The organism is Cyclobacterium sp. 1_MG-2023 (assembly GCF_030546805.1).
Classification (GTDB): domain Bacteria; phylum Bacteroidota; class Bacteroidia; order Cytophagales; family Cyclobacteriaceae; genus Cyclobacterium.
The window spans coordinates 461,374-519,044 of record NZ_JAUOPC010000001.1 but is presented as its reverse complement, the minus strand read 5'-3'; the positions used below and the strand labels follow the sequence as shown (position 1 = coordinate 519,044).

At 37.4% G+C, this 57,671-nt stretch carries 52 protein-coding genes (2 of these 52 only partly in view); 24 read left to right on the top strand and 28 right to left on the bottom strand.

Going from position 1 to position 57,671, the window contains the following annotated elements; translation table 11 throughout:
• From Q4534_RS01950 to Q4534_RS01910, 9 genes are all read left to right on the top strand, one after another.
• A protein-coding gene (locus Q4534_RS01950; RefSeq protein ID WP_303611484.1) for a thioredoxin domain-containing protein crosses the window boundary here: on the top strand, window positions 1-297 show its end. 1,737 nt of this gene lie to the left of the window's left edge; the window shows 297 of its 2,034 coding nt (coding positions 1,738-2,034); the start codon falls outside the window, past its left edge; the stop codon is at window positions 295-297.
• Between the two features lie 8 nt (window positions 298-305).
• The gene (gene priA / locus Q4534_RS01945) at window positions 306-2,819 is read left to right on the top strand and encodes a primosomal protein N' (protein ID WP_303611483.1); all 2,514 of its coding nucleotides are present in this window, start codon (window positions 306-308) and stop codon (window positions 2,817-2,819) included.
• Between the two features lie 421 nt (window positions 2,820-3,240).
• Entirely contained in the window at window positions 3,241-4,254 is a 1,014-nt protein-coding gene (locus Q4534_RS01940) for an alpha/beta fold hydrolase (protein WP_303611482.1), read from the top strand.
• A gap of 9 nt (window positions 4,255-4,263) precedes the next feature.
• Complete coding sequence (locus Q4534_RS01935; RefSeq protein ID WP_303611481.1) at window positions 4,264-5,151, top strand: acetoacetate decarboxylase family protein; 888 nt, start codon at window positions 4,264-4,266, stop codon at window positions 5,149-5,151.
• Between the two features lie 15 nt (window positions 5,152-5,166).
• Window positions 5,167-5,664 carry a hypothetical protein gene (locus Q4534_RS01930; RefSeq protein ID WP_303611480.1) on the top strand — a complete coding sequence of 166 codons (498 nt, stop codon included), beginning with the start codon at window positions 5,167-5,169 and terminating at the stop codon, window positions 5,662-5,664.
• On the top strand, window positions 5,657-6,070 hold the full coding sequence (locus Q4534_RS01925) for a patatin (RefSeq protein ID WP_303611479.1): 414 nt from the start codon (window positions 5,657-5,659) through the stop codon (window positions 6,068-6,070). The genes Q4534_RS01930 and Q4534_RS01925 overlap by 8 nt, the downstream gene beginning before the upstream one ends.
• Before the next feature lie 75 nt (window positions 6,071-6,145).
• Window positions 6,146-7,585, top strand: coding sequence for a patatin-like phospholipase family protein (locus Q4534_RS01920; RefSeq protein WP_303611478.1), 1,440 nt, complete (start codon window positions 6,146-6,148; stop codon window positions 7,583-7,585).
• Window positions 7,575-9,311: a metallophosphoesterase gene (locus Q4534_RS01915; RefSeq protein ID WP_303611477.1), complete on the top strand. Its 1,737-nt coding sequence runs from the start codon at window positions 7,575-7,577 to the stop codon at window positions 9,309-9,311. Before Q4534_RS01920 ends, Q4534_RS01915 begins: the two co-directional genes overlap by 11 nt.
• Complete coding sequence (locus Q4534_RS01910; protein WP_303611476.1) at window positions 9,295-11,634, top strand: GMC family oxidoreductase N-terminal domain-containing protein; 2,340 nt, start codon at window positions 9,295-9,297, stop codon at window positions 11,632-11,634. Before Q4534_RS01915 ends, Q4534_RS01910 begins: the two co-directional genes overlap by 17 nt.
• A 37-nt stretch (window positions 11,635-11,671) precedes the next feature.
• On the opposite strand, the gene Q4534_RS01905 is transcribed toward Q4534_RS01910, so the two are convergent.
• The 4 genes from Q4534_RS01905 to Q4534_RS01890 are packed head-to-tail and all read right to left on the bottom strand — an operon-like array spanning window position 11,672 to window position 16,959.
• Window positions 11,672-13,774, bottom strand: a complete 2,103-nt coding sequence (locus Q4534_RS01905) for a DUF4230 domain-containing protein (protein ID WP_303611475.1) — start codon at window positions 13,772-13,774, stop codon at window positions 11,672-11,674.
• Entirely contained in the window at window positions 13,771-14,394 is a 624-nt protein-coding gene (locus Q4534_RS01900) for a DUF4230 domain-containing protein (protein WP_303611474.1), read from the bottom strand. The genes Q4534_RS01905 and Q4534_RS01900 overlap by 4 nt, the downstream gene beginning before the upstream one ends.
• Complete coding sequence (locus Q4534_RS01895) at window positions 14,382-16,118, bottom strand: N-acetylmuramidase family protein (RefSeq protein ID WP_303611473.1); 1,737 nt, start codon at window positions 16,116-16,118, stop codon at window positions 14,382-14,384. Before Q4534_RS01895 ends, Q4534_RS01900 begins: the two co-directional genes overlap by 13 nt.
• 37 nt (window positions 16,119-16,155) lie before the next feature.
• Complete coding sequence (locus Q4534_RS01890; RefSeq protein WP_303611472.1) at window positions 16,156-16,959, bottom strand: DUF5675 family protein; 804 nt, start codon at window positions 16,957-16,959, stop codon at window positions 16,156-16,158.
• Between the two features lie 357 nt (window positions 16,960-17,316).
• On the opposite strand from Q4534_RS01890, the gene Q4534_RS01885 reads away from it, so the two are divergent.
• The 6 genes from Q4534_RS01885 to Q4534_RS01860 all read left to right on the top strand — a co-directional run bounded on the left by Q4534_RS01885 (window position 17,317) and on the right by Q4534_RS01860 (window position 25,423).
• A complete protein-coding gene (locus Q4534_RS01885) occupies window positions 17,317-17,778 on the top strand; it encodes a (2Fe-2S)-binding protein (protein ID WP_303611471.1) in 462 nt (153 codons plus the stop codon).
• Window positions 17,779-17,780: 2 nt separating this feature from the next.
• The gene (locus Q4534_RS01880) at window positions 17,781-19,937 is read left to right on the top strand and encodes a xanthine dehydrogenase family protein molybdopterin-binding subunit (protein WP_303611470.1); all 2,157 of its coding nucleotides are present in this window, start codon (window positions 17,781-17,783) and stop codon (window positions 19,935-19,937) included.
• A gap of 447 nt (window positions 19,938-20,384) precedes the next feature.
• Window positions 20,385-22,271 carry a malate synthase gene (locus Q4534_RS01875; protein WP_303611469.1) on the top strand — a complete coding sequence of 629 codons (1,887 nt, stop codon included), beginning with the start codon at window positions 20,385-20,387 and terminating at the stop codon, window positions 22,269-22,271.
• Window positions 22,272-22,305: 34 nt separating this feature from the next.
• Window positions 22,306-24,021, top strand: a complete 1,716-nt coding sequence (locus tag Q4534_RS01870) for an L-lactate permease (RefSeq protein ID WP_303611468.1) — start codon at window positions 22,306-22,308, stop codon at window positions 24,019-24,021.
• Between the two features lie 80 nt (window positions 24,022-24,101).
• Complete coding sequence (locus tag Q4534_RS01865) at window positions 24,102-24,728, top strand: SatD family protein (RefSeq protein ID WP_303611467.1); 627 nt, start codon at window positions 24,102-24,104, stop codon at window positions 24,726-24,728.
• On the top strand, window positions 24,725-25,423 hold the full coding sequence (locus Q4534_RS01860; protein WP_303611466.1) for a DUF3307 domain-containing protein: 699 nt from the start codon (window positions 24,725-24,727) through the stop codon (window positions 25,421-25,423). Before Q4534_RS01865 ends, Q4534_RS01860 begins: the two co-directional genes overlap by 4 nt.
• A 21-nt stretch (window positions 25,424-25,444) precedes the next feature.
• Here the strand turns inward: Q4534_RS01860 and Q4534_RS01855 are convergent, their stop codons facing one another.
• From Q4534_RS01855 to pxpA, 3 genes are read right to left on the bottom strand one after another with little or no spacing between them, the layout of a single operon-like run.
• Window positions 25,445-26,314, bottom strand: a complete 870-nt coding sequence (locus Q4534_RS01855) for a biotin-dependent carboxyltransferase family protein (protein WP_303611465.1) — start codon at window positions 26,312-26,314, stop codon at window positions 25,445-25,447.
• A complete protein-coding gene (locus Q4534_RS01850) occupies window positions 26,307-27,026 on the bottom strand; it encodes an allophanate hydrolase subunit 1 (RefSeq protein ID WP_303611464.1) in 720 nt (239 codons plus the stop codon). Before Q4534_RS01850 ends, Q4534_RS01855 begins: the two co-directional genes overlap by 8 nt.
• Before the next feature lie 2 nt (window positions 27,027-27,028).
• Window positions 27,029-27,763, bottom strand: coding sequence for a 5-oxoprolinase subunit PxpA (gene pxpA, locus Q4534_RS01845; protein WP_303611463.1), 735 nt, complete (start codon window positions 27,761-27,763; stop codon window positions 27,029-27,031).
• 139 nt (window positions 27,764-27,902) lie between these two features.
• Between pxpA and Q4534_RS01840 the strand changes: the two genes are divergently transcribed.
• Window positions 27,903-28,475 carry a DUF4136 domain-containing protein gene (locus Q4534_RS01840; RefSeq protein WP_303611462.1) on the top strand — a complete coding sequence of 191 codons (573 nt, stop codon included), beginning with the start codon at window positions 27,903-27,905 and terminating at the stop codon, window positions 28,473-28,475.
• Window positions 28,476-28,611: 136 nt separating this feature from the next.
• Here Q4534_RS01840 and Q4534_RS01835 read toward each other — a convergent pair whose 3' ends face one another.
• Window positions 28,612-29,199 carry a Maf family nucleotide pyrophosphatase gene (locus Q4534_RS01835; protein ID WP_303611461.1) on the bottom strand — a complete coding sequence of 196 codons (588 nt, stop codon included), beginning with the start codon at window positions 29,197-29,199 and terminating at the stop codon, window positions 28,612-28,614.
• A 308-nt stretch (window positions 29,200-29,507) separates the two neighbouring features.
• Between Q4534_RS01835 and Q4534_RS01830 the strand changes: the two genes are divergently transcribed.
• Window positions 29,508-30,758, top strand: a complete 1,251-nt coding sequence (locus Q4534_RS01830; protein WP_303611460.1) for an aminotransferase class I/II-fold pyridoxal phosphate-dependent enzyme — start codon at window positions 29,508-29,510, stop codon at window positions 30,756-30,758.
• A 96-nt stretch (window positions 30,759-30,854) separates the two neighbouring features.
• Window positions 30,855-31,028 carry a histone H1 gene (locus tag Q4534_RS01825; protein ID WP_014022346.1) on the top strand — a complete coding sequence of 58 codons (174 nt, stop codon included), beginning with the start codon at window positions 30,855-30,857 and terminating at the stop codon, window positions 31,026-31,028.
• Window positions 31,029-31,093: 65 nt separating this feature from the next.
• On the opposite strand, the gene dapA is transcribed toward Q4534_RS01825, so the two are convergent.
• The 10 genes from dapA to Q4534_RS01775 form a co-directional block, all read right to left on the bottom strand.
• Complete coding sequence (dapA, locus tag Q4534_RS01820; RefSeq protein WP_303611459.1) at window positions 31,094-31,987, bottom strand: 4-hydroxy-tetrahydrodipicolinate synthase; 894 nt, start codon at window positions 31,985-31,987, stop codon at window positions 31,094-31,096.
• A 1-nt stretch (window position 31,988) separates the two neighbouring features.
• Window positions 31,989-32,483: a DUF6913 domain-containing protein gene (locus Q4534_RS01815; protein WP_303611458.1), complete on the bottom strand. Its 495-nt coding sequence runs from the start codon at window positions 32,481-32,483 to the stop codon at window positions 31,989-31,991.
• 6 nt (window positions 32,484-32,489) lie between these two features.
• Window positions 32,490-34,967: an NAD-dependent DNA ligase LigA gene (ligA, locus tag Q4534_RS01810; protein WP_303611457.1), complete on the bottom strand. Its 2,478-nt coding sequence runs from the start codon at window positions 34,965-34,967 to the stop codon at window positions 32,490-32,492.
• Window positions 34,968-35,086: 119 nt separating this feature from the next.
• On the bottom strand, window positions 35,087-35,287 hold the full coding sequence (gene xseB, locus Q4534_RS01805; RefSeq protein ID WP_303611456.1) for an exodeoxyribonuclease VII small subunit: 201 nt from the start codon (window positions 35,285-35,287) through the stop codon (window positions 35,087-35,089).
• Complete coding sequence (gene xseA / locus Q4534_RS01800; RefSeq protein ID WP_303611455.1) at window positions 35,268-36,596, bottom strand: exodeoxyribonuclease VII large subunit; 1,329 nt, start codon at window positions 36,594-36,596, stop codon at window positions 35,268-35,270. Before xseA ends, xseB begins: the two co-directional genes overlap by 20 nt.
• A gap of 307 nt (window positions 36,597-36,903) precedes the next feature.
• Entirely contained in the window at window positions 36,904-37,359 is a 456-nt protein-coding gene (locus Q4534_RS01795) for a Spy/CpxP family protein refolding chaperone (RefSeq protein WP_303611454.1), read from the bottom strand.
• A gap of 1 nt (window position 37,360) precedes the next feature.
• The gene (locus Q4534_RS01790) at window positions 37,361-37,732 is read right to left on the bottom strand and encodes a hypothetical protein (protein WP_303611453.1); all 372 of its coding nucleotides are present in this window, start codon (window positions 37,730-37,732) and stop codon (window positions 37,361-37,363) included.
• Between the two features lie 32 nt (window positions 37,733-37,764).
• Complete coding sequence (locus tag Q4534_RS01785) at window positions 37,765-38,313, bottom strand: RNA polymerase sigma factor (protein WP_303611452.1); 549 nt, start codon at window positions 38,311-38,313, stop codon at window positions 37,765-37,767.
• A 187-nt stretch (window positions 38,314-38,500) separates the two neighbouring features.
• The gene (gene fmt, locus Q4534_RS01780) at window positions 38,501-39,433 is read right to left on the bottom strand and encodes a methionyl-tRNA formyltransferase (RefSeq protein WP_303611451.1); all 933 of its coding nucleotides are present in this window, start codon (window positions 39,431-39,433) and stop codon (window positions 38,501-38,503) included.
• Between the two features lie 4 nt (window positions 39,434-39,437).
• Window positions 39,438-40,658, bottom strand: coding sequence for a DUF1343 domain-containing protein (locus Q4534_RS01775; RefSeq protein ID WP_303611450.1), 1,221 nt, complete (start codon window positions 40,656-40,658; stop codon window positions 39,438-39,440).
• A gap of 38 nt (window positions 40,659-40,696) precedes the next feature.
• Here Q4534_RS01775 and Q4534_RS01770 point away from each other — a divergent pair, with 38 nt between their 5' ends.
• Window positions 40,697-41,917 (top strand): FtsX-like permease family protein, encoded by a 1,221-nt coding sequence (locus Q4534_RS01770; protein WP_303611449.1) that lies wholly within the window; start codon window positions 40,697-40,699, stop codon window positions 41,915-41,917.
• Here the strand turns inward: Q4534_RS01770 and Q4534_RS01765 are convergent.
• The 6 genes from Q4534_RS01765 to Q4534_RS01740 all read right to left on the bottom strand — a co-directional run bounded on the left by Q4534_RS01765 (window position 41,904) and on the right by Q4534_RS01740 (window position 45,997).
• On the bottom strand, window positions 41,904-42,650 hold the full coding sequence (locus tag Q4534_RS01765) for a polyprenol monophosphomannose synthase (protein ID WP_303611448.1): 747 nt from the start codon (window positions 42,648-42,650) through the stop codon (window positions 41,904-41,906). The genes Q4534_RS01770 and Q4534_RS01765 overlap by 14 nt on opposite strands.
• Window positions 42,651-43,067: 417 nt before the next feature.
• Window positions 43,068-43,448, bottom strand: a complete 381-nt coding sequence (locus tag Q4534_RS01760) for a nuclear transport factor 2 family protein (RefSeq protein WP_303611447.1) — start codon at window positions 43,446-43,448, stop codon at window positions 43,068-43,070.
• 27 nt (window positions 43,449-43,475) lie between these two features.
• Window positions 43,476-43,874, bottom strand: a complete 399-nt coding sequence (locus Q4534_RS01755; RefSeq protein ID WP_303611446.1) for a VOC family protein — start codon at window positions 43,872-43,874, stop codon at window positions 43,476-43,478.
• Window positions 43,875-44,168: 294 nt separating this feature from the next.
• Window positions 44,169-44,363, bottom strand: a complete 195-nt coding sequence (locus Q4534_RS01750) for a cold-shock protein (protein WP_014022331.1) — start codon at window positions 44,361-44,363, stop codon at window positions 44,169-44,171.
• 34 nt (window positions 44,364-44,397) lie between these two features.
• Complete coding sequence (locus Q4534_RS01745; RefSeq protein WP_303611445.1) at window positions 44,398-44,592, bottom strand: cold-shock protein; 195 nt, start codon at window positions 44,590-44,592, stop codon at window positions 44,398-44,400.
• 613 nt (window positions 44,593-45,205) lie between these two features.
• Window positions 45,206-45,997, bottom strand: coding sequence for a lipopolysaccharide assembly protein LapB (locus tag Q4534_RS01740; protein WP_303611444.1), 792 nt, complete (start codon window positions 45,995-45,997; stop codon window positions 45,206-45,208).
• A 343-nt stretch (window positions 45,998-46,340) separates the two neighbouring features.
• On the opposite strand from Q4534_RS01740, the gene Q4534_RS01735 reads away from it, so the two are divergent.
• A complete protein-coding gene (locus Q4534_RS01735) occupies window positions 46,341-47,960 on the top strand; it encodes a glycosyltransferase family 39 protein (protein WP_303611443.1) in 1,620 nt (539 codons plus the stop codon).
• 141 nt (window positions 47,961-48,101) lie between these two features.
• Here the strand turns inward: Q4534_RS01735 and Q4534_RS01730 are convergent, their stop codons facing one another.
• From Q4534_RS01730 to Q4534_RS01720, 3 genes are all read right to left on the bottom strand, one after another.
• Complete coding sequence (locus Q4534_RS01730; protein WP_303611442.1) at window positions 48,102-48,776, bottom strand: phosphatase PAP2 family protein; 675 nt, start codon at window positions 48,774-48,776, stop codon at window positions 48,102-48,104.
• Window positions 48,777-48,933: 157 nt separating this feature from the next.
• Window positions 48,934-49,272 (bottom strand): hypothetical protein, encoded by a 339-nt coding sequence (locus Q4534_RS01725; RefSeq protein ID WP_303611441.1) that lies wholly within the window; start codon window positions 49,270-49,272, stop codon window positions 48,934-48,936.
• Window positions 49,273-49,422: 150 nt separating this feature from the next.
• Window positions 49,423-49,905: a hypothetical protein gene (locus tag Q4534_RS01720; RefSeq protein WP_303611440.1), complete on the bottom strand. Its 483-nt coding sequence runs from the start codon at window positions 49,903-49,905 to the stop codon at window positions 49,423-49,425.
• Between the two features lie 378 nt (window positions 49,906-50,283).
• Between Q4534_RS01720 and Q4534_RS01715 the strand changes: the two genes are divergently transcribed.
• The 4 genes from Q4534_RS01715 (at window position 50,284) to Q4534_RS01700 (ending at window position 57,273) form a co-directional block, all read left to right on the top strand.
• A complete protein-coding gene (locus tag Q4534_RS01715) occupies window positions 50,284-50,907 on the top strand; it encodes an RNA polymerase sigma-70 factor (RefSeq protein WP_303611439.1) in 624 nt (207 codons plus the stop codon).
• 262 nt (window positions 50,908-51,169) lie between these two features.
• On the top strand, window positions 51,170-52,171 hold the full coding sequence (locus Q4534_RS01710; protein WP_303611438.1) for a FecR family protein: 1,002 nt from the start codon (window positions 51,170-51,172) through the stop codon (window positions 52,169-52,171).
• 117 nt (window positions 52,172-52,288) lie between these two features.
• On the top strand, window positions 52,289-55,768 hold the full coding sequence (locus Q4534_RS01705; protein ID WP_303611437.1) for a SusC/RagA family TonB-linked outer membrane protein: 3,480 nt from the start codon (window positions 52,289-52,291) through the stop codon (window positions 55,766-55,768).
• A gap of 32 nt (window positions 55,769-55,800) precedes the next feature.
• Window positions 55,801-57,273, top strand: a complete 1,473-nt coding sequence (locus Q4534_RS01700) for a SusD/RagB family nutrient-binding outer membrane lipoprotein (protein ID WP_303611436.1) — start codon at window positions 55,801-55,803, stop codon at window positions 57,271-57,273.
• Between the two features lie 191 nt (window positions 57,274-57,464).
• On the opposite strand, the gene Q4534_RS01695 is transcribed toward Q4534_RS01700, so the two are convergent.
• Window positions 57,465-57,671, bottom strand: partial view of an AraC family transcriptional regulator gene (locus Q4534_RS01695; RefSeq protein ID WP_303611435.1) — the 3' portion only. The gene runs 663 nt beyond the window's last position; only the last 207 of its 870 coding nucleotides appear in the window; the start codon falls outside the window, past its right edge; it ends in the stop codon at window positions 57,465-57,467.

The following is a 57,671-nucleotide window of genomic DNA, read 5'->3' as shown; positions in this document are numbered from 1 at the left end:
CCGGATTTTCTTGCCAATTGGGCGAACTTTTATTTAGAGCAAACGGTACCTACTGCTGAAATGGTAATTGTAGGGAAAGAGGCAAGCATGCATGGATTAACACTTCAGAAAACCTATCAGCCAAATACAATTGTTGCTGCAGCAACTGAAACGGACAAAAAGCTACCAATATTGGGGGGTAAAGTGGGGGAGAAATCCACTTTTTATGTTTGTTTTGATAAAACTTGCAAGCAACCTGTAGATACCTGTGAGGCTGCCGTCCAGCTACTGCCAAAATTGCCCAAAACTAAACAATAATATTAATAGTGGAAGACCTCTTTGGACATAGTTCCCCTTCAATAAGTAAAAACTTGTATGCAGACATTATCCTTCCTGTGCCTATACCCCGTGCATTTACTTATAGTGTAAGTCCGGAAATTCAGGATGAGATAGGAATTGGATATAGGGTAATGGTTCAATTTGGAAAAAAAAGGATTCTGACAGGGATTGTGGCCAAAGTTCATCAAAAGGCTCCTGAGGCTTATAAGGCTAAGCCTATCTTGGATTTGCTGGATGATTACCCCATAGTCAATGCCTTACAGATTAAATTTTGGGGCTGGATGGCGGGATATTATTGCTGCCATATAGGTGAAGTTATGAACGCCGCTTTGCCGAGTGGCTTGAAACTATCTACCGAAAGTAAGGTTCAAATTCACCCTGACTTCGATCTAGAGAATCCAAATTTCCCGATGGATGATAGGGAGTTGGCCATATTAGAAGTGTTAGAGAAAAATCAGGAGATGAATGTAGATCAGCTTGAACCAATAGTGATGGCCAAGGACCTGCATAAAATTATAAAAAGTCTTTTGGCAAAAAAGGCCATTCTTGTTTATGAATCGGTAAAGGAAAAATACAGCCCTAAAACAGAAACAAGGGTGCGCTTTTCTCCTGAATACTTATTGGAGAGCAATAAGTTAAATGAGCTGTTTGAAAAAATTAAAGGCAAAGAGAAGCAAGAAAATGTCTTGCTTAAATACCTACAACAAGTACCGGTATTCAATAATAAGGGACTTAATGAAATAGGATTGTCAAAGAAAGTTTTGACAGATGCAGGTTGTTCTCCTTCATCCATTGAAACCCTTGTGAAAAATAAGGTCTTTGAAAGTTTTAAAGTGAAAATTAGTCGTTTTGATCCCATAAAAATTGATGAGCGACCCATCGAGCTTTCGCAAGATCAAATGGAGGCCTATGAATCCATTCAGCATGCATTTGGCAACAAATCTACGGTACTTCTTCATGGAATTACGGGCTCAGGGAAAACAGAAATTTACATAAGATTAATCAATGATGTTTTAGACAGCGGTTCTCAGGTACTGCTGTTATTGCCTGAGATTGCTTTGACTACTCATTTGGTTTCTAGGCTTCAAAAGGTGTTTGGAGATAAAATGGGGATTTTTCATTCCAGGTATTCTGACAATGAAAGGGTAGATGTTTGGCAGGGAGTGTTATCTGGAAAGTACAATTTCATTATTGGTGTAAGGTCTTCTTTATTTTTACCTTTCGACAGTCTAGGGCTGGTTATAGTAGATGAGGAACATGAGCCTTCGTACAAACAATTTGATCCTGCACCTCGATTTCATGCCCGGGATGCAGCCATTATGTTAGCATGGTTGCACCAAGCAAAAACTGTTTTGGGAACTGCCACCCCGGCCTTTGAAAGTTTTTACAATGCCCAAAATGGTAAATACGGATATGTAAAAATGGACAAACGCTATGGAGGGGCAGAATTACCTCATTTTCATCTGGCAGACATACTGAAAGACAAAAAAAAGAACCTGCTCAAACTGGATTTTACCAGACTGATGAGAGAGAAGATTCAAGAGGCGCTCAACAATCAGGAACAAGTCCTTATTTTTCAAAATCGGAGAGGGTATGCGCCCTATATTTCTTGTGAAGAATGTGGTTGGATCCCTGAGTGTGAACATTGCGATGTGAGTTTAACTTATCATCAATACCAGAATGAATTGAGGTGTCATTATTGTGGGTTTAAAGAAAAGGTCCCTAATAAATGTCAGGCTTGTGGAAGTGAGAAAATTACTACAGTTGGTTCCGGTACCGAAAGGATAGAGGAGAACCTTTCTCTATTGTTTCCGGAAGCGAGAATACTAAGAATGGACTTGGATACCACACGTAGTAAATACGGTTATCAAAAGATTTTAGAGGAATTTGGCTCCGGCAATGTTGACATATTAGTAGGGACTCAAATGATTACCAAAGGACTTGATTTTGACAGGGTTTCTTTGGTAGGGATTGTTGATGCGGATCGGATATTGTTTTACCCTGATTTTAGGTCCGGAGAAAGGGCTTTCCAACAAATTACCCAAGTAGCAGGAAGGGCCGGAAGAAGAAATAAAACAGGTAATGTAATTGTTCAAACAAGAAGGCCTGATCAATTGATTTTCAAGGAGATAATTGAAGGTAACTATACTGAATTTTACCGACAGGAAATGGGGGATAGACGCCAATTTTATTATCCTCCTTTTGTCAAGAATATTAAAATTGTTGTCAAACATAAGGATTTTAAAATTACGGAAACAGCTGCATCGCAGTTGAAAAATTTACTCTCAGATATTGAGGGAAGGAAGATCATATTAGGTCCTGAAAAAGCACTGATTGGTAAAATAAAAAATTTATTCCATTTTGAAATATGGATTAAACTTGAAAGAAGTTCACAAGCCCAAGAACATTTTAAGCATGAAATGGCCCACAAGATTTCAGCGTTGCAAGGAGACAAGCGTTTTCGTTCGGTTAGATTTTTAGTGGATGTGGATCCATCCTGATTTGTTTTCCGGCCGAAGAGATTTTAGCACATATAAGAGGGGTTATTGCATGTTTCGGTTAAAAATTTAAATCCTAAACAAGTGATTTTTTTTGTCAGTTCATGATTTGATAGCTAAACTATTTTGGGTTTTTTGAAGGGTTTTTATTTAGGAATTGTGTGATTAAATTTAGCCAATATTTCCAGACAAAATTATAAGGAAATTCCGCTGTTTTTTAGGTGCATAAACCTCTCAGTCTGTCATTAAATTTTACAAAAAGGTGTTAAGGTGGGTGTTTTTTTGCCTATTTCCTTTTTTTGTCAATCTCCATAAATAACTGTGTAAATAGCATATTATTAAGTATTTTTAGTTGTTTTTTTTTAAGATAAGTCATTTGATGTTAATTTTATTTTGTTAAATTTATGAAGATAAAATTTTATGCATGAGCCATTATTTTGAGACCATAACTTTTGAATCTTTGGATGGCTTCCAATGTGACTTGAAGCATCTAATGTCTTCCAATGCCACTAAAGGTCCTGTGCTTTTGGTACATGGTGCTGGGGTAAGTAGTAATATATTCAATCCACCATCCAAAAATAATATCATTCATGCCCTCGAAGAAGCCGGATATGACGTATGGTTAGAAAATTGGAGAGGGAGTATTCAATTTGAACCCAATGAATGGAATTTGGATCAAGTGGCTCAATTTGATCATCCTGCAGCGGTTAGAAAGGTGATCGAACGAACAGGAGCCAAAGAAATAATGGCAATTATTCATTGTCAAGGCAGCACAAGTTTTATGATTTCCTCAATTTTAGGGCTTATACCTGAAGTGAAATTAATCATTAGCAATGCGGTTTCTTTACATCCTGTAGTTCCATTTTATTCTAGCATTAAATTAAATGTACTCGTGCCTTTGGTGGGTAGATTTTTTAAATTTCTAGATCCCCAATGGGGTTTGAGAGCGCCGGATTTTAAATCTAGATTGATGCTTAATGTAGTGAAAGCTACGCATTGGGAGAAAGATTCACTGGTAGGTAAAATGGTTAGTTTCACCTACGGGTCCGGGTTTCCTGCATTATGGGAACTTGACAATATAGATGATAAAACAAAAAATTGGATTCAATATGAATTTGCCCATGTTCCACTGTCCTTTTTTCACCACATACAGAAGTGTGTAAGAAATGGGGCCTTGGTTCATTTTGAAAAGGGAGGAGGGGATTACACAGAAGAAGCGCCCAAGACATCAGCAAGGTTTGTATTGTTTGCAGGCAAAGAAAACAAATGTTTTTTGCCTAAAAGTCAGGAAAACACTTATGCCTATTTGAATAAGTTACAACCCGGATTACATAAACTTTATCTATTGGATAATTACAGTCACTTGGATGTGTTTTTCGGTAAAAATGCTCATATAGATGTTTTCCCAAAAATGATAAATGAACTAGAACTTGGATGATAAATCATTATGCCACCAAAAAGAATAAAAAAATATACAGGTAGGTATGCCCTTGTAGATGGTATACCCTATACCATGCCTGTAAGCTCTTCAGATTCTCCCGCTTTGATGGCCGGTTTTTCTTGTGACTGGGAGAAAGCCAATGCCTTACTACCGGGAAATGAAATACATGCCTTGAAGTTGCCTAATGGAAGGGCTGCCCTGATGATTACAATCATTAATTACTTGGATACCAGTATAGGTAAATACATTGAATACAGTATAGCCATCGCCTGCACCCATGGACCAAAACCGGCACCGAGAATTCTAAATACTATGCTTTTGGGACATTATGGGACAGGGCAATATATTTTAGACCTCCCGGTAAGCAGTGAAATCTCTGTGAAAGGAGGCAAGGGAATTTGGGGCATGCCCAAACATAAAGCGAACCTGGATTTTATAGTTACTGATAATCAAGTGACAAGTCAGTACGAAAAAGATGGACAATTTGCATTTCGTATAGAAATTGACAAACCTCAATCGCCTTCCATTAAATTGAAAGTTGGAGCAACAAATTATTGCAGGTTTAGAAATATGCTGATGGCCTCCTACATTTATTTTGAAACCAAGGCGGGAATAAATCTTTTGGGCAAAGCCAAAGGAAGTCTTTTCATAGGGGATCACCCGAAAGTTGCTCCCTTAAAGGATATAGACATTAACCCGGATCCATTTTTTACCACTTTTATGCCTAAAACCAACGGTATCTTGGATGACCATTTTGAATGTTGGTTTATGACTTATGATGAACCTCCCAAAGAAATGACTGAAGGTTTGGAATCGGTGTATCCATTGGGTTATTCAGAGGATTGGTTAGCTCCACCTTCCATTACTGATTATGAAAAATATCGTATTAAATAATAAATAATTTATAAGATGAGTCCTCTAAAAAAAACATTATTAGACATCAATAATGCTTACATATTTTTTTGTGCATCTATTTATTTAGGAATGTTTTGGTCTTTACATTATTTCTGGTTTCCAAATTATCCAAAGACCTTAAACCTGTCAAACTATTACGATGCCATTATTCCACAAACAGACTTGGCAACAAAGTTTTTCTTTGTGTCCATACCTATTATGGCAGTAGCATTGGTGATTATGTTAATTACAGAGTGGAAAACAGGTCTACGCTGGGTGCCTTTGGCTTGGATTCCCGGACTTTTAGCTCCGGTTTTAGTGCAGCAGTTGTATATCGAAGACGTCAACAATCAATTTAAAGACGGATTGACAGATGAAGCCACTTTACAGGCTTTACTCAATGAATGGATGTTCCTAAATGATGTTCGGTGGATCATCCTAACCATTATGTGGTTAATCACCATGTATTTCTTTATAGCAAAAGCAAAACCAAAGCACCAATACAATGGCTGAAAAAAAAATATTTGGATTGACTCCTAGGTACACAGAATTGTTGGTGGTACTCATTGCATTTATAACCTTGATCTCCGGGTTGGTGCAAATGTTAGCACCTTCTTTTATGCTTGGTTTTATAGGTAAAGAGGTGGCAACAGCATCTTCTGCGCATTTCTTTGGTATTGTAGGTATGTTTATGGCCTTATTTGGAGGCATGCTGCTCCATGCGGTATACAGTGCTGTGACCAATAAACAAGTGGTTTTGTGGTCGGCACTTCAAAAATTTGGGGCCTTTATCGCGGTATCAATAGGCGTTTTTAATGGTTTGTTCTCAATTTTAGCCATGTCTGTTGCCATTTTTGATCTGTTTTCCGGACTGGTTTTCTTTATTTATTTACGTGTACTCAACAGAAGCAATCCATAATTTGCTGCAAGTATTGGCATTTTAAGAAATGACTCATTTTTAATCAGCGAAGCTTTATTATAAAATTTATTTATAATGTTATTGACTAAGCAACCATCTAAAAATCAACCGAACCGTGCATTAATACTTGCAGGTGGGGGAATGCGTGTTGCTTACCAAGCGGGTATAATGAAAGCCATGCAGGAAGATGGTTTGGTCTTTTCCCATGCAGATGGGGCTTCAGGCGGTATATTCAATGCTGCCATGCTGGCCTCCGGACATTCGGTGGAAAATATCATTGAAAAATGGAAAACTTTAAACTTTAACCATTTCACCTCTTTTATCAAACTAAAGGAATATTTTAGGCCATGGAACCTTAGGGCTTTTGGTGATGCAGATGGGATTAGGGATAAGGTGTTGCCCCATTTTGGTGTGGCAGTGGAAAAAATAAATAATCTAAAATTACCTGTTACTTTTTCAGTTTGCAATTTCACCAAAAAAACAGTGGATACCATACCTACAGGGCAGGTAGAAGAAAACCACTTATTGGCAGGAGTGTCTTTACCAATTTTGATGCCGGCTTTAAAAGTAAAGGATGATTGGTTTATTGATGCTGTTTGGATAAAAGATGCCAATTTACTGGAGGCAGTGAAAAGAGGAGCAGAAGACTTATGGTTGATTTGGGGCATTGGCAATTACCCGAGCTATTTATCAGGGTCCCTTAACCAATACGTGCATTCTATTGAAATGAGTGCCAATGGGGCAATTTTTGAAGAGTTTGAGCAAATAAAATGGATCAATAAGCTAATTGACTTAGGCCATTCGCCTTATGGTCAAACCAAAAAAATTAATGTATTTGTGGTAAAGCCAAACCTCCCACTACCCCTAGATCCTGAATTGTTTCTAAAGAAAATTACGGCTAGGGCTCTGATTAATATGGGGTATCAGGATGCCAAAAACTATCTCAAATCACTGCCGGAAAAAGGTGATGTACTTGATTTTACTGCCACCCAGACCATAGATTCAGGAGATTATTTTTGTATCCCAATGGAATTTTCGGGAGAGATTTTGGAAGGAGAAAAAAGACATCATGTGGTTTTCCATCTTTTCTTGCGACTTTCTTATAGCAAAGAATTTAAAATTCTAGAAGCTTTTTCAAGTCTTTATTTCGAGGAGAGTAAAGTGGAAATGATTGGCGGTGAAACTTCGGTTGAGATTGTCAAAAATGTTAACGGAAATGCCTCTATAGCAATAGAGACCGCATTGAATGATAAAGAGAATAAGTATATTTTGAAAGCTGAATTAAAGTGTTCTGGCCCCCGGTATTGGTTAATGGGTCTTGCTTTTAAATCTATCGACTTGAAATTATTATCCTTGTCAGAAAAAAACGACTTAATGGCAGGAACCCTTTATCAGTCCTTTTTTTCGAGGGTAAAAGGGGTAATATTAAGCTTAGCCAAAAAGAAAAGTGGATCAAATGCCGGTTTGGTGTTTAAATATAGGATGTTACAAAAACTATTGAAGAATGAAGTTTGAAAGAAAACCAATGGTCAATTGGTATGACCCTAAGCAATTGGCTTTCACAAGTGTAAAAACAGTCTTGTCTTCTGTTTTTGGAAATTTTGCTGACCGAAGGGAGCTTCAGGCAGCACTTGATCAAGATTGCAAGCCTTTTGATTATTCCAAAAAAGAAGCATTATGGTTTGACTATATATCCGATTTAGGAGATGGATTTAACTCCACCTATACAATGGCCAGTCTATTGGCCAGAGAGGAATTGGAACTGAGAGGGAAAGCCCTCAAAAGAGGAGATGTGCTAATAATGGGTGGAGATGAAGTTTACCCTACACCCGAAAATATAGAATATGACAATAGGTTGAGGGGGCCTTATACAGCTGCTTTTCCAAAAGATGAAAAAGCCATAGAACGTCCGGACGTATTTGCTATTCCCGGAAATCATGATTGGTATGATGGATTGACTAATTTTTTGAGATTATTTACACAAAAGCGTTCCTTGGGCAATTGGAAAACCCAGCAAAACAGAAGCTATTTTGCACTTAAACTTCCCTATGATTACTGGGTTATTGCCATTGATATTCAATTGAATGCTGATATTGATTTTCCCCAAATATGCTTTTTTAAAAAAATTGCCAAAGAGCATTTCAACGCCAATAGTAAAGTGATCCTTTGTACTTCTGAACCTTCTTGGGTTTACAAATCTTTTGACACCAAAAATGACTCTTTTGATAGGTTGCAATTTTTTATTGACAAGGTATTGTTGGGTCAAGGTGAAAAGGACTATGAAGAAAAAAACAAGTCAATAAACATCGAGGCAATATTGACAGGTGATTTGCACCATTATGCCAGGTATGAAACAGTAAAGGACGAAACCAAACCATGTCATTTTATCACTGCCGGAGGCGGTGGGGCCTTTATGCATCCTACCCATACATTACAAGAAGAAATAATAGGTACCCATGAAAGAAAGGCGGAATTAAAGAAAACATTCCCCTCAAAATCAAGCTCTACCAAACTTAGCTTACTAAACCTTGCTTTTCCGTTTTTTAGCCTTACGATGTTGTTGTTTTTTGGGACTTACAATGTCTTTACCACATGGATACTCCAAACAAAGCCCACCGGAGGGGAAAGTTTGATGGAAAAATTGTCTGAATTCAACTTGTTCCAAGGTGAATTGTCTCAAATTTTGAGCGTTATAGGTTCTAATTTGCTACACTTTCCTACAGCTCTATTTCTGAACCTCTTATTATTTGCAGGCTTAATATTATTTACCGATACCAGCTCAGGAAAGAAGAAATTGAATTATATCGCAGGTGTGATCCATGGACTGCTTCATGTGATTAATTTTTATTTTCTATTGTGGTTCTTTTCCTATATGAACCTGAATGTTTGGGAGTTTGAAGTGGACAATGGTAAACAAATAGCTCTGTTTACAGCCGAGATGATAGTTCTCGGTGGGTTTATAAGTTGCTTAATTTTTGGCCTTTATTTAACGGTAAGTGTTAGCTTATTAAAGAACCACATTACTGAAGCTTCCTCTTCTTACAGATGGGAAGGGTATAAAAACTTTTTGAGAATTTCGGTCACCAAAGAAGGGCTTACCATTTACCCAATTGGTGTAAAAAATGTGGTTAGCAATTGGAAAGCAGTAGGAACAGAGAAAAATCCTCGTTTTGAAGGAGGACCCATTAACTATGAATTGATAGAGGACCCAATATTTATAAAAAATGAAAAAATTAGCTAAACCCCTCGGCAGTATACAACCGGAATATGACTATGTGATTATAGGTTCTGGATATGGAGGTAGCATCTCAGCCTCTAGAATGGCTCGTGCCGGCCAGTCTGTTTGCCTCTTTGAGAAAGGGAAGGAGTTTTTGCCCGGGGAATTCCCCGATACCTTACTGGGTGCTTCAAAAGAAATGAATTTCATAAAAGGGAAATCTACGAGTCTCGAAAAAAACGGGCTCTATGAATTTACCATGGGAAATGGCATTAATGTATTTAAAGGTTGTGGGCTGGGAGGCACCTCTTTAGTAAATGCCAACGTCTCCATTAAACCGGAGAAAAGGGTAATGGAGGATGAAATGTGGCCCTTGCCAATAAGGCAAGACTTGGCCTCCTTTGAAGAAGGGGTAAATAGGGCATGGGATATGCTGAAGCCCAATCCTTATCCAGAAAATAAAAATGGTTACCCGGTGCTGAAAAAAACAGAAGCCATGCGCAAATCGGCTGATTATATGTCGGCGCACTTTGGTTTATTGGACATCAATGTGAATTTTGAAAATAAAACCAATCACGTTGGTGTCGAGCAACCAAAATGTACTAATTGTGGGGACTGTGTTACCGGATGTAATGTAGGGGCAAAGAATACCACGGCAATGAACTATTTACCTGATGCGTTTAACCACGGGGCAGATATTTTTACATCCATTAATGTCCGGTATGTCAAAAAATTTAAATCACATTGGCAAGTTTACTACCATCCAATTGGTATTGGGAGAGATAATTTTGATGCACCACTATTGTTTGTCAGAGCAAAGAATGTAGTGCTTAGTGCGGGGTCTTTGGGCTCTACGGAAATTCTTTTCCGTTCTGCCAAAAAAGGATTAAAGGTTTCTGACAGGTTGGGAATGAGGTTTACAGGCAATGGTGATGTACTTGGTTTTGGCTATAACAATGATGAAAGGATCAATGGCATAGGCTTAGGGAATAAGGGAACGGATCAAATAGCTAACGTTGGACCTTGTATCACCAGTATCATCGATTTAAGAGAACGCAAAGATTTGGCCTCTGGAATGACCCTTGAGGAAGGAACCGTTCCGGGTCCAATAAGAAGTTTAATGCCAAAGGCCCTGATTGCCTTTTCTAGGTTGGTGGGAAAAGACACAGATAGGGGAATAAAAGATTACTTTAAAGAAAAGTTAAGAGAGTTTAGAAGCCTTTTTTTAGGAGCTTTTCATGGTGCAGTTGCCCATACCCAAATCTATTTGGTGATGACGCATGATGATGGAAATGGGGTCATGAAAATGGATGATGAAGGGAAATTAAACTTAAATTGGGAAGGTGTAGGTAAACAGGAGATCTTTAAGAAAGTAAGTGGAGAGATGTTCAGTGCCACTCAGGCCTTGGGAGGGACTAAAATACCCAATCCAACATGGAATAATTTGATGAATTATGACTTGGTAACCGTACACCCATTGGGAGGTTGTGGGATGGGTGACAGTGTGGATACCGGGGTAGTGGATCATAAGGGGCAGGTGTATTCTGGAGAAAGTAATACGGCCTTACACAATGGCTTGTACGTATTAGATGGAGCCATTATACCTAGACCCGTTGGGACCAATCCCCTTTTGACTATCAGTGCACTGACTGAAAGGAGTTGTAAGCTTATTGCTGAGGAGAAAGGCTATGATTTGAATTATGAATTTGTGGCTCCATCCAAGCCGGTTGGTAATCAAATTACAGGTACCGGGGTGCAATTTACTGAAACCATGAAAGGCATTATTGGTATAGGTGAAAAGGAAGATTTTGAAAAAGGCTTTGCCAAAGGGAAAATCGACAATACCACATTTGAGTTTACCCTAACCATTCAAACGGAAGACATTGACGCATTTGTTTCCAATGAGAAACATGCTGGTAAAATGGTTGGAAGTATGAATGCTCCTGCAATATGTAAAGAAGCCGTCTCTGCCTACAATGGTGATTTCAATTTATTTATTCAAGATGAGGGGGATAGTGGAAGAAAGCGAATGAATTATACCGCAGAACTTATCAGTCCTGAAGGTGATAATTATTATTTTGAAGGTTTTAAAGACATCCACAATGACAAAGTAGTGGATGCTTGGAAGGATACGACAACCCTTTTTATTACGCTTTATGAAGGGAATTCTCCTGCCGGGAATATTGTAGGCAAGGGTAAGTTGGTTATCAAAGTTTCAGACCTGCTTAAGCAGTTGAGAACTGTAAAAGCCATTCACCCCAAAACCAAAGAAGAGGGAAGAAAGGCTATCAGTTCTTTCGGTAAGTTTTTTGCCGGTAATGTTTTTGAAACCTATTTTAAACCTTAACGATTGAAGCCCTGATAAGGTATCGGATTGGCAAGCTTTATTTGAACTTATCAAGAATTCCGGATTTGCTTTCCATTTTCTCAGTTAGCCAATGATTGGCCTTGGTTAGAAAATCTCGGTTATGATAGGCTTTGTGTTGGGTGTAAAGGTTGATTAAATGCTGTTCTAGACCTTTGAGCTGACTATCAGTCAAACCAGTTTCCTTGCCGGAAATGGGCTGTTTTATATCTTCCAAAAGGTTTTCTGATGATTTGAATACAATATGGTTCCCAATCTCCAAATTGTCACGGATGTCCAAACCAAGTAACAATGGAAAAGTTATTTTTTCCAAGGGAATATTTAATTCCTTAATATGATTCGGATCGTCCTTATTGAATAACCAGAACTTTGAAGGGGCAATCGCTAGAGAGGTCAACAAGTCTTTTTCCTCAAAGTTGACAATGGTTTCCTTATCCGTTATCCAATTCTCCCATTCGGTAGGCTGATATTTTTCTAAGCTTATTAAATGGAGGAGGCTGTCCCTTGATTCACTGTTGGGATTGAACTGGTCAAATGAAACAATTGAATCTGCAAGGTTTAAATTGATATTTCTAACAGGAATACTCAAATCTCTATTTTCCCAATCATTCATTGCCATGGTTTTAGGAAGATATTTCCCAATGGCTATTGAATCTATTAGCAATTGGTACAAGCCCACATTCCATTGAGCTCTTAACAATAGGGTATCCATGCTTGTCCACAATGCTGAAGTCCGATTGTTTAACATTTCTTTATGGATGTTATTAATCTTCGCCCATTCCTTTTCATTAACAAGCCCATCTTCACTGGTGCGGTACAATAATGTGGAAAAATGATTATAATTCAAGCTTTGATCCTCAAACTCATTCGTTTGTAATTGCTTGAGCATTTGAACCAACGTGTTTAATTTGGTTTCGGCCAATTTCCTGTTGTTGTACCTATCCTCCTGTGCCACTTTTAAGGAGTCAATTTTGTTTAATTCTTCTTCAAGCGTGCGCTCAAAGTGGGCAGCTTCTTCATAGCTGATGTAGTGATCTTCCTGAATTTCTTTGGTAAGGTCTATGATTTCATCATGGTGGAAAATAACCTTTTTGACTTCTACCTCTGTAAGTAAGCTTACCAGCCGACTTATGGTTTGACCGCCATTTAATTCAGCCTGTTCAATTATTCCTGCAGTTCTGGCATTGGTTTTTAGCTTCTGAACGGCATAGATTTTTACTTTCTTGCTATCTTTAAAGCTTACCTTTCCATTGTAAGTGAGTAGATCAAAACCCGGAATCCCTTTTTCAGGTATAAACCAAGGGTTAATGTCGGCATTTAGAATTTTAGGAGCCAAACCAAAAATGTGTAGTTCGCCCACCTCTTCATTAAGGTAGTACATATGGCTTTGCAAATCTTTAAAATCAAAACCGGCTTTTACTGTTCCCCTACCAATCATGGCTAACTTTTTCTTCGCCTCACTCCGCGGAAGGTCAGATAATTTACTGGAAAAGTAATCTAAGGTAAATGCTTCGGTGGACCATTCGGCATTGGAATCGTCTAGATACCATTTATCCAAGGTTTTTGTTAACCTATTTTCTCTTAATGGCTCTGTAATGACATCTTCCTTATCATTTTGCTTCAGATAAATAAAAGATAAAACTTCATTGAAAAAGAGCATTCGACTGGTGTTTTGCCAATCGCCCAGATAATTGAGTTTTTCAAGAATATTGCTTTTTCCTACTTCATTTACCAATGTTTTTGTCCTTACCCTTCTTTTAAGTTCATTATCGGGATCGCCAATCTCTAGGCGTTGGTCTAAAGTAAGCTTATGGAAGTTTCTCAGGTTATCAATTTCTTCCTGAATTTTATCAAATGTAGCTTCTGCCTGTAAATTAATTTGGGGTTCCTGTTGAAAATCAATTTGTACTTCATCAATAGAAGTCAATACTTCCCCATAATATTCAGCAGTGATCATTTCGCCAATTTCCCTAATTTCTGAAACCATATTGGCTGTAGGCTTTAATGTGGCCTTCCCTCCAAATACATTCATTGGATTCCACATGTATACCAATACTACTGCGGCAACCACAAGCAGTATTTGGATAATGAGGCGAGCACTACCAAGAATTTGACCTATCATGGATTTATAGTATTGTCTGAAATTTGTATTTGCCGGACTTTCAAAGAATCACTTTTGAAATGGATAAAAATCTCCTCAAAATCAAAATTTTTTAGCAAAGTATGCATCAATTTCCTGGTATGGTTTTGACTGGTTTCCACCAAGCCCATATAAGGAAGCTGGTCTCTAATATCCATTTCTGCAAGCCTAAAGAAAGTTTCTTGATCTTCCAGGTTAATGGAGTTCAAAAAACGTTTTGGATTGGACACCAATGAATCTTCTATAAAATCCTCCGGAGGATAGGAGAAATTTATCACTTCAATTGTAGGAAGATAAAGGGTTATTTTATTCCCTTCAATCAAAATGTCCTCTTCTTTTATTTTTTCTAGGTTGATTCCTGTTTTAATTTTGGCTCTAGAGTAAGCTAAAAATGAGGCTTCATTAACGGGCACAAAAAGTATGTTTTTTTCCTTCTTTCCGAAAACGACCTTGTCCACAACAAATTCTGTAACCACCAAGTCACTTGCCTGTTGTATTTTACCTATAACCAAGCCTCTCTTTTCTTCTTTACAACTGCTAATTAGAATTATAACACCGAAGAGAAAGGCCATATGGAGCATTTTCGATTTTAAGCTTTCCATGTTTGCTCATTTTTGAATTGCTCATAGAAGTGTTTCATTTTGAGGTGGTATTCATTGACCTTATAGCCACTTCCATTATATCCATAGGCAAAAGATTCCCAATCGTAATTTCCTTCATTTGATTCAGAAATGTACTCAATCAGGGCTTTGCCACGGACCTTCTTAATTTTAATAAATGCCAGAAAATCCAAGAAATGGAAATATTCTGATTCATGTTGTTTGGCTTCAAATTCGGCTACATCCTTATAATTTCTGGATTTTATATTGTGTTCCATGTTTTCACCCAGAATTTGGAACAAACCCCAAGAAGTGGAATAAATGGCCGCCTTAGGATCTATTTTTTTGGCTTCTTCAAGCCTGTCGTATTCTTTTAAACCTACCCTGTAATGGGCTCTTGTCCACTTTTTATAGATAATGTCTTCATGGCCTACACTTAATGCTTCAGGGTCTTTTCCGAACGCATTAAGCCAGTACCAAAATTTATGTCCTTCAAATAGAATTTTCGCCCTTCCATCGCTTAGGTGACCACGGCCTGCAGATTCCACCTTAACCAAGGCCTTTATTACCGGTAGGCTTATTTTTATATTTTCCTGCGCTTCCAATTCATCCAATGCTATCCTGATGTCCATATCACTTAGCAATTTGCTATTGGTGTTGTCTTTGATTTGAACATATTCTTCTCTATGTAAACTAAGTTCCGGTTGTGCTTCAAAAGAAGTGGATAGCAAAGACCTTTGTTGGCTAGCAGGAGGAGCATCTTCTGATTGAAGACCGTTTTCAATGGAAAAGATCCTGTCTTCATTGTCAAAATAGGCATTGTCTATTTCCAGATTATCCATGGGGAACATGGCCTTGCTTTCTTGAATGGAAGAAGGCGAGACGGATTGATTATTTTGAACTTGCCCACCGTTTTGGGTATTGCTTTGTTTGGGTACCCACCTTTCACGTAGGTATTTTAGAGACTTGTCTCCAAAATAGAAAGCGATCATCATTAAAAAGGCGGTTTCAAAAAATTCAAATTGTTGACTCAATAAGGCCGCATCTACTCCGGAATACTGTGTACCAAAGCTGACGATCAACAATGACATTCCTCCCATCAAGAGGGTAAAAGCGATCATACCCCTTACAGTACCCGGAGGTAAGCCGAATGTTTGACTTTTATATGGATTGTGTTCGGGCATTTCCAGATCAGAAGCCTTTACAGGAATGCCTTTGCTGTGCATGTCTCTGAAATCATAAATGCGTTGCCAATCCTGATCTGTTAAGCCGTAATTTATATTGTAATGGTAAACAGACCACATAAAGTAAATTAGGAATAATGCGATCCAAATCACTGTGGTAGCAAGCCCTACCGCTTGAAAAAGATTGTCATGTTCAATATAAATAAAGAGGGCACCGAGTATGGCAAAAATGACTAAGATGACAGACAGGATAACCGTTCCCTTAAAGAAAAAAGTATGGTATGGATTAAAATTTGGATTCCTGTCTTTTACCTTTGGACTAATATGTCTTGCGATTAAACCGTAGATAAAACTCAAGGCCACTATAATAACAAAGCCGATAGCAAAGGCATGGTTGGCGCTTTCCATGCTCGGCACTATGAAAATCAGGGCAGCAAGAGCGATTACTATTATTGAAATAATATGAATTATCAAATAATTTCGCTCGGATATAAAAGAAGACTTAGTGTCCTGGTTTTCTACGGATGAAGGGCTTTTTTCCATGGAGTATATCGGTCAGTATTGGTTATTGAATCATGTTTTAGGCGTTAACCAGTTGCTTCTTTTTAGTAAGTCGCTCAAACCAGTTTTCATTTAGAATATTGATGGCTAAGGGCTCATTCTGGTTTATTTTTGGATATACTATTTTATAAAAGCGTTCGTAAGCTTTCTGTGACTGTAGTATCATTTTTTCAGGATTGGCAGCATTGACACCGTCAGCTATTAGAATACAGCCTTCTGTGTCTTTATGGGTATTGCCTATATGCACATATACCTTGTCATAGTTAGGGATATCTTTTATCTCAATATGGTATTTAAACCAGTTAAACCTATTCCTATACCTTTGCGTCAATGGACTGAGGTTTTCATTGATGCCCAGTTTATAGTATCCCTCCGGAATTCTAGTTCCTCCGGGTATTTTTTCATCACGGTGCGTATCTTCCAAGGTGTACGCGAAAAATTTCTTTTCAATAAATAACATACCCAAAGTAGTATTCCCATCATCTACATACCTTAATATAGTTACCAAAGCCTCCGGGACTGATGCTACCTCTTCATTTTCAACCAAAGATTTTATCTTTTCCAGTTCCGGATTATCAGTTATATTGAGATGCTTAATTTTATCTTCTAGGCTTTTTTTAGATGATGTTTGAATGGGAGCGGGTTCATGTTCTTTAAACAAGTCTTTTAATTTTTCATAACCTTTTCCAAACAGCATGATTAAATAACCAACAAAACCAACCAGCCATAACCATATTTTATCCAAAACTTCGGGATTGGAATAAAAAAACAGGACAACTAAAATGACCCCGGCCAAAACCAGTAAGCCCGGTAATTTATTCATTTTAATAATAATTTAGGGTTTGAGGTAGAAAAATTGCGTTGGTTTATTGTACCTCAAAATTTAATTATTTATTTTTCAATAACAAAAGAATAAACAGCTTATTTTAAAAGCCTTATGTGGGGGGCTAAATTTAAAATTATCCAAAAGAAAAACATTGAAAATGTATTGATAGGGTTATTTTAAATTATTTCTCCACATTACTGAATTTCTGATCTAGAAATGTAAGTTTCTGTCTAAATCAATCTTTAAAAATATTATACGGGCAACTGATTTCCCTAAATGACATTAAAGATTGATAGCATTAGGAAACTTTTGATTTTAAAATTTGAGTAAGAAAATAACTATACCTAATTAAATATGGCGAACTACAAAATTCAAGTTAACAATAAAAGCTATGAGGTAGATGTTGATTCCGATACCCCATTACTATGGGTACTTCGGGACAACCTGGGATTGGTTGGAACCAAATATTCCTGCGGAATTTCACAGTGTGGTGCATGTACTGTTCATCTCAATGATGCTGCTGTTAGGTCATGTGGATTACCTATTGCCTCTGTTGGAGATGCTAAAATCACCACTATCGAAGGGCTTTCGGAAGCAGGAGATCATCCTGTGCAACAAGCATGGAAAGAAGTGGACGTTGCCCAGTGTGGCTATTGTCAGGCCGGGCAGATAATGACAGCAGCAGCTATGCTAAAGAATAATCCTTCGCCTACCGAAGAGGAAGTAATCGATGGGATGAATGCCAATTTATGTAGGTGTGGCACTTACCACCGTATCAAGGAAGCAGTTTTATTGGCCTCATCAAAAATTAAATAACCATGAACAAAGCACTAAAATCAAATAGAAGGGATTTTTTAAAAATTGCGGCAACTGCAGGTGGTGGTTTACTGATTGGATTTAATTGGTCAGCTTGTGATTCACCCAAAATGAAAGTTGTTAGCAATGAGGAAATCTTTGATAAAGCCATCAATTACAATAGTTTTCTTTCTATTTCCCCGACAAACCACGTAGTCATCTATTCACCCAACCCCGAATTGGGACAAAATATCAAAACTTCCTTTCCTATGATTGTTGCAGAGGAATTGGATGTAGATTGGTCGAATGTTAGGGTGAAGCAGGCTTTTTTGGATACCGAGAAATATGATAGGCAAGTAACCGGAGGCTCAGGAGCCATGCCTCATTCTTGGCAAAGACTGAGACAAGCCGGGGCCACAGCAAGGCAAATGCTGATGGAGGCTGCTGCAAAGCGATTGGATGTACCTTTATCTTCCTTGACTACAGAGAAAGGAAATGTGGTTCACGGATCAAAAAAAATCAGCTATGGAGAGCTTGCCACTGATGCAGCTTCATTACCGGTTCCGGAGAATGTAGCTTTAAAGGATATCAAGGATTTTAAGATCATTGGAACGGCTGTAAAAAATGTAGACAATGATGCCATGTTTACCGGACAGCCTTTGTATGGTTTTGACGTTTACCGTGAAAATATGCTTCATGCCATGATTCAAAGGCCACCTTTTGGCATGAAACTGAAAAAAGTTGATGCTGAAGCTGCAAAAGAAGTAAAAGGGGTAAAGGACGTACTTACTTTTAAAAACAATGTAGCAGTAATAGGTGAAGGTACCTGGCCACTGATGAAAGCAAGGAAACTTCTGAAAATAGCCTATGAGCCAATAGAAGGGACTTTGGAGTCTACAGCCTTTCATGATAAGAAGTTTGACGAGTTGCTGAATTCCGGCGCTGGTGATGTCAAAAGAAAGGATGGGGATGTAAATAACGCTTTTAGAAATGCAGCTAGGGTAATCAAAAGTGAATACCAATGTCCATTTCTATCCCATAGTCCCATGGAACCCATGAACTTTTTTGCAAATGTAAAAGAGGATAGTGTGGAATTAATAGGACCATCCCAAACCCCGGATCGGGCTAGAAAAGCTGCAGCAGAGATATGTGGAATAGATCCTGAGAAAGTAAGCGTAGCATTAACGCGATTGGGAGGTGGTTTTGGCAGGAGGCTTAGGGCAGATTTTGTAGAAGAAGCCGTTGAATTATCTAAAATGCTTAAAGCCCCTGTAAAATTAACTTGGTCAAGAGAAGATGACATCACCGGTGGCGCCTATAGGCCTGCCGTTAAGTATAGGTTTGAAGCCGCTTTGAATGATAAGGATGAAGTGATAGGTTATAAGTTGAGTGGGGCCGGCATCAATGCAGGAAACACAACCAGAGAGAATAATTTTCCTGCCGGTGCAATCGATAACTTGGAAATAAGATCAGCAGAGTACAAGTCACCGATTACCACCAATGCATGGCGCGCGCCAATAACCAACTTTTTGGCTTTTGCTGAGCAGTCATTTCTTGATGAAGTAGCAGAAGCCATAGGCAAGGATCCCATTGAATTACGGTTAGGACTATTGGACAAAGCCAAGAAAAACCCGGTTGGAGAAATTCATTATGATATTGACCGAATGAAAGGTGTGATTAAGGCTGTAGCAGAAAAATCTAATTGGGGTAAAAAGGATGGGGTTTCTCAAGGTTTTAGTGTGTATTTTTCTCATAGATCTTATGTAGCGCAAGTGGCCGAGGCCAAAATTAAAGATGGGCAAGCAGTGCTGGATAAAATATACGCGGTGACAGACTGTGGAATAGTGATCAACCCTACCGGAGCAGATCAGCAAGTTAGGGGAGGCATGCTGGATGGTATGGGGCATGCGATGTTTGCCAATCTTACCTTTACAGATGGTGTGGCTGACCAAAAGAATTTTGATAGCTATCGCTTGATTCGCATGAAAGAAATTCCTGAAATTGAAACCCATTTTATTGACAATGGAATTGACCCTACAGGATTGGGAGAACCTGCTCTTCCTCCTACCGGTGGTGCAGTGGCCAATGCCATTTATAAAATGTCCGGAAAACGCATGAGAAATCAGCCTTTCATTAACCAGGAAGGCATAAATAACTTTAACCTGGGAAGTCCGGCTTAGCATAGATGTTAAAATCGAAAAAGGTATAATAAATTAATGATTGTTTGATTTACCAAGGGTTGTTTACCCGTGGTATTTTTTAAACAAATTAAGTTAAAATTTGACACAAGACTTCAATTATACCATCCGGACTAAAGCTTCCTATTTATTTACATATTCTACACACTTAATTTGTTTGGTTTTGTGTTTTTCATGGGTTTTCCTTTGAGCAAATTTTTTACCTTGGGAATTTAAATAGATATTTATTCCTTAGTGTTTTTTAGCTATTGATATAATAGGGAATGTGGAGGTAGCAAGGGTTTGTTATCTTGCTTGATTAATGTTACTTACGCTTTTACTATATTTCGAATGAAACCCTTTTCTATATGCTTTTACTCTGTAGGTGGAGGTCTGCTTAGGAGATGGGAGTTTAAACCATGAAACAATAACCTAGAAGAAACTATAAAGATGAGTAATTCCGAAATCATTATTAGGAATAATTTAAGAGAGACCTATGGGGATGTTTATTCTCCCGGAGTGATTGATGCCCTTTCATTCATGACTCCCTTTAATGAAGAAGTAAAAAAGCTAATGGATATCAGGCTTCGCCGGAGAAAAGAAAGGAGTCGAAAAGGGAGTAAATTGACATTTTTAAATCCGGATACCAATATACCGGGTACAAATATTCTGGTATCGGATGCCAGGGCCGGCAAATTTGAAGGAGCTGAAATTCCCTCAGATCTTCAGCAACAGTGGATTCAAGGTACCGGACCCGGAGCAAAGCCCAATGCAAGTTTAGAAAGTAGTATTCGGAATGTAGCTTATGCTTTACTTTCCGGTGCCGATGGTTGGATGTTTGATGGAGAAGATGCTTTAGGCCAGGTGTCTACCATGTCCTTGGACAATCAGCGTAACCTTAAATTGGCCATTCAGGGCTCCCCAATATTTTTAACAGTGGCTGAAGAAGTAGCTACTCAAATGAACAATTGGAGTAAAAGTTTCTTTGGTCAGGAAAAAATTGTTGATTGGAGAGCCCAGCTAGGCTTTACCACCAAGATTTTTAGGGCCAGGGGTCTTCATTTAGATGACAGACATATCCGTCTCAGCAGTGGTGCTTCTTTTTCAGCTTCCATTGTTGATTTGGTGCTTTATGTGGTGAATAATTTTCAGGCCTTGATGGCGGCAAAGGCTTCTATAGTGCTGTACCTGCCAAAAATTCAAACGGCCGAAGAAGCAGCATTGTGGAATAAGATGATCAGTGCTTTGGAAAAGCATTTGGGACTGGAAGATGGAGCTATCAAGGTCTATGTACTTGTGGAGCAGCTAGAAGCAACTTTCCAACTAATGGAAATAAGGGCAGCTTTAGGAAAACACTTCGTAGGTTATAATACGGGTCGATGGGATTATATTAATAGTGTTTCAGATGCGATGGCCTGGGATCAGTCCTTTATCAACCCTAATATAGAATCTATAGGCATGACTTATGGCTACATGAGGAATTATGAAGATAGGGTAAGGAGAGCCGTCAATACACCTGATAACAAAAGTAATTTTGCCTTATGGCAAGGAGGTATGGAGCCCAATATACCTGTTGGATCTACGGAAGGCGTAAGTGCAAGCATGGAAAAAGCTTTGGCCGGTGCGGAAAGAGAGCTAAGGGAAGGAGCAAGTGGAAAATGGGTAGCACATTGGAAAATGGTTCATATTGTTCGTCCCGTTTGGGATAAAGCAGGCAAAGCCAACCAAATGGGAAGAGGCTTTGAAAAGCTCAGTTATACCCAAGATGATGCCGAAGGCTTGATCCACCTTGAACCTGCTCCCAGAACGATCAGAGGAGCAAGGAATTTATTGAGTGTAGGCTTGCAGTATGCCAATGCTTTTGGGCAGGGCATGCAAGCTGCGGCTTTGAAGCCGGCTGATTTTTTTGGTAATGAAAATGTACTTTATCTGATGGAGGATATGGCCACAGGTGAAATTCGCTTGAGTATCTTATGGGAGTGGCTTCACAAAGGGGCTAGGATTACCGAGGCTGATGAAGATGCCGGTGTTACCCAAGGAGATGTATTCACCGAAGAATTGTATAACAGGTTATTGGAGGAGGAGTATCTTAAACTTTTAGCTGCGGATAGCAAAGATGTTCATGAAGCTTCCAAGGCTACAACACTTCCCATTGCCAAGGCCATTGTAAAAAAGTACGTTGAGCAAGAGAAGAAGATTCCATGGTTCATTGATTTGTTGAATATTAACCTAAATAATGTTGATTTAAAGCTTGCTGAAAAAAGAATTGATCGCTATATCAACCATTTGAATAAAAATGGAGAGCGAATCACAGAAAATCTGGATTTTATTGTTTAATGCTTTTAGCGATTATATACATTTGTTGTAAAAGATGTCTCAAACCCTATTGTTTTTCCTAGCCGTTTTTCCAATTCTGGTTGCATCAGTAATGTTGGTAGGTTTTCGTGTTGCCGCCAAAATTACGATGCCGGTGACTTTTCTGCTTACCTCAATTTTGGCTTTTGCCTTCTGGGGAATGTCCCTATTGACAATTCTGGCTTCCACCATTCAAAGTTTGTTTATCACTTTTGATATCCTATACATTGTTTTTGGTGCTATTTTATTGCTTAATTTTCTTAAGTATTCAGGAGCTGTCGACCGTATTCGGGATGGTTTTTTTGGAATAAGTAAAGACCGAAGAATTCAGGTAATCATCATTGTCTGGCTTTTTGGATCTTTTCTTGAAGGAGCTGCCGGGTTTGGAACACCTGCGGCTATAGTTGCCCCTTTATTGGTTGCCCTTGGTTTTCCGGCCTTGGCAGCTGTTGTGTTGGGTATGATGGTTCAAAGTACTGCCGTTACTTTCGGTGCGGTGGGAACGCCTATATTGGTTGGCGTTAAAGGAGGTATGGAAAATCCTGAGTTGACATCCAGGTTAGATTTGATGGGATTAAATATTGCTGATGTCTTGGCTGCTGTTACCGGTAATGCGGCCATTGTACATGCCCTTGTCGGGAGCTTTATGCCTTTCTTAATGGTTTTGATGCTTTGTAGATTTTTTGGTAAAAACAGGTCATGGAAGGAAGGGTTTCAGGTTTTTCCTTTTGCTATTTTTGCCGGGTTGTCATTTACCATTCCTTATCTGATTACAGGGCTTTTTTTAGGGCCTGAATTCCCTTCTCTTATTGGCGCTTTGGTGGGCTTGGCTTTGGTAGTTTCTGCAGCCAGAAAGGGCTTTTTGGTGCCTAAATTAACTTGGGAAATGGAAGAAGCCAAGCATTGGCCTGAAGACTGGTTGGGAGCAGCAAATTTTAAAAATAACGAAGCTGAAGCTGAGATGACTTCAATGAAGCCTAAATTCTCATTACAATTGGCTTGGCTACCTTATGTTTTATTAGCCGCTTTATTGGTGTTAAGCAGGCTGCCTCAATTGCCTTTTAAAAATTGGTTAACCAGTATTTCTTTTGGCATTGACCCCATACTTGGAACCAATATTGCTGCCACCAGCACTCCCTTGTATTTGCCCGGTACACTTTTGCTTATTGTCTGTGTCTTTACTTATTTTCTTCATGGGATGAATGGCAAGGCAGTGAAAGCGGCATTTTCTGAAAGTGGACAAATGATTTTCAAAGCAGGTGCAGTGTTACTCTTTGCTGTTGCCATGGTAAGGGTATATATTAACTCAGGGGAGAATGCTTCAGGTATGCTGTCTATGCCTATTTTGATGGCAGAATGGTCGGCAGTTAAAGTGGGGATGGTTTATCCATTCTTTGCTCCATTTATAGGGGCACTTGGTGCCTTTATTGCCGGTAGCAATACCATTAGCAATTTAATGTTTAGCTTGTTTCAATTTGGAGTTGCTGATAACCTTGGAATGTCTCCCACCTGGATTTTAGCATTGCAGGCAGTTGGTGCGGCAGCCGGAAATATGATCGCCATACACAATGTTGTAGCAGCCTCTGCCACTGTTGGGCTTCTAGGCAAAGAAGGAAGTGTGCTTCGCAAAACCATTCTTCCTACCTTGTATTACCTTTTGGTGACAGGTTTGATTGGCTTCTTTCTTATTGGTATAGTGGGTGTTATGGATCAATTCATGTTAAATTCTTAAATTTATCTTCTTTTTAGTCGATAATTTTGATTATCTACTAATTAATCGATAAATTGATTTATCTTGTAAATAGTAGATAAATGAAACATTCAATGATAGGGATCATCACAGCAGACTTGATCAATTCACGTAAAGTTCCGGCAGCCCAATGGATGCAGGAATTAAAGAAAGAATTGAAAGAATGGGGAAAGGAGGGAAGCGATTGGGAAATCTATCGGGGAGACAGCTTTCAATTGAGAATAAAGGAACCGGGGAAGTTATTATTTGCAGCCATATTATTAAAGGCTGCCATCAGGTCAATAGCACCGTTGGACATACGGATGGGCCTGGGTATAGGAGAGGAGCATTATGTATCCGATAGACTATTGGAAAATAATGGACCTGCTTATGTTTATTCGGGCGAGATATTTGAGGAGCTTGAAAAGGAGCAGCAGGGGATAATGTTCAAGAGTGAATACACGGAGTTAAACGAGGAAATAAACCTTATGCTTCGATTGGCATTGACGATCATGGACAACTGGTCAATCAATTCTGCAAAAATGGTATGTCTTGCATTCAAGCACCCTGAAAAAAATCAAACAGCATTAGGAGCGATGGAGCATATTAGTCAAAACTCAGTAAGTGCACGGCTTTCCAGGGCTCATTTTGAAGTAATTAATACATTGGTGAATTATTTTCCAAAACGAATAGCAAAGTTTACCTCATGATAATATTAATAAAGCTGATTTTAGCTCACTTATTGGGAGATTTTGTCTTTCAACCCAGCCGATGGGTGGAGGCAAAAGAAGCAAAAAAGTTCAAGGCCTACCAACTTTACTTGCACCTATTGGTACATGGCTTACTTATTATGCTAATCATGGCTGACATGAGTTTTTGGCCTTATGCTTTAGGGATTGTGTTTGTTCATGGGCTTGTGGACCTAATTAAGTTATATGCACAAAAACCGAGTACCAAAAGGTATTGGTTTTTTATAGATCAACTGGCGCATTTGTTAACCATAGGCGTGGTGGTAGCTTGGATAGATCCAGGTTTTATTGCGCTACTGTACCCAATTTCAGAAAAACTTTGGTTGGTGCTTACTTTGCTTGTTTTCTTATCAATACCTTCCTCAATAATAATCAAGACGATCATTTCAAAATGGACACCTGCAACAGATGATGAAATTGGTTCATTGGAAAAAGCAGGGCAATACATTGGTATACTGGAAAGATGGTTTGTTTTAATTTTTATAATTGCCGGAAGATGGGAAGCCATAGGATTTTTGGTGGCAGCAAAGTCGGTATTTAGGTTTGGAGATCTGAAGGAGTCTAAAGACAGAAAGCTGACAGAGTATATTTTGATTGGAACCTTAGTAAGTTTTGGGTTGGCAATATTGTGTGGGTGGATCTATGACCAATATTAACAAATGCTTGACCTGTATCCATTAATTGGCAAAGTCCTTTTGCGTGACCAGGTGAAATTTGAACTTTGTTTGTGGCCTTAACTGAGAGAGCTTTGAGATACCGCTGCTTGTTAGTTGTAAAACACGAGGATATCCCCCAGTTACTTGGGCATCCTTCATTAAAATAATGATTTTTCCCGCTTGGGTCAATTGAACTGTACCGGGATACACCGGGCCTGAAATCAGCTCAGGAAGGGAATGTTTAATTTTTTCCACCAACTGAATTCCCATTCTGTTTTGGATGGGAGAAAGTGTTAAACTAGAGTCAGTCAGTGCATGTTGTTGAGCTTTGCTCAAGGAAGAAAAGGAAGGTCCCGGAAAGACCGGAATTTGAGGAGCGTTGGAAAATCCTCTTGGCTTAACCTTGGAAAAATCTGTAGGAATAAGGTCGGAAGAACTAGTAAAAGTTAAAATATCACTGTCTCTAAATTTGGCCAGAGGAGTGATTTCTTGGTAAAAACTTTGACTACCCATAATACATTCACTATCAAAAACTCCATTAATAGCCAGATAAAGCCATTGACCTTGACGAAATGAAGCGATATTTACCTTTGAATAGGCAGAAATATTGATGATTTCATTGGTGCCATATACCTTTGATTCAACCTTGATTTTTGCATTGGCCCCTGTGCATACTATTTGGCAATTTTCGGTGAAGTAAAGCAATACATTGCCCATATATATTTCGAGACATGCTGCGCCGGGATTTTTTCTTGCCAGCAAATTGGCCAAATGGAAGGAAGATTCATCCATAGGCCCTGAAATTGGGATTCCTTTGTCCACAAAACCTAACCTCCCCTGATCCTGGATTGTAGTAAATAATCCGGCTTTTATAAAGACTATTTTACCCACGATACAATGTTTTTTCCCAATTATAATTACTTGCTTCCTGAATCTCTATTAATTCTCTTGAAGAAATGGCTTCAAACTGAATTTTATCTCCGGGATTAAAAGGTAAATTTAATTTACCATTGCCAAATATAGGGACTGGCATTTTACCCACAACATACCATCCTCCGGGGCTGTCAATTGGATAAATACCTGTCTGTTCCCCACCTATGGCCACACTCCCTTTGGCGATGTTTCTATCAGGAATATCTTTTCTGGGGATATGCAGGACCTTCGGAAGGCCACCCAAATACATAAAGCCCGGTAAAAAACCATAAAAATACAGTAGGTATTGCTGGGAGCTATGTTGTTTGACTAAGGTTTGTACATCCATGTCTTTTTTCTCCAGATATTTGCTGATGGAGGGGACTATTTCCTGCTCATAGCATACAGGAACGGTCCATATCCATCTTTGAGGCAAGTCAACCTTTGGTATAGGCCCCTGGATCAACTCTTCTAACCAAGCCATAAAAACAGCACTATTGGCTACATGCTTTAGCCGAATACTTAAAATTTGATAACTATGGTAGATGGATGATATGATGATATGCCATTTTTTTTGAATCAAATTTTTTATGGTAATCATTTCAATCAATAAGTCTTCTGCAATGATTTCCGGCCAGTGAAGTTCTATGGTATCAATTCCAAGATATAATATTTTAATGGGGTATTTCATCCTTATTGGTTTAAAGTGGAAGTAGCAAGCAAGGGGCCTAGTAATTGGGCTATTTCCAAAGCTTTAGGATGGTCTCCATGAATACATATTGTGTCTACAATTATGTCATGGCTCTGTTTATCAAAAGTGGGTACTTTACCTTTATAAACCATTGATAAAACCTGATGCCTAACCTCGTCAAGGTTTATAAGAATAGCATTAGATTTTTTTCGGCTTACCAATGTGGAACTTGTCATATAGGCCCTATCTGCAAAACCTTCGTTCTTTAAAAGAATCTTATGTTTCCGGGCCTCTTCAGCCATGTAGGAGCCATAGGGTGCATATAGGTGTATGCCTTGATAATTATGGGCCAAAAATTTGGCGAGATTTTCTGCTAAACTGGCAGAAGTGAGACTTTTAAGGTATAATGCTCCGTGAAACTTAATGTGGTGCATGGATTTGCTTTCAGTGGCGGCTAATTTTTTTACCAAATTAATTTGATGAAAAAGGCTTTCTTCAAGTTGAGCAAATGAGATATCCATGGGCTTTCTTCCAAAATTTTGTTGGTCAGGATAGGAGGGGTGTGCGCCAATTTTTACCTGATGTTTTTTGGCCAATTTGATCGTTTCAAGTATGGTATGCTTGTCACCGGCATGCCCACCGGCAGCAATATTACAACTCCCTAAAAAAGGCATAATGGCTTTATCATTGGCCATTCCTTCTCCCAAATCACAGTTTAAATCAACCTTTTCACGCATAGGTACAAGGATACAAGTTTTTTGTCACAAAAAAGATTATTTCAATAGAGGCTTATAATGAGTTTTGATTCAAATTATACTTTGATGCAACATTTTACGTTTTGTCTTCGTCTTGAAGTTAAAAATTAAGGTAAAAATTATGAAATATTCAATTGGCATATTGGCATTAATTCTAAGCATTTTCTTTTCCGCCTGTAGCCCTGTTCGGGTTTTCATGGAAAAGAATGAAGTGGCAAGTTTTGATACCTACGATACATTCTTTGTAATCAATCAATATTACGATAAAGATGCATTTGAATCACCTGTTCTCGAAGAAAATTTGAAACATAGACTTTCAGAAGGGATGAGAAATATGGGGTTTTCGGAAGACGAAACCAAACCGGATTTAATTGTAAGGTACAATACCAACCTTACAGATAGGCAAAAAGAGGTCAACAGAACGCCCATGATGAGTCCATATTATGGAATGTACAGCCCATACATGATGCCTTACCCATATGGTGCGGGTAGAAGTACCTATAGCATTGAAAAGTATGATATGGGGGAGTTGGTGGTAGACTTTATAGATACCAAGAAAGATAAAGTAGTCATGAGAATAAGTGCAGTAGGCGAAATAACCAAGCCCAAGCAGAAAACCAAAAACCTCTTTACCTCAGCAGAGAAAATAATAAAAGAGTTTTCTAAATATGTAGAGAAACAAGCTGATAATTAAGCAAAAGGCAATCTTATTGCCTTTTGCTTAATTAAAAAGTTGAATCCATAAAATAGGTTGACTATTGAACACTTCCCATGAATTGGAAGCAAATACAATACTATAGATGCATAAATGAGCTGCGAAAGTAAAAAGGCTATAAAGTTAATTTATAATTAGCCTTTAAGATTTTGTATAGCAAATTAACAGGGAGTCCCATTACATTATAATAGGAACCTTTGATACTGTCTATGCCCACCATGCCTATCCATTCTTGAATACCATAAGCCCCAGCCTTATCAAAAGGTTTGAATGTATGTACATAATAGGCAATTTCCTCCTCACTTAACTTTGAAAATGTCACTTCTGTCTGGTCAAAAAAGGTTGTTTTTTGTTTGGTATCTGCAATACAAACTCCTGTAACTACCAAATGAGATTTACCATTGATTGCATGAATCATTTTTATGGCATCTTCATCATTCTGAGGTTTATTGAGAATGGTTTGATTGGCAATAACAATGGTATCAGCAGTAATAAGTACTTGGTCATCTTTTAAATGGGGAAGAAAAGTATTGGCTTTTTTCTCGGCTAGAAAGGATGCCACTTGTTTGGCTTCCATATCACTAGGGAAACTTTCATCTGTATGCAAGGTTTTTACCTTAAAGGAGAAGCCCAAGTCCTTAAGCAATTGTTGTCTTCTTGGGGAATTTGAAGAAAGGACGATGGTTTTATCAGTTATTTTCATAGATAGGGTAGCGTATTATGCTCGAGAGCTACATAATAAAGACTAATTATTCGTTAAGTGGTTAGGTACATTATAAAATTGAAAGTTTGGTGAAAAGGAAACTATTAATTTTAGCCCCTTTGCATTTGCAAATCTACAATTTAAAAGCAAACTTAAACTCCCAATAGGCAATAGATATTGGGTAAGGCTGAATACTGAATTCACCAAAAATCAACGTAATTTTGTTGAATCCACTTAAAAATCTTATTTTTGAGGGTTTTATTAGCCAATTGAGTTAGTAATTTGTTGAACATCAAAGTAAATACACATTGGATATATTTGAAAAACTGAATACCAATCTTGGTCCGTTAGGAAAACATTCCGAGTTATCAGAAGGATATTTCATGTTCCCTAAATTGGAGGGTGAAATTGCACCTAGAATGAAATTTAAGGGTAAAGAAGTTCTGAATTGGAGTTTGAACAATTATTTAGGATTAGGAAATGATCCGGAAGTAAGACAAGTAGATGCTGATGCTGCCACAAAGTGGGGAGCAGCGTACCCAATGGGCGCAAGGATGATGTCTGGAAATACTGACCTACATGAGCAGCTCGAGAGTGAGTTGGCACAATTTGTGGGTAAAGAAAAAGCATATTTGCTTAACTACGGCTATCAAGGCATCATGAGTGTGATTGATTCATTGATCGATAGAAAAGATGTAATAGTCTACGATAGTGAATGTCATGCTTGTATTATAGATGCTTTGCGGATGCATATCGGTAAGCGATTTGTATATCCTCACAATGACATGGAAAGCTGTGAGAAACAGTTGAAAAGAGCAGAAAAACTTAGCAAAGAAACCGGTGGCGGTGTCTTGGTTATTACTGAAGGTGTATTTGGTATGACCGGAGATATGGGCAAGTTGAATGAAATTGTGAAACTGAAAGATAAATTTCAGTTTCGTCTTTTGGTAGACGATGCACATGGCTTCGGAACAATGGGTAAAACCGGTGCAGGAACTTGTGAAGAGCAAGGAGTACAGCAAGAAGTTGATTTATATTTTTCAACTTTTGCTAAGTCAATGGCAAGTATTGGCGCGTTTATTGCGGGTGATGCGAAAGTAATTCATTACTTGAAATACAATATGCGTTCTCAAATATTTGCAAAAGCGCTACCGCTTATCATGGTGGAAGGAGCTTTGAAGCGACTGGATTTAATCAGAAGCCGACCTGAATACAAAAATAACCTTTGGAAGATAGTGAATGCGCTTCAAAATGGTTTGAAAGAAAAAGGGTTCAGTATCGGTACTACCAATTCACCTGTAACCCCGGTAGTATTGAACGGTACTGTAGGTGAAGCGGCTACATTAAGCAAAGATTTACGTGAAAACTATAATATCTTTTGTTCAGTTGTGATTTATCCTGTCGTTCCAAAGGGAATGATTATATTGCGTTTAATCCCAACTGCGGTACATAGTATAGCAGATGTGGAAGAGACAATTGCTGCATTTGAGGCAATTAAAGAAAAATTAAGTAGTGGTTATTATAAAACTACAGAGTTGGCGACATCTTTTGGTGAATAAACCTAGAAAAAAGGGCCAATACTGTACATTAATAAACTATTTACCTATATTGAATAAAAAAACAATTTCATCATTAACCTAAATAAACTTTTAATTATGAACAGATTTAATGAAATCAAAGATCTTATAATGTCTCTTGAAGCTGATTTTGACAAATTCTACGATAAGAAAAATCAAGCGGCAGGAACAAGGGTAAGAAAAGGCATGCAAGATTTAAAAAATATGGCTCAAGATATCAGAAAAGAAGTACAGGATATCAAAAATTCTTGAGTTTAGTAACATAAAAAAGGGGGACTTATTAATATAAGGCCCCCTTTTTTTGTGCAATATATTTTCTACTCAAGATGAGGAGAGTAAAATTGATTGGTATTGATGCGGTCTGCTGCAGTGATAATTCTATTTCTCAAATCATTGGAAGCTTTTTGTAATGGAAGTCTGACATGACTTTCACAGATACCCAAATATTCCATTAGGCATTTTACACCAACAGGATTGCTTTCTTCATACATAAGTGGATTGATATCCAACAAACTGAATGTTCCTTTCTTAGAATATTCTCCATTTCCGTGAATAATTGCCCCCATTATTTCAGGATAAGCATTGGCCATTACAGAAATCACACCTTCAGCGCCGATACTTCTCATCGGTGTGGTATTCATATCATCTCCTGAGATCAAAAGAAAGTCATCCGGTTTACCATTAACAATCCGCATGCATTGTTCTAAATTTCCGCTGGCTTCTTTAACCCCAATGATGTTTTTATGTTGGGCTAACTTTAAAGTGGTTGCGGCACTTATATTAGACATTGTTCTCCCTGGAACATTGTATAAAATTATTGGAACAGGGCATTTATCCGCCAGGGTCTCATAATGTGCAATGATACCTGCTTGGCTGGGTTTATTGTAATAGGGGCTTACTGAAAGCACCGCCTCAACCTCAGAAAAATCAATGGTATCCATAGCTGCTAAAAGTGCAGCTGTGTTGTTTCCTCCAAGTCCATAGACAATAGGGACCCTAGAGCGATTGATTTTCTTTGTGAAAGCTAAAACTTCCATCTTTTCTTCCTCAGTAAGTGTAGCTGATTCTCCTGTGGTGCCTTGTACCACCAAATAATCAACATTTCCCAGAATAACATGCTCAATAACTCTCTCCAAAGCAGGGTAATCAATAGCTCCATCTGCTTTAAAGGGAGTGACTAAGGCTACTCCGGTACCTGTAAACTTTTTCATTTTAATTGATCTGCTTTAAATATTTTATCAACAGTGCGGTTCCTGATTGAATATCTTTTTCTTCATTGTTCAACATCAAGTCCAAATAGGGCTTTGTTTCCTCATTATAAAACCCCATACTATAAGATGCCGATTGTAATTGTAGTAAAAATAAGGTAAAGTAATTCAGCTTTTCAGGGGTAAAAATAATCAAATCTGGTTTAAGGGAAAGCAATTGAATTAGTTTTTCTCTAGGTTTACCAAATAAAGTAAAATCTTTATAAGAAAAAGCCTGTTCATCTATTGATTTCTCATCATAATAATTTCCTATTACCCTTATGTTTTCATCCAAGTCGGAATGAATTACCTCAGTGATGGACTCAATTTCATCCTTATTATTGGCTATTATGGATATGGTCTTTATATTTTCTGTATTCAATAAGATGGATTTTTGGGTAGGTTTCTTCTTTGGCTTTTCCAAAGTGCTTTTTACGTAATATTCCCTTATCCATTTCATCTGTTTTTATTTTATTTCTTTATTTGTTGTACACATTTTTATAAATGATTCCTCTGAAATCAATGGAATATTTAATTTCTCGGCCTTTTCTTTCTTGCTGGGACCCATGTCCTCACCTTCAATTATAAAATCCAGGTTTTTGGAAACAGACTTGGAGTAGGTACCCCCGTGGGAAGCGATAAAATCTATGATTTCATCTCTCTTAAAATGATTTAAGCGACCCGAAGCCAGTATTTTTTTGCCCTCCAATATTGTGCTTTCAAGTTGGGTTTCTTCTGAAGAGAGTTGGAATTGTAGACCTTTTTCTTTTAACTTCTTAATGATTGATTTATTTTTCTCTTTTGCGAAAAATAATTGAATACTAGTTACCAATGTTTCTCCAACACCATTGATTGCTAGTAATTCTTCAGAACTTGCCTTTTCTAAATTCTCAATATTTTGAAAATGCTTGGCCAATAATATGGCGGTGTTTTCACCAATATTTCTAATGCCCAATCCGAATAAAACTTTTGGAAAGGGCTGTTTAATGGATTGAGCAATACCTTCCAGCATGTTTTTTATTACCCCTTCTTGAAATGAATTCCCTTTTAACTTATTGATGGCGTCTACATGCTTTTCAAATAAGCCAATTTGGTCATGAATGACTATTTCATGTACACTGCTCTTATTTTTTGTAAGCGTTTTTATTTCTTCTATGCTGTCTTCCTTTCCAACCAATATTGCCAATACATAAGCCACTGGTACATAATCCTCAACAAGGTCAAAATGGCCATGGTCTATCAGAACAGAAAGCATCTCTATTGCTTGTCCGTTTTGCTTGCTTTTTTTTCCCCGATTCGTGTTAAATGCCTTGAACTCATTGACCTTTTGGTAGACACTCAGTTCTTCATTTTCTGCGATAAACTCATCAATTTCCTTAAGAGTTAATTGTTGGGTTAATGCATACAATGCTTTCTTGAGACTTACATACAAATACCCTTCGCTATTTTTTGAATATTGGTCATCGGTAATTTCCAGACCAAGGAGTGCCTCTCTTTTCTCCGGCAAGAAATAAAGATCAGCAAAGTCTTGCACATATTCTTGCTGTATCAACGCCCTAAGCCTTTCTGTCCCTAAGGAATCAATATCCATAGCTCGTTTGGAAACAAAATGTTCAATTCTTCCCAATACTTGAGGTGGACAGGCCTCGTCATTTGGACAGAAATGCTTGGCTTCTCCCTCATTCCTTTCTAGGGTAGTGCCACATTCCGGACATGCCTTGATGTATTCAATGGGTTTACTTCCTTCTATCCTTCGCTCTTTTACTACCCCGGTGATTTTAGGAATTATTTCCCCCCCTTTTTCTACATTTACGATGTCTCCTTCATGCAAATCCAACCTTTCAATTTCATTGGCATTGTGTAAGGATGCTCTTTTGACCGTAGTTCCGGCCAATTGTACCGGAGAAAGGTTGGCGACAGGAGTGATTGCTCCCGTTCTTCCAACTTGATATTGGATGGATAGGAGGGTGGCTTCAGCACTCTCTGCTTGGTATTTATAGGCAATGGCCCATTTGGGTACTTTTGCTGTGAAACCTAATTCTTCCTGTTGTCGATAATCATTTACCTTTATTACAACACCATCCGTTTCAACAGACAAATCATGCCGTTTCTCTCTCCACTGCTCAATGTATTCTAAAACCTCTTCCAGGTTTTGACAGTTTTTGTAGGTGGGAGATACATGGAAACCCCATTCTTCAAGTTGGTGGATTGAGGCACCATGTTCAGCTATATCAACATCGTCTGCTATCAATTGATACAGGTAGCAATCCAGCCTTCGTTTTGCGACCACAGCTGAATCTTGCATTTTTAAAGTACCGGAAGCGGTGTTTCTTGGGTTGGCCAGGAGACTTTCACCGTTTTTTAATCTTTCTGCATTGATCTTTTCAAAACCTTGCTTGGATAAGAATATTTCTCCTCGGGCTTCGAACTTCTCGGGTAAATTTTCTTTGTCTTTTATATACAGTGGAATACTTCGGATGGTTTTAACATTCTCTGTTACCACATCACCCTTGTAGCCATCTCCTCTTGTTACAGCTCTTACCAATTTACCCTTTTCGTAAACCAAACTAATGGCTACTCCATCAAATTTAAGTTCACAAAAATAATTGTAATCTCTATGTTCCAAACCTTTAAATACCCTCTCGTCAAAAGCAACCAATTCTTCCTTAGAGTAAGTATTTCCTAGAGAAAGCATTTTAACAGCGTGTTCTGCCGTTTCAAAATTTTTGGTGATTGTACCGCCTACTCGTTGGCTGGGACTGTCAGCTTTTTTTAATTCAGGGAAATCAGTCTCTAACTGAATAAGTTGATTCAGTAATTTGTCAAATTCAAAATCACTAATTTCGGAATTGTCTTCCTGATAATAAAGGTGATTGTAATGGTTGATCTGTTTGGTCAACGCATCAATTTGTTTCTCTGCCTCTTGTATACTTACTTTTTTCATTTAAAAAATGATCACAATTCCTACCTTCAAATGTACTGTTTTTGATTATAAAATGATGCCTGTGGTCTTAAATAAAAGATGGAATTTGTACGGGATAGATATTTCAAAGCGATCAATTCCTACTCTTCATCAAATGCCTTTTTGATTTCATCGGCAGTCATCTTTAGTTTTTGTTTGCAAACTTTAACCAAATCACTGGCCTCCTTTACCATCTTGGTTAAGTCATCCATACCCTGCTCACCCTCCTCAAGCTGATTGACCAAATTTTCTAACCTGGATATGGCTTCATCATAGCTTAAGTTATCCTTCTTGTTTTTCATTTTTTTCTAATTTATTAATAACAGAAGTTATTTTTGTCAATTTTGTATAAGTAACCAACTCATCACCCTTTGCTAAATCTTGTCCATGAATTGGAAGCCCGTTTTTCTCGGTTTTAGTGTAGCCTCTCAGTAAAAGGGTTTCCGGGTTAAGGCGATCAATGGTTTTCTCTATTTGCTGAATCCGTTCTTCGGATTTATTTAACTTCCTAGTTACTACTTTACGTAAGTTTTGTGCCAGGTGATCGCTCTTAATGCGCTCTTTGTCTATTTTGTATAAGGCACTTCTTTTCGCTTGTTGGGCATACCTGTCCAATAATAAGTTATTTTTGTTTAGTTTATTTTGAAATATATTAAACAAAATATGTGTTTTATCTGTCAATCCTGATTCTTCGGTTTTTAATCTGGTCTGCACGTATCTTTCTATACCCACTAGATTTCTGTGCAAGCGGTCCTCAAATTCTCTAAAACCGGACAATATAAAACTAGCTACAGCGGTTGGGGTTTTCAACTTGGTATGAGCAACAAGGTCTGCAATGGATTCATCTCTTTCATGCCCTATCCCTGTAATGATGGGTAAACTTGAATTGGCTATAGTTTTGGCAAGTTCATAATCATCAAAACAGTCCAGGTCTGTTTGGGCGCCTCCACCCCTAATAATGACCAGCAAGTCGAAATTTTCCTCTATCAATGCCTCTTCTATTTGATGAATGGCTTCGATGATTTGAGGTATTGCATCTTTGCCTTGCATAGCTGCCTGAAACAAGCGGTAATGAACTTTATATTCTTGGGAATTTTGATCCAGCTGGTTGATAAAATCCCCATAACCTGCAGCAGTAATAGAACTTATAATGGCAATTTTTTGGCTGACCACGGGCAATACATATTGCTTGTTAAGGTCCATAAGGCCTTCATTGGTTAACCTGCCTATGATCTCTTGTCTTTTTCTGGCCCTTTCGCCCAAAGTGAAGTTGGGATCCACATCTTTGATTACTAGACTAATTCCATACAATTCGTGGAATTGGACAGTCACCAAAGCCATGATGTTCATTCCTCCTTGAAGGGAAGTCCCGGTAACACTTTCAAAATTCCTTGAAATAGATTGGTAGGTATAGGACCAAATATTGCCTCGGATTTTAGCCAATATATTTCCGTCCACTTTTTCTATCAAATCCAAGTAAGCATGACCTCTTACCCCAGCCCTTAATTCTCCTATTTCTGCTATAACCCAATAAGTAGGAGACAGGTTACTGTCTAAAGTTCTTTTGATCAGTTCGTTTAAGGATAGAAGTGATATAGCTTGCTGCTGCATGCTACAAATAAACGAAAAATATGCTTAAAAGATGGATAATTTTACTTTGATGGTAGACAATATTGAATCCTTTTCCAAGAATTTTTCTACGGTGTAAAAAATGAAATGTGTTTGGTTTTTGAAGAGAAAATTTAAGCAGTAATCCTTTTAATAGGAAGAAGGATTGTTACTTCAATAAATAGCCTTCAAGGCCGGAAAAAGATTTTTATATCCTTTGGTTTATGGTATTTTAAAACGGATTAAATTATAAAAATTCACTTACTTTTCAATAAGCCCTAAAAAGTTGAACATTTTTCAAAAATAAACATTAATTGTTGTTTTCTTCCGACTTGGATTCTCGCTGTTTGCGATTCATTCTATAAATATGCCTTGTAAAATCCCGATTGATTTCATTGAGTTTTAAGGCTTGAATAGCACTTAGACTTAAAGCAATTTTCTTTGTGAAATTTTTCTCTTCAAGCAATAGGTTTTCTTGGAGCTTGAATCTCTTCTCTATCAATTCCTCCGCCTGCTCATTTGTTATTTGTTCTTCACCTTTCTTTGAAATTTGACGCATTTCTCGCATCACCGTATTTCTTTTTTCCTGATACTCATTGTATAAAGGCCAAAATTTCGCCGCTTGATCAGGGCTTAATGAAAGCCGGTTGGTAATGAAGGCCACTCTCGCTGCCTCCAGCTTTTCTTTGTCCACTTGATTGTTTCTTTGGCCATAGCCAACAATGGAAAGACTTGTTAATAAGAAAACAATAAATAGCTTTTTCATATCAATAAAATATTTCATTCTCTAATAAACCTTCATCCACCCAAGTCTGATTGCTCCACTCTTCTTCTGTAATATAATCAAGCAACTCATTTGGATTCTCCGCCAAAGAAAGTACATCTTCGACATTCCATACGCCCGACTCGATATAATATTCTACTTCTTCATTCAGTTCTACCTGGTAATTATTGGAAGTAGTTACCGTTTCATTTCCATGAAACATGAAAAAACCAATGACAACAACCGCTGCAGCCGCCATACCACTTAGGTAATAGTGCAAGGCCTTGGGTTTCCTTTTTTCAAGGATTTGATCCGGAAGTTTCTCAAAGTAATTTTCCGGTACCTTGAATATGTTTTTCTTTGAGAATTTTTCCATACGATTGTTAGACAGTTTGTTTAGCCAATGGTTTAATCATTGCTTAGGTAATCTTCAATCTTTTTGACAGCATGGTGATATCCTGCCTTAAGACTTCCCACACTGGTTTCAGTGATTTTACTCATTTCTTCATAAGGCAATTCATCAAAATACCTTAAGTTAAATATCAAACGTTGCTTGGTAGGTAATTTTAGAATGGCTTTTTGAAGTTTTTTCTCTATCTCATTGCCATCTACCAGCGGGGATTGATCCACATAGTTTTCCATTTTTTCATGGTAATCCTCTATGGGAGTAGACATCTTCCTTTTTCTCTTTTCAATAAAATTCAGACTTTCATTTACAGCAATTCTATAAATCCAGGTAAATAAGGTGGATTTTTGATTGAACTTGTGAATGTTTTTAAAAGCCTTAATAAATGTGTTTTGAACCACATCATTGGCATCATCATGAATAATAACCATCTTTCTTACGATTCCATATACATTCCTTTGATAAGTTTCCACCAAAATACGAAACCCTTTTTCACGGGTTTTGGGGGAATTAATCAATTCTAGAAGTGCTGCATCGTTTTTTGGCTCCATTCATTCTTTAGACTATAATTTAATCAAATGGTTTAATCTGCTTGCAATATTTTTGATTTTTTTCACTTGGTCCTAGGCTTGAGTTTTCACTATTTTTAGGCTGAATGATGGTTTATTCTAAAAAACAATCAGTCCAGGGGCAACCTAAAACTTGCTGTTTCAAGTCCTGTGAGGTTATCATAAAAGGCTAAACATTAAGAGTGTTTCCTCTCAAAAAGTCGCCAATTTCCATCTTTCTCTTCCCTTCCAATTGTAATTCCAATATAGACAAGGTACCTTCTCCTGTTTGAAAATGAACATAACTTTTATTGTCTGTTTTGATTGTACCGGGTAGGACATTGGGACTTGTGTCAGCCACTACTTCAGCCTTAAATATTTTACAGCTTTTGTGGTTAATTTCACACCATGCAGCAGGGTAGGGCGAGAGACCACGGATAAGATTGTTTATGGAAACGGCAGATTTATTCCAGTCTATTTTACCGGTCTCCTTAAAGATTTTTGGCGCATGGTTGAGTGCCTTGCTCTCATCTTGATCTTGAGGGGTAATTTCTCCCTTGGAAATAGCATCAATGGTTTTGACCACTAACTTTGCCCCTTCAAGCATTAGTTTTTCATACAGATCTCCCAAATTGTCTTCAGGCAGGATAGAAACTTCTTGCTGAAATAATATGCTACCGGTATCAATCTCATGTTTAAGGAAAAAGGTAGTCACCCCGGTCTTGGTCTCTCCATTGATAATGGCCCAATTGATGGGAGCAGCACCTCTGTAATCGGGTAAAAGTGAAGCGTGTAAATTGAATGTGCCTAAGGGAGGCATGGACCATACTACCTCTGGAAGCATTCTAAATGCAACCACTATTTGCAAGTCAGCTTTGTAGGATTTTAATGTCTCAATAAAATCAGGATGTTTTAAATTGGCTGGCTGAAGAACCGGAATCCCATGTTTGACAGCACATTCCTTAACTGCTGAACTTCTTGGTTTTCGGCCTCTACCTTGTAATTTGTCCTGGGTGGTGATCACAGCCACTATATTCCAATTGTCTTGAATCAATGCTTCCAATGGAGCTACTGCAAATTCAGGCGTGCCCATGAAAATGATTTTCATGTCTTTCTTTTCCATATGCTTATTTATAGATCAGGTAAAGCTTTCTTTTTGTTTTATAGGCATCGAGTTCCTTTTGCCAGGATGACCTGATACTTTCCTCCGATTCTCCGGCAATGATGGATTTTCTTAATTGGTCTGAACCTGCTAGTTTGTCAAAAAAGGCATTGAAGAATGAGCTTCCTTTGTCAGCAACCCGGTAAGCATCCAATAAATAAGAAAGGGTAAATCGGTGGGTAAGGGGTTCATCTCTTAAATCTTCGCCATAGCAAAGCTTGTCTTGCTGAGGTGGATATTTTGACATGCCATCAATGCTTACAGGCGTAAAGGTGAAATCACCAAATTTAGGATCTGGATAACCATATACCTGAAAGGGAAACATCGTGCCTCTGCCTAGGCTTATATCTGTTCCTTCAAAAAAGCACAGGGAAGGGTACAGCCTAATGGCAAGGTCATTAGGTAAATTGGGGGAAGGTTTAACAGGTAAAGAATAGTGATCTTTGTGTTCCCAATTGGCAACAGGTATTACTTCAATTGGTGCTTTTATTGCACCTTTTAACCATCCCTCTCCGTTAATCATTTGAGCCAATTCTCCTACGGTTAGCCCATGTACAATTGGAATTGGGTGCATGCCAACAAAGCTTTCGAAACCCTTTTCTAGAACAGGACCATCAATATAGTCTCCATTGGGGTTAGGGCGGTCAAAAATCATCAGCTTTTTATCCTGCTCTGCACAGGCCTCCATTAAATAATGTAAGGTACTGATGAAAGTATAAAAGCGAATGCCTACATCTTGAATATCAAAAATAACGATGTCCACATCTGCTAAAGCCTCCTCTGAAGGCTTTTTTGAACTTCCATATAAGGAAACGAGCGGAATGCCGGTTTCCGAATCAACAGAATTGTCAACTTTTTCACCTGCATCTGCCTTTCCTCTGAAACCATGTTCAGGAACAAAAACCTTTTTTACCTCGATCCCTTGTTCTAACAGGAAATCAACAAGATGCATATTGTCTTTGGAGGGTAAAATACTAGTCTGATTGACTGCAAGAGCTACTTTTTTACCTCTTAGCTTTGGCAAATAAACTTCCGGACGATCAGCACCTGGAAGAATTTCCGGTTTAGCTACCTCTGATGGAGCTGAAATTTCTATTGAAGTGCTGTTTTTATCCGGCTTACTCTTACAAAAAGTCATATTGCCAAACAAAAAAGCGAGGATAAGTATTAATTTAGTTTGCTTCATGTTAATTTGCGTTTCAGTTAACAAAATAAACGACTTCATTGAACCTTTCCTACTTCATTGCAAAAAGAATCAGTTTTAAAAAGACGGGAGGTTTCACCGGAACCATCCACAGAATCGCTGTAGCCAGTATTGCCCTTGGCTTGTCTATTATGATTATTTCCTTTTTAATTTTGGGAGGTTTTCAATCAGTGATTTCCAATAAAGTATTTTCCTTTACTGGTCATTTTCAAGTCAACCGCTTTGTGATGAGCCAGTCCTTAGAGGATTCGCCCACAAGTACTACAAGTGACTTTTATACGAATTACAAGGAAAGTGATTATATCCGCCATGTGCAGGTTTTTGCCAATAAACCTGCCCTTATCAAAGGGGAAGAGGAGGTGGAAGGTGTCATGATGAAAGGGGTAGGTAGGGATTTTGATAGCCTGGCCTTTAAATCATCTATAGTCAAAGGACGGTTTATCCAATTTCCGGAAAATGGACGGTCCTCAAATGAAATTGTGGTCAGTACCAAAATTGCGAGGAAAATGCTTCTGGATATTGGAAGTAAAGTCACCATGTATTTTGTTCAAGATCCTCCCAGGTTTAGAAGGTTGGAAGTCGTGGGATTATATGAGACTTTTCTGGAAGATTTTGACGATAAGTTTGTACTTGGAGATGTACGTGTAATCCAGGTGCTCAATGATTGGGATGAGGATAAAGTAGGTGGATTTGAGGTCTTTATTAATGACCCGGAAAATATTGATGCTTATGAGGATGAATTGTATGAAAGCATTGATTATGACCTTAGATTAACCAAAGTTACGGATAGGTTTATTCAGATTTTTGACTGGTTGGAATTACTTAATAACAATGTTTACGTTTTTTTAGCCTTAATCCTGTTTGTTGCTTCTTTTAATATGGTGTCCATCCTCTTTATCTTGATCATGGAACGAACCTCCATGATAGGCTTGCTTAAAGCCATGGGAAGCAGTAATCGCCAAATAAGAAATATTTTCATATGGAACGGCATACGGATAATTAGTAGGGGGATGTTGCTCGGCAACTTGATTGGGCTAGGTTTTGGTTTGTTGCAACAAACAACCCATCTTTTCAAACTCAATGCAGAAAATTATTACATGAGCTATGTTCCTATAGTATGGGACTGGCCGATAATTTTTGGTTTAAATTTGTTGATTTTGATGATTACTACCCTTGTACTATTTATTCCGGCCGTAATTATCAGTAATGTAAACCCTATCAAATCAATTAAATTTGATTAACCGGCTTAGGTTTTACAAAAATGCTTTTTACTTTCATGTAGATTACTCCTAAAATGGCCTCTCTAAAGATATGTTTAGACATTTTGGAGGTGCCTCTGGTGCGATCTGTAAAAATTATAGGCACTTCTAAAATATTAAAGCCCATTTTCCAGGTTGTAAACTTCATTTCGATTTGGAAAGCGTAGCCTATGAATTTTACCTTGTCCAATTGAATGGCTTCCAATACTTTTCTATGGTAACATACAAATCCCGCTGTGGTATCTTTGATTGGGATTCCTGTGATAAACTGTACATATTTGCTGGCAAAGAAGGACATTAAAACCCTACCCATAGGCCAGTTGACCACATTTACACCGGAAACATACCTTGAACCAATTACCATGTCATGATTGCCGGTGACGGCAGCGGTATACAAAACACTTAGATCCTGTGGATTGTGCGAAAAATCAGCATCCATTTCAAAAATATACTCATAACCTTCTTTTAAGGCATATGCAAAACCTTCAAGGTACGCAGTTCCCAATCCTAACTTTCCTTTCCTAACGATCAGAGAAAGCCGCTGTGGATAGGTTTCCTGCATTTGTTTTACCAATTCAGGTGTGCCATCCGGAGAATTGTCATCGATCACCAATAAGTCGAAACTTTCAGGCAATGCCATGACCTCGACAATCATGTCTTGGATATTCTCCTTTTCGTTGAATGTAGGTATAATGACTAATTTACTGCTTTTCATATTTGAGAATACAAAAGTAGAATTTAATACGGAATATTCTCCGGCAAGTCGAAAAATTTGAACTACAATTATTGTTAAAGAAAGTGAAAATAGGTCATTCAAACTAGGCTATTGTGGGGGATTGAAAGGCTCTATTTTGCTTAACTATAAACCCAACTCAATTTTAATTGTCATTAAAAGCGACTAAGCTGTTCCTGCGAACCCTTTTTGGGGCATGCTGAAGCGGTAAAAGGTGATGCAGTCTCATCTTTTAGGGGATTTCCACGCTTCCTCTATTCAAATTCCTCTCTTAGCCTAACGGTGAAAGATTTTAAAACCCGGGGTAAGGAGCCAATGCCCTAAAAAGTGATTAATTTTTATAAGGTTAAATGTTTATTGGAATTGGCCAATTAAAGAAGTTTTACTTAGATGGTTTGTTTACGGGGCAGTTTGAATAACATAAGATTGAATTTCAATAATTTGGGAACTAGCTGCCGACGTAAACCGATAGACATCGCAAAAAGCATAAATGAAATTTTTCATTTTTATTTCACCATTGACTGAGGCTTCCTTTCCGTGTGTAATGATGGAATGAATGATTAATTCATCTGCGATATTATGTTTCATGGCATGGATTTCCTTGGTGAACTTTTGCTTCCCTTTGATAGTTTTGTCTCCATGTATTTTCCACACTATATCTTCACTGACATGTGAGCAAATAAAAGTTGCGTTTCCGCTTGCAAAAGATTCATTAAAAGTTTTAAGAAACGCTTTTTTCGGTGAGTTCCCACAATCCGGGGCAATGGTCAATTTTGTCATTATATTTTAAATTTTAAGCATTGGAATTTATTGGCTCATTTGATCTAAGTCCATATATAGATAATTCCAGCGATGTCCATCTAAGTCCGAAAATGCAAAACCATACATCCAACCTTGTATTGCAGCGGGACTAGAAAATACTGTACCACCGACTGCCTCCACCTTTGTAGCCATGGCATCTACATATTCTTTACTTGGAGCTCCAATGGATAAAAGTAACTCACTGCCTTTGGAAGTATCGTTTACTTTATTTTGGGCAAATTTTTCGAACTGAGTTTCTGTAACCATCATAACTGAAACCCCTCCAATTTTAAACCCGATCATTTCAGGGGCATCCCTTAGCTTTTCAAACCCAAGCTCAGAAAAAAATACCTTTGTTTTATATAGATCTTTAACCGGTAGATTTAACCATAGTTCTTGTGGCATCGAATAATAATTTTTAGTGTAAATCTAATTTCCGAAAAAATAAATTTATTTGTGCAGTGTACATCCGTCAGAGTTAGGGGTGATTGCGACAATTATAGCCTTGGAACATGATTTTTAAAGGAAAAAAGAATTGAATTTAAACTTAGTGAACTTTAATTGAGGTTATTATACGGTTGCCTAAACTAGCCTGATGAAGCTTAATTTAATTACCGAATGATTTAGGTATATTGGGTAGGGTATAAAAAAAAGCGGTCACAAAATGACCACTTCTTAATTTTTCTAGGATTGGTTTTATTAACCTATTACCTCAACGTTTACTGCGTTAAGGCCTTTACGACCTTGTTCTTCTTCGTAAGATACTTTGTCATTTTCTCTGATCTCATCGATCAAGCCACTATTGTGTACGAAAATGTCTTTACCTGAATCACTAGGTGTAATAAATCCGTATCCCTTTTCTTCGTTGAAAAATTTTACTGTTCCTTCTTGCATTGTTTTATTCGTTTTAATTGTAGTGTTGTTGTTATTAATCTATGCGCTCTACGTTGACCGCGTTAAGTCCTTTTTTTCCTTCTTCAGTATCATAAGATACTTCGTCGTTTTCCATGATTTCATGGATTAAACCACTGTTGTGGACAAAGATATCTTTACCTGAATCTTTAGAGGTAATGAATCCATACCCTTTTTCTGTATTGAAAAACTTTACTATTCCTTCTTGCATTAGTATTGATGTATTGTATTGATAAATTGATTTTTATTTGTGGGAAGTGGTCTTGTGTTTTTTGCGAAAAGCATTGTTATGTATTGAAACTATGATGCTTATATTTTTACCTTGAGTTTTGCCCTTATGTGTTGAAAGTTGTATCCTTAAATTGAGGTTTAAACAATGACGATAAAATATCTTAGCCATAAAGGCTTTATTGTTTACACGATTGGTTTTAAAAATTTCGGTACACTTAATCTAAGGGTAACAAAATGATCAGGTCTCGCTGATTTTTTTATTGTTTACTTATAACAAAAGAATTAAATATTACTTAATTCAATAAAAAAGAAAATGTTGAGGGAATAGCTCTGGTTTAATGAACTATCGGAAACGTTGGGAGAAATTCTTAGAGGAAAATACTACTTTTACGTATACTGCTCACTGCCTTTTGCAGCGCACTTACTTATTTATTGTACCAAAGTCTTTTTTGGATGGCATAAAGGTAATGGTTTTATGTTATAATAAACTAATTTATCTTGAAAATATTTTGTTGAAATGGCGTATTTCTTTAATTGTCCATATAATGATACAATGGAAATTTAAAATTGGATACTTATTTTGTCGAAAATAATCAATTGTAAGCCTTGCAATCTCCTTGGTTTTGTATTGCAAACTCATTTCCATTCATGGCTGCAGTTTCTAAATCAAAACAGGCTTGTCTAGGATTTTTTTTCATCATGCAGACGGCCCTTCTCGCTAATGCATCATAATGTTTGGGAGCCAGTTCAAGCACCTTGTCAAAATCCTCTACAGCCCATGCATAATAACCAAATGTCATTAAACCAAAACCTCGATTATAATAAGCACTGATATTATTGGGTTCCAAATTAATGTACTCGTTAAGAGATACGATTAGCCCTAGTCCGTCACCGTCATGTGCTTGGGCAATACCTTTATAATAGTGTGGGTTGGCTTCCTCAGGTTTCAGCTTAATGGCCAAGTCCAAGAATTCAACAGCACTTTTATGACGCCCATTCTTTATCATGGCCCTTGATAAAAATAGCAAAACATCATAGTCCTCAGGGGCGAGCATTGCGGCCTTCAATAGATTATTCTCTGCTTCTACAAAACGTCCTTTATCCCATGCGAGTTTTGCAATGCCGGTATAGGCATAGGCATATTCAGGGTCTAAGGCTAGAATTTTTCTGTAATCAGCCTCTGCTTTTTTCAATTCGCCTAACTCCTCATATGAACGAGCCCTTAGGTGTAGGGATTTTAGGTCTGTGATACTTACAAAGAGTACTTTATTGAACTCGTCGATTGCCTTTTCAAAATCACCACTGTTATACAGTTGTTCTCCGGTTTTAAAATTCCCGAAACAACCGGTTAAAGTGAAGCAAATTATAATTACCCGTAAAGTCATAGTAACTAGTATTTTATAATTATTAAATAATTAGTTTAATATAAGGGGTAATAATATATCATGCAAATTTTTTCTATAAAAATAGGAGGGTATACCTAAATATTTAGAATAAAACTTTCTTTTCTCCCATTTAGAGGATTAAACAATCCTATTTCCCTTATTGAAGGGAAAGTATTTGCGGTATATTATGACTTACTATTATTTTTCATAACCTAAAAAGGAGATTTATTCATTTTCGCCTGTGTCATGTAATGGCTGTAGCCTCAAGGATTTCTACTAAATATATTCAGTTTTAAGTAATCTCCGGTTTGTTTATACAATTAATTAACATTAGGATAATATTTTGTTTGGCACCATTATAAAAGGCCCTGTTTTCTTTGTAGGTATGAATTTTTATGAGCAAAAATGGTTTCCATACCTATTTATTCTAGTTGGTTTGGGGGTTCATTTCATGGGTATTGGAGCATACAGTATTTACATCTTGGATGAGGCCAAAAATGCTGCTGCAGCCATGGAGATGTATCAAAACCAGGAGTCGATTATGCCTACTTTCAATGGCTTGCCAAGGTATGATAAGCCTCCCCTCCATTATTATTTTTTTATTATGGGGTATGAAATCTTTGGGATAAATGCAGTAGGGGCACGGTTTTTTTCTGCTATGGCAGGTTCAACTTGTTTTGTACTGGTATACCTTTTATCGAACAAGCTTTTCGGTAGAAAGTCAGCTTTTTATGCAGGTTTAGCCTTGCTCTCTTCCATTCATTGGCAACTGCAATTTCACCTGGCAGTTCCTGATCCATTTTTAATCACCTTCCTTTTTTTGACACTTATCAGCTATGAAAGGTATGTCAGCGCACTATTTCAATCCAAATATTACTTATATGCAGCGGCTTTGTTTTTGGCTTTGGCCACTTTAAGTAAGGGGCCTGTAGCAATTGTTTTGATTGGATTGACTGTATTCTTTTATATGGTTTTGGACAAAAGACCATTAGGGTATCATATAAGGCAAGTGGTGAATTTTAAGGCTCTTCTTATTTATAGTATCATTTCTCTTCCATGGTATGTCCTTATTTCCATCCAAACCAAAGGGGTTTGGTTAAAAGAATTTATTTTTCACCATAATCTTAACCGGTTTTCTTCAGCCATGGAAGGGCATGGTGCTGGGGCATTGCTCACACTCATTTTTGTAGCTGTAGGGTTTATACCGGGGATTGCTGCTTTAATACCTGCTATAATTAAAGTCTATAAGTCACGGAAACCTCCGGTTATAATAGTTTTGGCTTTACTATTTTCTACTGTTACCATAATATTTTTTATGGTTTCTGGTACCAAACTTCCTAATTATACAGCTCCTGTATACCCATTTCTTGCACTAATGGTGGGATGGTATTTTTCTAGCGTTGATCCAGCCAAGTTTAAGGGACCATCAATTGTTGCCAGTCTGTTGATATTTATTATCCCTTTGGCTTTGTTTTTACCTCAATTAAAGCTTGTTATACCGGAGATAAATAACCTCTCAATATGGTTTTTTATACCTTCAATTTTAGGCTGTATTGGTCTTTTCCTGAGTTTCGATAAAAAATATGAAAAAGGTTGGCTGCTTACATGTTTGGGATATATCTGTTTTACCGGACTGCTGTTTTATGATGCCCTGCCCAGCATTGATACAAATAATCCTGTGTCCCAATCTAAAAACCTATGGATTAATAACAATCGGCTATTCTATTTTCGAGCATTCAATCCTGCTTTTGTTTTCAATAGTAAACAAAGAATACCATCCATTGAAGATCCTAAGTATGCACCCAAGGCCGGAGACCTAATCATAACCAATAACAAAAACCTAAATGAATTGGAAGAAACAGGCATCAAAGCTTCCAAAATATTTGAAGGAGCAGATCTCTTTGAGGGCTCAGTTACAGTTATTATGCGTGTCTACGAAGAAGAATTATTCATAAGTCAATAGGAAATAAATGTATAAGTCTACGATAGTTTTCAGAAACCTTGTACTAGTATTATTACTTAACCGTAATTGAAATTTCACCCTAGAATAAAGTGCCAACAACAATTGCATTTACGGTAGAGGGGATGTTTTATTTCTTAATTACTAAGAGATCACCTGTTGCCCGAGTACTTTTTTTCGTTTTGGGAAAAGGCTTTTTCTGTATTTTTTCTTTGAGAAGTACTTAATGGTTAGCCAACGTCCTCCATAAGCAGATGCAACGCCAAGAGCAGAACCTGCAATCACATCCGGAAGGAAATGTTGCATTAAATAAACCCTACTAAAACCGGTTAAAATTGCGATAAACAATAATATAAGCTGGTATCTTTTCCTCTTATGGTTAAGCATGGCCAAAGCACATGTTAACATAAAGATAGTAGTGGTGTGTCCTGATGGAAACGTATTCCAATGACTAATGGAAACTCCCGGCACCGTATAAAAGTCAAAACCTTTCAAATATTCTGCTGGTCTTGGCATGCCATGGAAAAGAACCCTCTTACCTACGGTGACCAGAAACATATGTATAAGGGTGGACCAAGCTAAAAAAATTGAATAACTGTATTTGACCATAAGCATGGCGATGATTGGAAGAATTACTATGACACCATCACCCAAATGAGTAATCCCCGCAAAGAACAAGTCAAGTAGGGGGGAATGATTATTATTTACCATCAATTCAAACTGTCCTTTTTCGTAAGCGGGGAGAAAGAGACAGGCCGATATTAAAATGTAAAGGTAGGCCCTAAAATAGATTTTTGCTCGTGTCTTTTTTCTTTTCATAACTGATGAAAAGGTAAGCACAAGCAAGTAAAAACTGGTTAAACCATTGTTATGGAAAATTTAAAAAATTGATTTTAAAAAATGGTAGCTTTAGTTTGTAAAAACAACATATAAATTCTTAGTTTAACAACTTTATTTTAAATAAAATGGCTTTAGGTTAGTCTGATTTCTTTTCTGGAGAAGTGTTTTCCAAGTATTCGATAACAGGGGCTATTTTCCCGGTAAAGGATCTTGAATATAACCTATTCCATTTACCTGATTTTAATTGTAGGTTTAATGAATAGAATTTCCCACGCCATAGGGTCTGAATTTTTTGGACATTCCATTTTTGCAGATCAACATCAAGATTGATATCCTCTTTTTTTAAAGGATGGAAAATGGTCAATTTATTTCCCTGAAGAATGATATTATTGCTGGTTTTAGAATTGGTTAGCAGAACAATCATTAGTGCCGACACGATTAAAATCGAAACGATTACAATATATAAATAATTCATTTTAGTTTTCTTTTGTTGTAGAACAGTGACTATAGGTCAAGAAATATGCCATAAACAACTTATTGCTGTTGCAAGACCATGAAATATTGTTTGATCGGTTTTTTAGTGGGGTTATTCATTTAAAACTTCTGATTGAGCTTTCTTAGGACTTTATTTGTTCAGTTTATACCAAAGATCGGGGCTATCGGTAATCATTAAAAACAAATTTACGCTTACAATTCCGAAGACTATATGGGCAATAAAGAGGGCAAAGAAATAATGAAATTGGGAGATTTCAGGTTGGTAAAGGTGAAGTGTAAGATAAGATTTCCAAACTACAATTGCCACTATTCCACTTAGTCCTCCTATAATTACAGAGTCGACGAAGTTAATTTCAAATACTCCCCAATTCCACAGCAGATAATAAGACATAGAGAAAATTATACCTACGGAAAAATGAGCAAGCGTCCCCAAAATTAAAGTACTTTTGCTTGGGGTGTGAATGTTTTGATCTCCGGAAATCATGGATCCCAGCAAATGGATTACCTTGGTAAAGTGCTTAGAAAGAGCGGTATATGCATACATAACGATAGTCATGACTGCTGTGGCCAAAACTCCTGATAGTATAGTGATGAAAAAATGTTTAATGTCCATGGTTTTAAGGTTTTATGCTTGGATTACTATTTTTATTGTCAACTTAAAATGACTTAATTTTTAAAGTTTTCACTGGTATTTGGAAAGGAAAACCTTTTTAATGGATTGGAGGAACAAAAATAATTCCTAAATACTAGTATTTAAATCCTGAAAGGGTAATCAAACAAAAATCATTCTTAAATGGATGGGATAAAAAAATATTGATCTTTTAGAAGTATTAATTTTAGGTTAATAAATGATGAAATAACTAAAAATAACGTAAATTAATTGTTTTAATTTTGTTAAATACCGAATAATGTATTTAAAATTATTTTTTTTTCGGTATTAAAATGTTTTATTTGATAAGTAAATCGGTTTGAAAGGATAGAAATTATAAGTATGTATAGTGCTTTGAGCAATAAGGACCTTCTTTTTCAGATATCGGTGAATACCGATAAAAAAGCATTTGGTGAGCTCTTTAAAAGATACCATGAAAAACTGGTTTCCTTCGCTTTGTATTATTTACCTATCCAAGAAGAGGCCGAAGATGTGGTTTCAGATGTATTTGTCAATCTCCTGAAAAAGCATGTGCAATTGAAGGATGTTAAAAACTTTGATGGATACGTGTATTTTTCTGTAAAAAACCTTTGTTTAAACCGTATAAAAAAGAACAAACACCATACTAAATTTTTCACCATTTCATCAGAAATGGATCATATAGGTACAAGTGAATGTTCACAACCGCTCAATCAGCTTTTGAATAATGAATTAAGAGATTTTTATTTAGCACTGATTGAGACTCTTCCTACCAAAAGGAAGTTGGTATTTAAGATGATTAAGGAAGATAACCTCAAGATAGCTGAAGTAGCTAAGCTTCTAGAAATTACTGAAAAAACGGTGAAGAAGCATCTAGAGCTTGCCATTAAGGACTTGAGATTAGGAATCCAAGGCTACTTAGAGATCAATGTTAAGCATGAGAAAGTTGTTGAAGTAAAGAGAAAAATTGAAAAGGCTTTAGTTTAATTAATTATAAATATTTACCCAAAATATCCTGTGTTTCTTCAGGTAAAGTAACTACCAAACCCTACATAATACAATTATTATTATTTATTAGGCCAAGCATAACCAATAAAATGCTAACAATAGGTTTAATTTTTATTGATTTTTTACTATGCCATGCTCTTCATGGGCATCATCACCAACTTAAGGAATCTTTATTAAAAATTATTTATAAAAATAATGAATCTCGTTACGCCTTTTCTCCGGTAAGGTTGTCTTTATATATGTGAGACAGAACGAAGATAAAATAGATAGCCTTCTGGTAAAAATATTGACCCGCACGGCAAGCCAAGAGGAAATTGAAGAAGTAGAACTTTGGGCTTTAGAAAGTAGAGAAAATTGGGAAACATTAAATGCCATAAAAAAATTATGGAAGGAACAATCTGCTGCCACAAAGAAGCCTATTTCTAAATCAAAGATTGATGATATTTGGGAAAAAGGAATGTTAAAAAAGAAGGATAACTCATTCTTTTACAGTACTTTCGTTAAGTATGCTGCCATTATATTGTTCATTTTTGGTTTTTACAGCACTTATTATTATTTTATTGCAGCAAACCAAGAAATAGAAAAGAATGAGGTAATAGAATATACAGTTCTCACCAATCCTGCCGGAAAGAAAACCAAACATACACTTCCTGATGGATCAGTGGTATTTTTAAATTGTTCTTCTAGTATCAAATTTATAAAGGCATTTAATAGTGAAGAGAGAAAGGTTTATCTAAAAGGAGAAGCCTATTTTGAAGTAGCTAAAAATGTCAACAAACCATTTATAGTAGAAAGTAATGGTATAGCCACCAAGGCACTTGGAACCATTTTTAATATAAGTGCTTATCCGGGCTATAATACGATGAAGGTTTCCCTTTTCGAGGGGAAAGTAGAAATTCAAAATCCTAGTAGCGAAAAACTACCAATATTATTACCTCCGGGAAAAGAATTACTAGTAAATATTAAACAAGACTCCTATACAAAATCATCCTTTAACCCTGAATTGGTTGCAGGGTGGAAAGTAGGAAAACTGGTTTTCGATAACGCCGATTTCAAAGAGGTAAAAGTAAAACTTGAGCGCTGGTTCGGTTTGGAAATTAAAATAAAAGGTAAAAAACCAAACGACTGGAAAGTAAGCACTATCTACGAAAAGGAATCTCTAAAAAATATATTAACGGACTTACAATATGCTAAACGATTCGCCTATGAGATAAACGATAATCAGGTAACAATTCAATTTTAAACCCTCAGAACCAAAGGGTTAATTCCTTAAAGTTTCTGAAATTTTTATCAGCAAATGTTTAAAAATTTATTTTGCTAAATCTTTTAATTCCGATACAGAATTTTAACAAATTAAATTATGAGAAAAAAACCTTTACCACTAATTCTAAAATTGACAAGGTATGTCATTCTTGGTTTTTTGCTACAATTAGTTTTCTCCAATGCACTGCATGCAGAAAAAATTGAAGCTAAAAAAATCAATGAAGTATTTGTAAGTATTTCCTTTAACAAGGGAAAACTTGTTGATGTATTTAAAGAAATTGAAGATCAGTCCGAATTTCATTTCACAGTACATGAAAACGATGAATTCTTACATGAGCTAATCTCTATCAATCACAAGAAAATCTCCGTAGAAGACGCCCTTTATGAGATTAGTGAAGATACAGGATTGGCCTTTCAGCAGATAAACAATAATATTTCTGTACGCCGTCATCGCAATAACAATGAAGGTGAAGAAAATACAGAAGATGCCCCAATAGACATTAAGGGGCAAATTACATCAGGAACGGACAACCTTCCTTTGCCGGGAGTTGCAGTTAAGGTAAAAGGAACTTTGCAGGGAACCATTTCAGATTTTGATGGCAATTATAGCATTCGGGCTGATGAAAATGCTATCCTTCAGTTCAGCTTTATAGGTTTTGCTACTTTAGAAGAATCAGTTAATGGACGGTCAATAATTGATGTAGTATTGGAAGAAGACCAGCAAAATCTTGATGAAGTGGTGGTCACTGCCATTGGTATCAAGCAGCAAAAGAAAAAGCTGGGTTATGCTACCCAAGAGGTAAATACAGAGGTTTTGGGAGAGGCAAGAACCATGAACCTTGGTAATGCACTTTCCGGTCAGGTAGCAGGTTTAACGGTGACCAATCCTACGGGTATTTTCCAGTCGCCTTCTTTTTCATTAAGGGGAAAGACTCCATTGATCGTATTGGATGGTATTCCTGTAGAAACCAATTTATTTGACATATCTCCTGAGGATATTGAAAGTATCAACGTGCTTAAAGGTGGAGCGGCTTCGGCACTTTATGGTGCAAGAGGAAAAAATGGAGCCATCTTAATTACAAGAAAAAATGCTTCAAAAGCAGGACTTACTGTTACCGCATCTACCAGTAATATGGTAACAGCAGGATTTACTGTATTTCCGGAAACCCAAACAGAATACGGAAATGGGTCCAATGGTAAGTATGAATTCTGGGATGGTGCAGATGGTGGTATTTCCGATGGGGACATGATTTGGGGTCCTAAATTTGAACCAGGTGTGATGGTTCCTCAATGGAACAGTCCAATTAGAAATATACAAACTGGAGAAACGGTTGATTGGTATGGAAATGTAGCCGGTACGATTTACGATGATAAGTCCTTGTATGAAAGGGTACCGACTGAATGGAAAAGACATGACAACCTAAATGACTTTTTAAAAACCGGAGTCGTTTCAAAAAATGATTTTTCTATTGCTTATCAAGGTGAAAAGTCCAGATTTTACTTTTCCGGAAATTATTCCTATCAAAAAGGACAGGTTCCCAACACGGCGCTTAGTACCGGAGGTTTGAATTTCAATAGTTCTTTTGACCTTACGGATAAATTGACTCTAGATGCAACTTTAAGTTATAATAAAGTTTATTCTCCCAATTACCCAAGGTATGGTTATGGACCCAAAAATCATATGTATACCATTTTGATCTGGATGGGTGATGATGTGAACGGTCAAGATTTAAGAGACCATATGTATGTGCCCGGATTAGAAGGTTACCGTCAGGCCAATTACAATTATGCCTGGTACAATAACGTGTATTTTGCCGCTCATGAGTTGAACCAACAGCATAACCAGAACACGCTTGATGGTAAGTTGAAGCTGAATTACCAAGTTTCAGATAATTTTAATATTCAAGGTAGGGTTTCTGCCAGAGAGTACAGGGTATTTTCTGACATGCAAAGTCCAAAATCTTACATGAACTACGGAGATTCTAGAAATGGGGATTACAAGATGTGGAACAATAGCCGTCTGAACCTAGATACGGATATTCTTGCTTCCTATAACAAAACTGTAAGTGATAATTTTTCTTTCGCAGTAAATGCCGGTGGTTCTATATTTTATAGAACATATCAACAAGAATATGCCTCATCAGATGGTTTGATAGTTCCAGAGATTTATAGTTTAAGTAATACACAAGGACCTGTGCAGGCAAGTAATTATTTTGATGAAAAAGCCATAAGAAGTACCTATGGTTCGGTTAATTTTGATTTTTGGAATTCAATATTTTTGAATTTCTCCGGTAGAAATGACTGGTCATCTACCTTGCCTACTTCTACCAATTCCTATTTTTACCCTTCAGCATCTTTGAGCGCCATGCTTTCAGAATTTGTTCAATTGCCAAAAGCAATGGATTATTTGAAGGTTTATAGTTCTTGGTCACAGGTATCTAGTGATTTAAGTCCTTACAGTATTTACTCTACCTATCAAAAAGGTGTGACTTATGGTGCTACTCCTTCTGTATACTATCCATCAGGTTTGGTAAACAGCAGCATTATGCCTGAAAAGTCTACTACATTTGAGGCAGGTTTTTCCACTTCTTTTGCTCAGAAAAGATTGACCTTTGAAGGTACCTACTACAGGATTTTGGATGAAAATCAAATCATTGATTTAAGTATTTCTGAAGCTTCAGGATTTAGTTCTAGGAAGGTAAATGGCAATGAATATACTACTCAGGGTTTAGAAGCCATGGTTAATTTCAGTGCCATATCACAAAGCAATTTCTCATGGGATATAGGGCTTAACTGGACCAGATATGTGAAGAAAATTACCGAGATCTATGCCGACAATGAGAAGTACGGAAACTTGGTAGTTGGTGATAGGTCTGATGCCTACTATGCTACTGTTTGGCAGAAAAGTGCTGACGGCCAAGTGATTCTTGATGCCAATACAGGATTACCCACCAGAGATCCATACCCAACTAAAATTGGTCATCTGAGTCCTTCTTGGAGATTAGGTCTTCAAAATAAGTTTAAGGTTGGAGATTTTAGAATTGATATGGACATTGATGGTGCCTGGGGTGGCCTGATAAGATCCTTGACCATAGAGAAAATGTGGTGGGGTGGTAAACATCCTAACTCTGTATTGTATAGAGACGAGGAATATGCGGCCGGGCAACCTGTATATGTGCCGGAAGGTGTAGTTGTAACCGGAGGCGAACTTGTAAGAGATGTGAATGGAGCCATTATTACGGATACCAGGGAGTACACGCCAAATACCACTGCTGTTAGCTGGCAAACATGGTCACAGATTTATCCTTATCGAGCACAAGTGACCGAAGAAGAAAATTCACTTTTTGCCAATGTTTACGATCGTTCTTATTTTAAACTAAGAAGATTATCAGTGTCTTATGACTTGATGAATATCATGACCTCTGAAAAAATAAAGAATCTAGACCTTTCAATCTATGGTTATAATCTGGCCATGTGGAAGAAGATGCCTTTGTTGGATCCTGATTATGGAAACGATGACAACTTGCAGGATCCTTCTTCAAGATATGTAGGTTTCACGTTACGCGCTACCTTTTAATAGATTTTCCAGACTAAGTAAAAAGAGATAAAATGAAAAATATACTAGTTATAGGTTTATTGTTGATTGGGCTGGCCTCCTGTCAAGACTTGGAGGAAATGAATATCAATCCTAATTTACCGACAGAAACTCACCCTCAACTATTGTTAACCAATATTGAGTGGGATGCTTTTAGAGATTCTCGGGGTACTTCACCATTATATGCATTGAAAATGCTAGTGCAGACAGATGGTGAGAATACCAATCAGTATTATAAGTGGGATAGGGGAAGCTACGGTTCTTACAGTACCTTGAGAAATGTAACGAAAATGATGGAAGAAGGAGAAAGAATTGGAGAGCCTACCTATGTAGCCTTGGGTAAGTTTTTTAGATCTTACTACTTCTACAACCTTACATTGACGTTTGGGGATATTCCTTATACTTCTGCTTTAATGGGGGAATCAGAACAAGATTACCAACCAATTTATGACGATCAGGAGACCGTCTTCGAAGGGATTTTAACGGATTTGGAGGAAGCAAATGATCTATTGGCTGCCAACAATATCATTATTGCAGGAGATATAATTTATGATGGAGATGTAAATAGCTGGAGAAAGCTAATCAATGCTTTTCGTTTGAAGGTTTTGTTGACCTTATCTGAAAAAGACGGAATGAATGATGGAAGTGAGTTTGCCTCGATTTATCAAAATGAACCGTTGATGGAAAGTGTGGAAGAAAGTGGGCAATTGGTCTTTTTAGATCAGCAGGGCAACCGCTACCCTGATTTTAATTCCAGTGGTTTTAGCTCTGGAATGTACATGGATTCCACCTTTATTAAAAGGCTTCAGGACCGTGAAGATCCAAGGTTGTTCATTTATAGTACCCAGACCAAATCCGCCAAAGAGGCAGGGAAAGCACTAAATGACTTTTCTGCTTATGAAGGAGGAGATCCGGCGGCACCCTATGCTGAGGTAAATGAAAAAGCCACAGAAGGGAATGTTTCCAAAGTAAATGACCGCTACCATAAAGATCCTGTAAATGAGCCTTATGTACTTTTGGGCTATTCCGAACAGCAATTGATCTTGGCGGAAGCAGCCACTAAAGGATGGATCAATGCAGACGCAGGCATGTTATATGAATCCGGTGTCAAAGCTTCTTTTAAGTTTTACGAGATGTATGCAGAGAACTATTCTTCCTATGTAGGAGAAACGGATGCAGAAGACTACCTGGCCAAGCCAATTAATGATTTTACCATGGCTCAGACTGAAGAAGAACAATTGGAGTTGATTATCATGCAAAAATACTTACAATCTTTCTTCCAATTGGGATGGACTTCTTACTTTGATCACTTGAGAACAGGTGGCTACCCTTCCTTTAGAAGGCCAGCAGGGGTGGAAGTTCCTTACCGATGGATATACCCTCAATCTGAATACAATTACAACGCCAACAATGTAACGAATGCCATTAGCAGACAGTTTGGTGAAGGTAATGATCATATCAATGAAATGACCTGGTGGCTGAAATAATATAGCTATCCATTAAAGTAAAAAGGAGGAAAATTGCCAACATACCGGTAGTTTTCCTCTTTTTTTGTTTAGATTCCTACTTATCTGTGTTTTGTTTAATGAGGAAGGTTTTTTCGAGATTACTTAAGGATTTTAGAATTTAATGTAGGTATAAAACTTAAGATTCCTATAATTCAGGTTTTGTATAATTTTTAATTTAAGTATTTCTTCTTGTATGATAAGGGTGTCATTCCAGTTATTTTGTTGAAGTGCCGATAAAAATTACTAATATTATTGAAACCACAGTCATAGCAAATAATCTCTATTGGCAGTCTATTCTCGATTAACGCACTACATACATTTGAGATGCGAATTTCTATCAGAAACTCTAGAAAAGTTTTGTTGGTCATTTTTTTAAA

Excerpts from the sequence above, each read along its gene's own strand:
- Q4534_RS01720 (WP_303611440.1), bottom strand. The coding sequence starts at position 49,905 with ATGGACATTAAACATTTTTTCATCACTATACTATCAGGAGTTTTGGCC.
- Q4534_RS01790 (WP_303611453.1), bottom strand. The coding sequence starts at position 37,732 with ATGGAAAAATTCTCAAAGAAAAACATATTCAAGGTACCGGAAAATTAC.
- Q4534_RS01895 (WP_303611473.1), bottom strand. The coding sequence starts at position 16,118 with ATGGAAAAAAGCCCTTCATCCGTAGAAAACCAGGACACTAAGTCTTCT.
- Q4534_RS01890 (WP_303611472.1), bottom strand. The coding sequence starts at position 16,959 with ATGAATAAATTACCGGGCTTACTGGTTTTGGCCGGGGTCATTTTAGTT.
- dapA (WP_303611459.1), bottom strand. The coding sequence starts at position 31,987 with ATGAAAAAGTTTACAGGTACCGGAGTAGCCTTAGTCACTCCCTTTAAA.
- Q4534_RS01885 (WP_303611471.1), top strand. The coding sequence starts at position 17,317 with ATGGCGAACTACAAAATTCAAGTTAACAATAAAAGCTATGAGGTAGAT.
- Q4534_RS01705 (WP_303611437.1), top strand. The coding sequence starts at position 52,289 with ATGAGAAAAAAACCTTTACCACTAATTCTAAAATTGACAAGGTATGTC.
- Q4534_RS01775 (WP_303611450.1), bottom strand. The coding sequence starts at position 40,658 with ATGAAGCAAACTAAATTAATACTTATCCTCGCTTTTTTGTTTGGCAAT.
- Q4534_RS01825 (WP_014022346.1), top strand. The coding sequence starts at position 30,855 with ATGAACAGATTTAATGAAATCAAAGATCTTATAATGTCTCTTGAAGCT.
- Q4534_RS01910 (WP_303611476.1), top strand. The coding sequence starts at position 9,295 with ATGAAAAAATTAGCTAAACCCCTCGGCAGTATACAACCGGAATATGAC.
- Q4534_RS01700 (WP_303611436.1), top strand. The coding sequence starts at position 55,801 with ATGAAAAATATACTAGTTATAGGTTTATTGTTGATTGGGCTGGCCTCC.
- Q4534_RS01740 (WP_303611444.1), bottom strand. The coding sequence starts at position 45,997 with ATGACTTTACGGGTAATTATAATTTGCTTCACTTTAACCGGTTGTTTC.
- xseA (WP_303611455.1), bottom strand. The coding sequence starts at position 36,596 with ATGCAGCAGCAAGCTATATCACTTCTATCCTTAAACGAACTGATCAAA.
- fmt (WP_303611451.1), bottom strand. The coding sequence starts at position 39,433 with ATGGAAAAGAAAGACATGAAAATCATTTTCATGGGCACGCCTGAATTT.
- pxpA (WP_303611463.1), bottom strand. The coding sequence starts at position 27,763 with ATGCGTGAAAAGGTTGATTTAAACTGTGATTTGGGAGAAGGAATGGCC.
- Q4534_RS01785 (WP_303611452.1), bottom strand. The coding sequence starts at position 38,313 with ATGGAGCCAAAAAACGATGCAGCACTTCTAGAATTGATTAATTCCCCC.
- Q4534_RS01750 (WP_014022331.1), bottom strand. The coding sequence starts at position 44,363 with ATGCAAGAAGGAACAGTAAAATTTTTCAACGAAGAAAAGGGATACGGA.
- Q4534_RS01920 (WP_303611478.1), top strand. The coding sequence starts at position 6,146 with ATGTTATTGACTAAGCAACCATCTAAAAATCAACCGAACCGTGCATTA.
- Q4534_RS01850 (WP_303611464.1), bottom strand. The coding sequence starts at position 27,026 with ATGAAATACCCCATTAAAATATTATATCTTGGAATTGATACCATAGAA.
- Q4534_RS01880 (WP_303611470.1), top strand. The coding sequence starts at position 17,781 with ATGAACAAAGCACTAAAATCAAATAGAAGGGATTTTTTAAAAATTGCG.
- Q4534_RS01915 (WP_303611477.1), top strand. The coding sequence starts at position 7,575 with ATGAAGTTTGAAAGAAAACCAATGGTCAATTGGTATGACCCTAAGCAA.
- Q4534_RS01715 (WP_303611439.1), top strand. The coding sequence starts at position 50,284 with ATGTATAGTGCTTTGAGCAATAAGGACCTTCTTTTTCAGATATCGGTG.
- Q4534_RS01925 (WP_303611479.1), top strand. The coding sequence starts at position 5,657 with ATGGCTGAAAAAAAAATATTTGGATTGACTCCTAGGTACACAGAATTG.
- Q4534_RS01875 (WP_303611469.1), top strand. The coding sequence starts at position 20,385 with ATGAGTAATTCCGAAATCATTATTAGGAATAATTTAAGAGAGACCTAT.
- Q4534_RS01905 (WP_303611475.1), bottom strand. The coding sequence starts at position 13,774 with ATGATAGGTCAAATTCTTGGTAGTGCTCGCCTCATTATCCAAATACTG.
- Q4534_RS01930 (WP_303611480.1), top strand. The coding sequence starts at position 5,167 with ATGAGTCCTCTAAAAAAAACATTATTAGACATCAATAATGCTTACATA.
- Q4534_RS01730 (WP_303611442.1), bottom strand. The coding sequence starts at position 48,776 with ATGAAAAGAAAAAAGACACGAGCAAAAATCTATTTTAGGGCCTACCTT.
- Q4534_RS01865 (WP_303611467.1), top strand. The coding sequence starts at position 24,102 with ATGAAACATTCAATGATAGGGATCATCACAGCAGACTTGATCAATTCA.
- Q4534_RS01795 (WP_303611454.1), bottom strand. The coding sequence starts at position 37,359 with ATGAAAAAGCTATTTATTGTTTTCTTATTAACAAGTCTTTCCATTGTT.
- xseB (WP_303611456.1), bottom strand. The coding sequence starts at position 35,287 with ATGAAAAACAAGAAGGATAACTTAAGCTATGATGAAGCCATATCCAGG.
- Q4534_RS01835 (WP_303611461.1), bottom strand. The coding sequence starts at position 29,199 with ATGAAAATAACTGATAAAACCATCGTCCTTTCTTCAAATTCCCCAAGA.
- Q4534_RS01935 (WP_303611481.1), top strand. The coding sequence starts at position 4,264 with ATGCCACCAAAAAGAATAAAAAAATATACAGGTAGGTATGCCCTTGTA.
- Q4534_RS01940 (WP_303611482.1), top strand. The coding sequence starts at position 3,241 with ATGAGCCATTATTTTGAGACCATAACTTTTGAATCTTTGGATGGCTTC.
- Q4534_RS01745 (WP_303611445.1), bottom strand. The coding sequence starts at position 44,592 with ATGCAAGAAGGAATAGTAAAGTTTTTCAATACAGAAAAAGGGTATGGA.
- Q4534_RS01860 (WP_303611466.1), top strand. The coding sequence starts at position 24,725 with ATGATAATATTAATAAAGCTGATTTTAGCTCACTTATTGGGAGATTTT.
- Q4534_RS01765 (WP_303611448.1), bottom strand. The coding sequence starts at position 42,650 with ATGAAAAGCAGTAAATTAGTCATTATACCTACATTCAACGAAAAGGAG.
- Q4534_RS01725 (WP_303611441.1), bottom strand. The coding sequence starts at position 49,272 with ATGAATTATTTATATATTGTAATCGTTTCGATTTTAATCGTGTCGGCA.
- Q4534_RS01840 (WP_303611462.1), top strand. The coding sequence starts at position 27,903 with ATGAAATATTCAATTGGCATATTGGCATTAATTCTAAGCATTTTCTTT.
- Q4534_RS01755 (WP_303611446.1), bottom strand. The coding sequence starts at position 43,874 with ATGCCACAAGAACTATGGTTAAATCTACCGGTTAAAGATCTATATAAA.
- Q4534_RS01900 (WP_303611474.1), bottom strand. The coding sequence starts at position 14,394 with ATGGAAAGCTTAAAATCGAAAATGCTCCATATGGCCTTTCTCTTCGGT.
- Q4534_RS01870 (WP_303611468.1), top strand. The coding sequence starts at position 22,306 with ATGTCTCAAACCCTATTGTTTTTCCTAGCCGTTTTTCCAATTCTGGTT.
- Q4534_RS01760 (WP_303611447.1), bottom strand. The coding sequence starts at position 43,448 with ATGACAAAATTGACCATTGCCCCGGATTGTGGGAACTCACCGAAAAAA.
- ligA (WP_303611457.1), bottom strand. The coding sequence starts at position 34,967 with ATGAAAAAAGTAAGTATACAAGAGGCAGAGAAACAAATTGATGCGTTG.
- Q4534_RS01815 (WP_303611458.1), bottom strand. The coding sequence starts at position 32,483 with ATGAAATGGATAAGGGAATATTACGTAAAAAGCACTTTGGAAAAGCCA.